Genomic DNA, 57,671 nt, shown 5'->3' with positions numbered 1-57,671 from the left:
TTCGATGAAATGCAGCGCCTGCGCCATGACCCAAGGGTTGTTCATCATGAATGTGTGCGTCACCGGCAGAACAATATGGTCCTTCATCCCGTCGACTTTGGTGGTCTCAATCGAAACCTTGCCATCATCCGGGCCGTCGATCAGCGAGGAAAACAGCAGGTTCAACGATTTTTCACCCGCGATCACCCCAAGCTCGAACGTGACCGGGGGCAGTTGTCGCGGGATACCTTCGGGGCCCGTCCCTAGCGCCAGACCTGCCGGTCCGTTTAACATGCCGAACACCTCGTAAGCGCCCAACTCGTCGACCAGTTGGCTGCCTTGGTTGGGTGGCCCAAGCATGACCGTTCTGCCCAGATTTTGCGGGTGATTGTCCTGCAGCCAGTACCGCAGAAGAATGCCCCCCATCGAATGGGCCACAACGTTCACCGTATCCTCGCCGCAGGCTGCAAACGCTTCGGGCAACGTTTGATCAGCCAATTCCGGAATCGTCAGGTCGGTCGAAGGATAGCCCGGGCGGACAACGTGATAATCATGCGCCTTGAACAGTTGCTCCATCACCGTAAACGACGCCTCTGTACGGGCCAGACCGTGCAACAACACCACGCATTTGGCATGGAGCAGTCCGGGGGCCAGACACAGAACAAGGGCAAACAGAAACTTCATAGCCGCCAAATACGCCCAAACTTGGGGTGATAAAACCCCTAGCGCGGCGTCAGGCGCAAGACGGCCAACGCGATACCACCCAAAACAAGCGCAGCACCCAGGATCAGGCGCAGGCTTGCGGCCTCGCCCAGCAAGACCACGCCCGCCACAATGGCGATGATCGGAACGCTGAGTTGCACGACCGCTGCCGTTGTAGCGGCCAGTTGCGGCAAGACCCGATACCAAAGCGCATAACCCAAGCCCGAGGTAACCCCGCCGGACAGCGCTGCCAGAGCGTATCCAGCAGCGCTCATGTCCCAATTGCCGCCAAGAGGGATCAATGCCAGCGCTGTCACCGGCAAAGCTACAATGAAATTGGCTGCGCTTCCGGCCAACGCGTCGGGTTCGGATCGACCCACCAGCGAATAGATTGCCCAACCGACGCCTGCGGAAAGCATCAGCATCGCTCCGATTGGATCGACCCGCACATCCCCTGACGGCCAAAGCACAAAGGCAAGCCCCAACAGCGCAATCGCCGCGCCTGAAACTTGCCGCATCGTCGGTGCCGCACCAGTGACCGATGTCACCGCAAACATGGTAATTTGCACCACCCCGAACAGGATCAAAGCGCCCAACCCTGCATCCAGGGTCAGATAGGCCAGCGAGAACCCTATCATGTAAAGCGACAAGGATCCCGCCCCCGCGATCCGCCGCCTGTTTCTCAGCGTTAAATGCCCGGACCTCAGCACCACCAGGGCTGCCAGCACCAACGCCCCTGACAAAACCCGGATCACGGCAAAACCCGCTGGATCGCTCGCACCGCTTTCAACGGCCAGCCGATTCAGAATCGAGTTTGACGCAAAGGCGCACATGGTCAGGGCAGTCAGAAGAAACAATTGCATCCAAACCGCATAGCGGTTTCGAATAGCTTTGCACACTCCCTTTCACGCAGACGCGCCACCCCGCTTCTTCTGTTCAAAAATACCTCCGCCGGAGGCATGGCCGCACCAGCGGCCATTCAAAACAAAACGGGGCCGCCCCAAGGCGACCCCATCTCAATTCGCTACAGAGTAAGCGGTAAGCTTACATCATGCCGCCCATGCCGCCCATGTCGGGCATGCCACCGGCCGGTGCCGCGCCTTCTTTGGCAGGCTTGTCGGCGACCATGGCTTCGGTGGTGACCAGAAGGCCTGCAACCGATGCCGCGTCTTCCAGAGCAGTCCGGACAACTTTGGCCGGGTCGATGACACCGAACGAGAACATGTCGCCATATTCTTCGGTCTGAGCGTTGAAGCCAAAGGACGCATCCGAGGATTCACGAACTTTGCCCGCAACAACCGCACCGTCGACGCCTGCGTTCTCAGCGATCTGGCGCAGAGGCGCTTCGATGGCCTTGCGTACGATGTTGATACCCGCGTCCTGATCGGCGTTTGCACCTTTCAGGGCTTCCAAAGCTTTACCGGCCTGAACCAGAGCAACACCGCCGCCCACAACAACGCCTTCCTGTACAGCAGCGCGGGTTGCGTTCAGAGCATCGTCCACACGGTCTTTACGCTCTTTCACTTCAACTTCGGTCATGCCGCCGACACGGATAACAGCAACACCGCCTGCCAGTTTGGCAACGCGCTCTTGCAGTTTCTCACGGTCGTAGTCGCTGGTGGTTTCTTCGATTTGAGTGCGGATCTGACCAACACGCGCTTCGATCTCGGCTTTTTCGCCTGCACCGTCAACGATAGTGGTTTCGTCTTTGGTGATCTCGATCTTTTTGGCAGTGCCCAGCATGTCCATGGTGACGGACTCGAGCTTCATGCCCAGATCTTCGCTGATGACCTGACCGCCGGTCAGGATTGCGATGTCTTGCAGCATGGCTTTGCGGCGATCGCCGAAGCCCGGTGCTTTGACAGCAGCAATTTTCAGGCCGCCGCGCAGTTTGTTGACAACCAGAGTCGCCAGCGCTTCGCCCTCAACATCCTCGGCAATGATCAGCAGCGGCTTTTGCGACTGGATCACTTGCTCCAGCAGCGGAACCATCGGCTGCAGCGAAGACAGTTTCTTTTCGTGCAGCAGGATCATGCAGTCGTCGAGCTCTGCGATCATCTTATCTGCGTTGGTCACGAAGTAAGGCGACAGGTAGCCTCGGTCGAACTGCATACCTTCGACAACATCGGTCTCGGTTTCCAGACCTTTGTTTTCTTCAACGGTGATGACGCCTTCGTTGCCAACTTTTTGCATCGCGTCTGCGATCTGCTGGCCGATTTCGGCTTCGCCGTTGGCAGAGATTGTACCAACCTGAGCAACTTCTGCCGAGTCTTTGACTTCGCGCGAAGCCGACTTGATGCCTTCAACAACCTTGGCGGTCGCCAGGTCGATACCGCGCTTCAGGTCCATCGGGTTCAGGCCCGCTGCAACCTGCTTCAGACCTTCGCGCACGATGGCTTGGGCCAGAACAGTAGCAGTGGTGGTGCCGTCACCGGCTTCGTCATTGGTGCGGCTGGCGACTTCTTTCACCATTTGCGCGCCCATGTTTTCGAACTTGTCTTCCAGTTCGATTTCCTTGGCAACCGATACACCGTCTTTGGTGATGCGCGGTGCGCCGAAGGATTTGTCCAGTACCACGTTGCGGCCTTTGGGGCCCAGTGTCACTTTAACAGCATCAGCCAGAACATTTACGCCGGCCAGCATGCGGTTACGGGCATCGGTGTCAAATTTGACGTCCTTTGCAGACATGTCGTTTCTCCTTGAGAAATATGTTGAGACGGAAGATCAGAGAAAGCGCCGGGGCTTACTCGATGATCCCCATGATGTCGCTTTCTTTCATCATCAGCAGCTCTTCGCCGTCGACCTGAACCTCGGTGCCCGACCATTTGCCGAACAGGATCTTGTCGCCAGCTTTTACAGCCATTGCGATCAGCTCGCCGCTGTCCTTGCGCGCGCCTTCACCGGTCGCAACAACTTCGCCTTCGCTGGGCTTTTCTTTTGCGCTGTCAGGAATGATCAGGCCGCCTGCGGTTTTCTCTTCGCTTTCAACGCGACGAACCAGCACACGGTCATGAAGCGGTTTCAATGCCATCTTTGCAGCTCCTTGGGCTCAAAGTTATCTATCCTCCCCTCGCGGAAACGCGAGGCGTTAGCACTCACACCTACCGAGTGATAACGACGCATAGCTAGGCAGTCGCCGCGCCCGAGTCAACAAGTTGCGAGGGATTTTTCCAAAATTCAGGATCTGATGGAATAAGGTCAGATTATTCGCTCTGTTCCCAGCTATAAGCCCAGTGTTTCAATCCGTCCTGCCCGGCCTTGGAAAGTGCATAGACACCTTTGTCTACTTTGTCGAACCAGCCATAGTGGTTTTCGCGCATCAAACGCGTCGCTGCATCAACACAGGTCGCCTTTGCAACATCCGACCCTTTGGTTGCGCCATGTTCCGCCAGATGCGCCGCGCATTTCAGAGCGTCCTGTCGGTAGGCCGTCACAATCCCATAACGTGTCGCGCCGCCTGCATTGGGGTCGCCCTGTAACCGGTCAAACTCACGCAACAACCGCGCCGCTTTGGCCTTGTCCTTGCGCGGCGCATAGGGCCCGGGGTCGCAATGAACCTCAACCCGGCCGTCTGGGCGCACAGTGATCAACCCCAACCCGAGCCTGCGGCACAGGTTCAGATTGTCCTTGAGCGCGCGCCGCGCTGTCCGCCCTTTGGGCTTGCACACGGCGACATAGACCTGATCCGTGATCCGCAACCGCGTGATCGCCTGATGGAACAGCGCAAGCGCAAAACGCAGTTTCAATTCGACAATAACAGGGGCTTCGTCCCCGCGCACGGCGACAATGTCGGCGGCCCCAACCTCGCCTTTCACGGTGTACCCCTGACGCTCTAACAAAGCCTTGATGGGGGGATAAAGATCCTGCTCGCGGTCCATGGCGCAATGCTAGGCAAATTGCGGGTAAATACCAGCCGATTAACGTGCTTGCACCTACCGGCTCTGCGCGGCAGTGTTCCGGCACCACTGATTTGCAAGGGTAAATTCCAATGCGCATATTTCTGCTCTTACTCTCGATGCTGCTGCCTGTATCTGCTTACGCCGCTTGCGAGGGTCGCGATCTGATGCAGGATTTGTCGCCCGCCTCAAAAGCTGAATTCGATGCCACATTGGCCACCCTACCGTTCCCGGAAGGGAACCACTGGATTGCGACCAAAGATCAGACGACACTGCATATCATAGGCACCCTGCACCTCAATTTTCCCCAGATGGACGCAATCGTCGACCGTCTGGCCCCGACCCTCAAACACGCTGACGCTTTCTATTTCGAAGTCACAAAAGACGAACTTGATGCCTGGGAAAAACGCCTGGCTGCGGATCCAAGCCCGGTGCTGATCACCTCGGGGCCCACACTGGTTGACCTGTTGCCAGAAGAGGACTGGGCCGATCTGTCCGCCATATTGGCTGAACGGGGCATCCCCTCCTGGATGGCGGCAAAGATGCGCCCGTGGTTTCTGGGCATGATGCTGGCACTTCCGACCTGCATCTTGCAAACTCCGCAACCGGAATTCGGCCTCGACACCCGGCTGACCGCGCTGGCCAAAGAACATGGGATTGCGCAACATTCACTCGAAAGCATCGATGACCTGATGCGCTTGTTTAACCGGTACCCTTTGGAAGATCAGGCGAAATCCCTGGCCCGCATGACAGCCACTTTTCAGCAAGGTGAAGATCAGATCACCACGATGGCAAACTCCTATTTCAACGAAAGACACGCCGAGGTGCTTCTGTTCGGCCGCCTATTCGGGCGAGAGCTTGCGGGCCTGCCCGAGGACGAGTTTGAAGAAGAATGGGTCAAGATCGAACAAAGCCTGCTGGTCGAGCGGAACAACAGCTGGATGCAACGCATTCTGGCCATCGAGGACCAAAGCGCCGTCATCGCCGTGGGTGCCGCTCATTTGGGTGATACCTATGGCCTGCTGAACCAGTTGCAGACTGCAGGCTACACCCTCACGCGCGCTCCGTTCTAGGCCCTGGTCAAGCAAACCCAGACCAACCGTCGCATTCGGCACAGGACGGAGTGACAAGCGTGAAGCACCACCCTATAAGGCGCGCAAATATACAATCCTCAGGACGCTGACATGACAACCCTTGTATTTGGTCACAAATCCCCCGACACAGATTCCACCGGCTCTCCGATCCTGTGGGCCTGGTACCTGAACGAAGTGAAAGGCGAGAGCGCCGAGCCCGTTCTGCTTGGTGAGCCCAACACCGAAGCAGCTTTCATGCTGCAGCGCTGGGACCTGCCAAAACCGCGCATCATCGGCGATGTCGAAGCGGATGCTCCGGTCATCATCGTAGACACCAACAACCCCGCCGAACTGCCCGCCAGCGTCAACGGTGCTGATATCCGCGCCATCATCGATCACCACAAACTGGTCGGTGGGCTGGAAACCAAAGGCCCGATCGACATCACTGTGCGCCCTCTGGCCTGCACCGCCACAATCATGCTTGACCTGATCGGGGACGACGCAGCTCGTATGCCCGACGCGGTGAAAGGCGCCGCGCTCACTTGCATCCTCTCCGACACGCTGGAGTTCCGCTCGCCCACCACCACCCCGCATGACCGTGCCGTGGCCGAGAAACTGGCAGCCGATCTGGGCCTGGACGTATCGGCCTATGCGGCTGAAATGTTTTCGGCAAAGTCGGATGTCTCGTCCTTCTCGGACGCCGAACTGATCCGCATGGACAGCAAGGAATACGAGGTCGACGGCACCAAATTCCGCGTCTCGGTACTGGAAACAACCGCGCCGGGCGTTGTTCTGGACCGCAAAGACAGCCTCGCCGCTTCGATGATTGACGTCGCCAGCGAGGACGGAGTGGACCAGGTATTGCTGTTTGTGGTCGATATCCTGAATGAAGAGGCCACGTTGCTGGTGCCAAACGACCTGGTAAAAACCGTTGCCGAAAAAAGCTTTGATGCGCAGGTCGATGGGGATGCCGTGGTTCTGCCTGGCATCATGAGCCGCAAAAAGCAGATAATTCCAAATCTCAAGGTCTGATCACCGACCTGAAGGCGCCCCAATCGGGCGCCTTTTTGTTTTATTGCGAGGCTCTGCCTCGCGCTCCGAGGCATTTGGAAACAGAAGAAGCAGAGGATCCATTCTTCTTCTGTTTGAAAGTACCTCGGGGGAGTCGCGGCCTGCCGCGGCGGGGGCAGAGCCCCCTCTGGCCAAACCGACCTGCCTCTGCCATAGGCTGAACCACCCTGTCATTCGCCCGGAAAGTAAGCTCCATGACCCAAATCGTCTCATCGCTGGCTGAAATTTCTGACCAATACAAAGCCCTGTTCGTCGATCTTTGGGGCTGTGTTCACAATGGCATCACCGCTTATCCTGAAGCTGTGGCCGCACTTCAAGCCTATCGCCAGCGGGGCGGTGTTGTTGTGTTGGTCACGAACTCTCCCAAACCGCGCGCTGGCGTGAGAGAACAATTGGTGCAATTTAACGTACCGATTGATGCCTATGACACCATCGCCACCAGCGGGGATTCGGCACGTTCCGCGATGTTCCGGGGCGCAGTGGGTGAGAAGGTCTATTTCATGGGAGAATGGCAGCGGGATGCGGGCTTTTTTGAACCGCTTAAACTGCTGCACCATCCGATCCATATCGAACGCGTTCCGTTGGACGAGGCGGAAGGGATTGTCTGCTGCGGCCCGTTTGATCCAATGGCAGACCCTGACGTTAATCGGCCCGACTTTCTCTATGCCAAGCAAAAGGGCCTCAAGCTGCTCTGCGCCAATCCCGATATCGTAGTGGACCGTGGTGAAGTGCGCGAATGGTGTGCAGGCGCCTTGGCGAAGCTTTACACCGAAATGGGTGGCGAGAGCCTTTATTTCGGCAAGCCCCACCCTCCGATCTACGATCTGGCGCGACGCCGGTTGCAGGAGTTGGGGCATGACATCCCCGACAGCGACATTCTGGTCATCGGCGATGGACCGCATACCGACATTCTGGGTGGGATGGGCGAAGGGATTGATTCCCTATTCATTTCAGGTGGATTGGCCGCAGCTGAAACAAAAACCGAGCACCATCCGCACCACGAATCCCTAACCGATTATATTGCAAGGGAAAACATCAACCCGACCTATACGATTGGTCGGTTGCGTTAGTCAGAAAAAGCTTGATTTTCTGCAGTTGCGAAGTAATAAAGTTGCCAAACTTGGGCATCTACAGAATTTTTGTTGCCCGCCAAACTCGCATGAGGGTGACATGTTGGACAATCTTCCACGCGGTACGATCTGTATCGAAGACATCGAAATGGGCATGAGCCGGCATCTGCGCAAAGTGGTGACGGACGAGGATATCGAAATGTTTGCCCAGGTCTCGACCGACCGGAACCCGGTGCATCTGGACGATGACTATGCCCGGGATACGATCTTTGAAGGCCGGATCGCCCATGGCATGCTGACTGCCGGTCTGATCTCGGCCGTGATTGGTGAGCAGCTTCCAGGTCACGGCACAGTCTATATGGGGCAGTCGCTGAAGTTTCTTGCCCCCGTGCGCCCGGGCGACATGGTTTATGCCGGGGTCAAGGTGATCGACATCGATTTTGCCAAGCGCCGGGTCAAGCTGGATTGTCATTGCGCGGTAGACGGCAAAAAGGTTCTGGTCGGTGAGGCAATGGTTTTGGCACCGTCTCGTAAATTCGACTGATCACGCCTTGCCCCGAACTGCTGCTTGAACCCGCTTGGAACTCCCGCTAGGCAAGCGTCATGCAGATCATTCGGGATTTCCAATTCGTTGAACCTGAAAACCGGGGCGCCAGCGTAGCCATCGGGAATTTTGATGGCGTCCATCTGGGTCACCAATCGGTTATTGAACTGGCCCGGTCTGCGGCCCCTGACCATGCGTTGGGCGTTCTGACATTTGAGCCTCATCCACGCGAGTACTTTGCACCGGACGCCGCTGCGTTTCGGTTGATGCGCAGTGCGACGCGCGCGCATCGGTTGGAAAAGCTGGGCGTTGAAAAGCTCTATGAGCTGCCCTTCAACGCGGCGCTGGCCGGACTGACGCCGGAAGAATTTGCACGGAATGTGATCCACAAGGGCTTGGGCCTGTCCCATGTGGTTGTAGGTGCGGATTTCTGCTTCGGCAAAGGTCGGTCAGGCAAAGCCAGTGACATGCAGCGCTTTGGGCAAGAGATGGGCTTTGGCGTCACCATTGCACCGTTGATGGAAAAGTCAGAACATGTGGTGTCCTCGACTGCTATACGCACCGCGCTGAGCGACGGACGTCCCCGAGATGCGGCCGAGATGCTGGGGCATTGGCATCGGATCGAAGGTGAAGTGATCGGCGGCGAACAGCGGGGGCGCGAACTGGGCTATCCCACCGCCAATATGTCAATCGAAGGGCTGCATCCTCCTAAATTCGGGGTCTATGCCACTTTGGTTGATGTTCTGGATGGTCCGCACAAAGGCAGCTATTGCGGCGCCTCGTCGATTGGGACCCGCCCTATGTTCGATGGTGAACTGCCAAATATCGAAACCTTCCTTTTTGATTTCTCGGGTGACTTATACGGCGCGACCCTGTCCGTAGGACTTGTCCAATACCTGCGGCCGGAACTGACCTTTGATGGTCTTGACGGGCTGATCGCTCAGATGGACGCGGATTGCGCGAAAGCGCGCGAGATTTTGGCGGCTGTATGAGCGTCGATCCGATTGATCGCTCCGGGCTGTCGCCAAAGTTTTGGGAGCGCAAGCCACTTCAGAAAATGAACCAGCACGAGTGGGAAGCGCTGTGTGATGGATGCGGCAAATGCTGTTTGAACAAGCTGGAAGACGAGGACACGGGCGAAGTTGCGTTGACCTGCGTGGCCTGTCGCCTGCTGGATGACGAGAGCTGCCGCTGCACCCAATATGACATTCGGCATCAATTTGTGCCGGAATGTATCGTCATGACACCGCAGAATATTGACCAGCATGCCTATTGGCTGCCGCAGACCTGTGCCTATCGCCTGTTGTGGGAAGAAAAACCTCTTTACGACTGGCATCCGTTGATATCCGGTACACCGGACAGCGTGCATGCCGCAGGTGTCTCGGTGCAAGGGCGCACGGTGTCAGAGTTTGAAACCCCCATGGAAGAGTGGGAAGAACACATCATCGAGGAGCCATTGTAATGCATTTCGCCTCTGACAATTCCGGGCCGGTTCATCCCGAAGTTCTTGCCGTTTTGGCCGAGGCCAATGAGGGCTATCAGATGGCCTATGGGGCCGACACGTTGATGGACGAGGTGCGTGACCGCATCCGTGACATCTTTGAAGCCCCCGAAGCCGCCGTTTATCTGGTGGCAACGGGCACTGCGGCGAATGCCCTGGCACTGGCGACACTGTCGCAACCGTGGGAGACGATCTTTTGCGCGCCGATGGCCCATATCCAGGAAGATGAGTGCAACGCGCCCGAGTTCTACAGCGGGGCCAAGCTGACCCTGGTCCCCGGTGGCGACAAGATGGCCCCCGAAGCGCTGCGCCAGGCGATCGAGAATGAAGAAACCCGAGGCGTGCATGGCCCGCAGCGTGGTCCGGTGTCGATCACACAGGTGACCGAGCGGGGTTCGGTCTATTCCTTGCAAGAGCTGCAAGCCTTGTGCGCGGTCGCCAAAGAATTTGATCTGCCTGTCCACCTGGACGGTGCACGGTTTACCAATGCGCTGGTTGCTTTGAACTGTTCACCCGCGGAAATGACTTGGAAGGCAGGCGTTGATGTGGTCAGCTTTGGCGGCACCAAAAACGGGTTGATGGGGGTCGAGGCGGTGATCCTGTTCGATGCCCAGAAAGCCCTGGAGTTCGAGCTGCGTCGCAAGCGCGGGGCACATCTGTTTTCCAAGCACCGGTACTTGTCGGCGCAGATGGCGGCCTATTTGCGCGACGATCTGTGGTTGCGCTCGGCCCGGCAAGCCAACGACAATTGCGCGCGCTTGGCTGATGGGTTGCGGGCCGCGGGCGCCAGTTTTGCTCATGAACCACAGGCCAATATGATCTTTGCCAACCTGCCGCGCAGGCAGCACAGGCGTCTGCACGATGCTGGCGTTGCCTATCACCTGTGGGGGTCCAACCTGGAAGGATCCGATGAGGATGAACTTTTGACCTGTCGGCTGGTCTGCGACTGGTCGATCAAACCCAAAGAGATCGACCGGTTTCTGGCCCTTCTGTAAAGGGCCAGATAGGGGCGAACCCCTATTTCAAAGTCGCCAGATGGCGGTCCAGATCCTCAAGCCGGTCCTGTCCCCAGAACCGTTGATCGTCGGGTGTGATATAGAACGGTGCTCCGAACACACCGCGCTCAACGGCTTCTTCGAGATTGGCGGCATAGGTCTCGGCCCCGGTCAGCAGCCCGCTATCGGCCAGGCTTGGATCGAACCCTGCTTTCTCGAGGCAATCACGCACAACCTCGTCTTCGGCAATGTCCTTTTCCTCGGCCCAAACGGCGCGCAAAAACGAATGGCACAGTTGACCAACATTCCCTGACCCGTCCTGAGCAGCCGCAATGATTGCATAAGAGGACGGGGCCGCATTGGTCGGCCAATGGGCAGGTTTCAAGTTGAAGTCCATCCCAAGTTTGCTGGACTGACGCAGCAATTCCTGCGCCCGGTATTCAACGCGCGAGATGTGGCGATCCTTGGGTGGCGTCCCCCCGGTCCGCGCGAACAGGCCCATGATATCCAGAGGCTTGTAATTTATCGTCGCCCCGTGTTTTGCCGCCACATCCTCAAGCCGTGTCCCAGCCAGATAGGCATAGGGCGAGAGTGTCGCAAAAAAGTAGTCGATCTGGGTCATATTCACTTTCTCCGCTGCGTTACCTTTGCGCGACGGTAAGGCCATGCTAAGCGGTGTCAACATCACGAATCTGTCACATTGCTCTTGCTGTCCGGGGAAAATCAGCCGATGCCGACACTCAACGAACCCAAGCTTATCGCTGGGAACGCAAACCTTCCGCTTGCCAAAACCATTGCCCGCCGTATGAGCCTGTATCGCGGTGTGGATCAGGGCCTGGTCGATGCCCGGGTCGAGCGGTTCAATGACGGTGAGATCTTTGTCGAAGTGTTCGAGAACGTGCGGGGTGAGGATATGTTCATCATCCAGCCCACATCGAACCCGGCCAATGACAATCTTATGGAATTGCTGATCATCGCTGATGCTCTGCGCCGATCATCCGCGCAGCGTATCACGGCCGTGATCCCCTATTTCGGCTACGCCCGTCAGGACCGCCGCACCAAGGCCCGAACACCCATCAGCGCCAAGCTTGTCGCCAATATGCTGGTTGGTGCAGGGATCGAGAGGGTCCTGACAATGGACCTGCATGCCGCACAGATTCAGGGCTTTTTTGATATCCCCGTGGACAACCTCTATGCCTCGCCCATCTTTGCGCTGGATGTGAAAACCCAGTTCAAGGATCAACTGGACGAGATCATGGTGGTGTCACCCGATGTGGGCGGCGTCGCCCGCGCGCGCGAATTGGCCAAGCGCATCAACGCCCCTCTGTCGATTGTCGACAAGCGCCGTGAGAAAGCCGGTGAAGTGGCCGAGATGACGGTGATCGGTGAGGTACAGGATAAGATCTGCCTGATCGTGGACGATATGTGCGACACCGCTGGAACACTGTGCAAAGCGGCCCAGGTTCTGATGGATAACGGCGCTAGAGAAGTACATTCCTATATAACCCACGGTGTCATGAGCGGCCCTGCGGTCGAGCGCGTGACCAATTCGGTGATGAAATCTCTGGTGCTGACGGATTCGATCCAGCCCACGAAAGAGGTCGCAGCTGCGAAAAATATCCGCATTGTTCCGACTGCCCCGATCTTTACACAGGCGATCCTGAATATATGGAACGGCACCTCTGTATCCTCACTCTTTGAGGATAAGACCCTGACGCCGATTTACGAGTCCATGTACCATATGGACTGATCAGAACGGGCGACCTTCGGTCGTCCTTTTTTGTGATACCAACAAGGCAGGAGCTTTCCGTGACCGCCCCCAAACGCATTGTTCTTTCCAGCGACCACGCCGCCATCGATTTGCGCCAGGCCGTCGCCGACCATATCTTGGCCCAAGGCTGGGAGGTCGTGGATATCGGCCCCAAAACACCAGAAAGCACCCATTACCCGATCCACGGCAAGGCCGCTGCTGAGGCAGTCGCCTCTGGGGACTGCACTTTGGGGATCATCCTCTGCGGCACCGGGCAAGGGATCATGATGGCCGCGAACAAAGTGCCCGGCATCCGCTGCGGAGTCTGTTCTGATACCTTCTCGGCTCGGATGATCCGTCAGCACAACAATGCCAACATGCTTGCGATTGGTGCGAGGGTGGTGGGCGAAGGAACCGCCCTGGACATTGTCGATGCGTTTCTGGGGGCCGAGTTCGAAGGTGGCCGACATGCGACCCGAGTGGACATGATCGAGGTTCAAGACGCCTGATCTTCCGTCTCAAACTACTTTGACCGGAATCAGGAAATCTGCCAATCATCCGCGTGCGCAACCTCGCCCATGGCGATCCAGGCCACGCGGATACGGGCAATGCGGGTATCGGACCATGTACGGAACACGGCGGCAAAGCCGTCACAGGTAATATCCGACGTCGTCACCTCGGCGCGCAGGGCAGATGAATTGTCAACATCCCACAGGGAAATACCAAGCTGAACAACTGGTGGCGATCGGAACCGTTCGGCAAATTGGATCTCGGTGCGCCGCTCTCGGGGGCCTTCACCGGTCCACATCTCGCCACCGTTTCCAAATTCGGAAAACAGCACCTCTTCGCCCTGATCAATGCCGATGGGGTGAGTTAGAAATTTCTTCATACTTCCATCTGTTTTGTTGAATATGTGCTACTTACTCTGGCTTTTGGGCAAAAGCACGACAAAAAACGGCCCCGCTGCAGAGCGAGGCCGTCCAAATCTCGGAATGTAGACCGTTCTACAGGCTCATATGGGTGCCAAGGGCTTCCATATCCGCCAGCAGCTTGGCCGCCTCATCCACGATTGTCTGATCATCGCCGTCCTTGGCGGCCTCGTGCGAGGCACGGGCTTCTGCAATCAGGTCATCCAGATGCGCGCGGGTCACTTCGGCCACCGGAATGGCCTTTTCAGCCAGAACCGACATGCTGTCGCCGTTGATCTGAGCAAACCCGCCGGTAACCAGATATTCGCTGGCGCCTGCGGGGGCCTCGACCTTCAGCAGACCCGGACGCAGCGTGGTGATGGTGGGGGCATGATCGGGCATCGCCGTCATGTCCCCGTCCGCGCCGGGTATTTGGACCGCAGTGGCCTCAAGCGAAGCAAGGCTCCGCTCGGGGCTGACCAGGTCAAATTGCATTGTGTTTGCCATCAGGGATACTCCTTAGGCAGCTTCTGCGGCCATCTTTTCCGCTTTGGCGATCACTTCGTCGATGCCGCCAACCATCAGGAAGGCCGCCTCGGGCAGGTGATCGTATTCGCCAGCCACAACAGCTTTGAACGATGCGATGGTCACGTCCAGAGGCACCTGAACGCCCGGCGAACCGGTAAAGACTTCGGCCACGTCGAACGGCTGAGACAGGAAGCGTTCGATCTTACGCGCGCGGGCAACGGTCAGTTTGTCTTCTTCCGACAGTTCGTCCATGCCGAGGATGGCGATGATGTCCTGCAGCGACTTGTAGCGCTGGAGGATCTGCTGAACGTCAGTCGCAACCGCGTAATGCTCTTCACCAACGATGGCCGGGTCCAGCAGACGCGACGACGAGTCGAGCGGGTCAACAGCCGGGTAGATACCCTTTTCCGAGATCGCACGGTTCAGAACGGTGGTTGCATCCAAGTGCGCGAACGATGTTGCCGGCGCGGGGTCGGTCAAGTCGTCCGCAGGAACATAGATCGCTTGCACCGAAGTGATCGAGCCCGATTTGGTCGAGGTGATGCGTTCCTGCAGGGCGCCCATGTCGGTTGCCAGTGTCGGCTGATAGCCCACCGCCGAAGGAATACGACCCAGCAGAGCCGAAACCTCGGAACCCGCCTGTGTAAAGCGGAAGATGTTGTCGACGAAGAACAGAACGTCGGTACCGGACTGGTCGCGGAACTGCTCGGCCAGTGTCAGACCGGTCAAAGCAACACGCGCGCGCGCTCCCGGAGGTTCGTTCATCTGACCGTAAACTAGGGCAACCTGCGATTCTTCCAGATTGTCCGGCTTGATCACGTTCGATTCGATCATCTCGTGATACAAGTCGTTGCCTTCACGGGTCCGTTCGCCAACACCCGCAAACACCGAGAAACCCGAGTGCACTTTTGCGATGTTGTTGATCAGTTCCATGATCAGAACGGTTTTGCCAACGCCTGCACCGCCAAAGAGGCCAATCTTACCGCCTTTGGCGTAGGGGGCCAGCAGGTCCACAACCTTGATGCCGGTCACCAGGATTTCCGACTCGGTCGACTGCTCGTCGAACTCGGGCGCGGGCTGGTGAATGGCGCGGGTTTCCGACGACTTCACGTCGCCTTTTTCGTCAATCGGCTCGCCGACAACGTTAAGGATGCGACCAAGGGTGGCGTTGCCAACCGGAACCGAGATCGGTGCTCCAGTGTCGGTGACCGCTTCGCCACGGACCAGACCTTCGGTCGCATCCATCGCAATGGTACGGACGGTGTTTTCGCCCAGGTGCTGCGCAACTTCCAACACAAGGCGCTTGCCGTTGTTGGTGGTTTCCAGCGCGTTCAGAATTTCAGGCAGCTGATCTTCGAACTGCACGTCAACGACGGCCCCGATGATCTGAGTGACTTTGCCTTTTGCATTCGCCATGTTTCGTCTCCGGTATGTCTCTACAGCGCTTCGGCGCCGGAAATAATTTCAATCAGCTCGTTGGTGATCACGGCCTGACGCGAGCGGTTGAACTGGATCGTCAGCTTGTCGATCATCTCACCCGCATTGCGTGTCGCGTTGTCCATTGCGGACATCCGTGCACCCTGTTCAGACGCTCCGTTTTCAAGCAGAGCCGAGAAGATCGCAGTGGCAACCCCCTTGGGCAGCAGGTCGGCCAAGATGGCCTCTTCGCTGGGTTCATAATCGAAAATGGCACCGCTGTCGTCACCCGCCGCATCGTCCTCGAACGAGGCAGGGATGATTTGCTGCGCCGTGGGGATCTGGGTCACAACGTTGACGAACTTCGAATAGAAGATCGTGGCAACGTCAAACTCAGCCCCGTCAAAGCGAGACAGGATGTCTTTGGCGATGTCCTGCGCATTGGCATAGCCGATACGCTTGACCTCGCTCAGGTCGATATGTCCAACGAACAGATCGGCAAAGTCACGCTTGAGCGCGTCCCGGCCTTTCTTGCCGACGGTCAGAACCTTGACCGTCTTGCCCGCAGCTTTCAGCTCTTCGGCCTTGGCGCGGGCCAGTTTGGCGATGTTCGCATTAAAGCCGCCGCAAAGGCCGCGTTCAGCTGTCATGACAACCAGCAGATGCACATCTTCGCTGCCGGTACCCCGGAGCAGCTTGGGAGCGCTGTCGCTGCCCCCGACCGATGCCGCCAACCCTGCCATCACGGCATTGAACCGTTCGGCATAAGGGCGTGAGGCTTCGGCAGATTCCTGGGCGCGGCGCAGTTTTGCGGCCGCGACCATCTGCATGGCCTTGGTGATCTTGCGGGTCGATTTGACCGACTCGATCCTGTTTTTAAGGTCCTTCAGACTAGGCATCGGAACCCCCTATCAAGCGAAGGTCGCGGCAAATTCGTCGATCGCTGCCTTGATCTTGTCGGACGCGTCCCCTTTGATCTTGGGATCTTCGTCGGTGATCCACTTCAGCAGGTCGGCGTGCTTGCCACGCAGATGCGCCAGCAGACCGGCCTCGTACCGGCCAACGTCCGACACGTCGATCTTGTCGAGGTAGCCGTTGGTGCCCGCGAAGATAACGCAGACGATCTCGGCGTTGGTCAGCGGCGAGTACTGAGGCTGTTTCATCAGCTCGGTCAGACGCGCACCGCGGTTCAGCAACTGCTGAGTAGCGGCATCAAGGTCGGAACCAAACTGCGCAAAGGCCGCCATTTCGCGGTACTGCGCCAGTTCCAGCTTAACCGGACCAGCAACCGATTTCATCGCATCGGTCTGAGCAGAAGAGCCCACACGCGAAACCGACAGACCGGTATTCACAGCAGGACGGATGCCCTGATAGAACAGCTCGGTTTCCAGGAAGATCTGACCGTCGGTGATCGAGATAACGTTGGTCGGAATAAAGGCCGAAACGTCGCCACCTTGGGTTTCGATAACCGGCAAAGCGGTCAGCGAGCCTGCACCAAAGTCTTCGTTCAGCTTCGCCGAACGCTCCAGCAGACGGGAGTGGAGGTAGAAAACGTCACCCGGATAAGCTTCGCGTCCGGGCGGACGGCGCAGCAGCAGCGACATCTGACGATAGGACACAGCTTGTTTCGACAAGTCATCATAGATGATCAGCGCGTGGCGGCCATTGTCACGGAAGTACTCGGCCATCGCGGTCGCGGCATAGGGTGCCAGGAACTGCATCGGCGCCGGGTCGGACGCGGTTGCGGCCACAACGATCGAATATTCAATCGCACCCGATTCTTCCAGTTTCTTCACCAGCTGAGCAACGGTCGAACGCTTTTGTCCAACAGCCACGTAAACGCAGTAGAGTTTTTTCGACTCGTCGTCGCCAGCGGCCTCGTTATAGACCTTCTGGTTCAGGATGGTGTCCAGCGCCACGGCGGTTTTACCGGTCTGACGGTCACCAATGATCAGTTCCCGCTGACCACGGCCGATTGGGATCATCGCGTCGACCGATTTCAGGCCGGTCGCCATCGGCTCGTGTACCGATTTACGCGGAATGATGCCCGGTGCCTTAACGTCCGCAACACCACGCTTGGTGGCGTTGATCGGGCCTTTGCCGTCCAGCGGGTTGCCCAGGCCGTCAACAACGCGGCCCAGCAGCTCGTCACCGATCGGAACGTCCACGATCGAGTTGGTACGCTTTACGGTGTCACCTTCTTTGATGTCACGGTCGGAGCCGAAGATAACGACACCCACGTTGTCGCTTTCCAGGTTCAGCGCCATGCCCATGATGCCGCCGGGGAATTCGACCATCTCACCCGCTTGCACATTGTCCAGGCCGTATACACGGGCAATCCCGTCACCGACGCTTAGCACGCGGCCGATCTCGGCCACTTCGGCTTCCTGACCAAAATTCTTGATCTGGTCCTTCAGGATTGCAGAAATCTCTGCAGCTTGGATTCCCATTTATCCGACCTCTTTCATTGCATTCTGTAGGGAGTTGAGCTTCGAGCGGATCGAACTGTCGATCATCTTCGAGCCCACTTTAACGACAAGACCGCCGATGAGGCTTTCATCCACGGTCGCATTGATTGTCACGGTCTTGCCCACACGCTCGGACAGCGTTTTGGACAGTTTTTCCATTTGTGTCTTGGTCAGCGCCTTGGCCGAGGCGACATCAGCGGTCACTTCGCCGCGCTCATCTGCCAGCATGTTGCGCAGAACCTGCACCAGCTGCGGGACCACGAACAGACGGCGTTTTTGCGCCATCAGACCCAGCGTGTTGCGCAGAATGGCATGCAGTCCCATCTTGTCGGCAATAGCGGTTATCGCGCCCTCTTGTTCGGCACGGGAGACCAGAGGCGAGGCGATCAGGTCGCGCAACTCGGCGCTTTCACCCAGTGCGGTTGCCAGATCGTTGATGCCGGTTTCCAGACCTGGAAGGTCATTATTCTCTTTGGCGATCTCAAAGATCGCAGTGGCATAGCGCTCGGCGATGCCTGTGGAAATCGAAGCTGGTTCGGACACGTCCACCCTTCCGATACTTTGGGCCCCGAATTCGCGTGTGGCAGCTAATCGGGGGCGTGAAGAAACCCCGTCCTGACAGGCCGGAGATCAAAATCACCGGGGATGTAGCAGAGCCGAACCAAGCTCGCAATATATTATCACGGGTTGTGCCTTATCCACAAAATGTTTGATTTCAGCTACTTAACAAAAGTGCGACCCTTTTGACCGGGTGAACCTGGAGAAAAATGTTACCAAACCGTAGTTTTTTGCGATTCCTGAGGCATTTTTTCCGCGATTTTTGCCTAAATCTGAGGCTTCTGCGGTCAGGCGGGTTTCAACAACCCGTCCAGCGCCTTGATCGGGCGTTTGGCCGAATCCTTGGTCACACTGCCGCCTGCCGGACGGATCTGTTTGGTGACCTCGACCATCAGCACGCCTCCTGCCATCACAGTTGGAATGCGCTGGCCGGTCTTTTCGATCAGGCTGCCAGACTTGAGCCAGAACCGGCGAAAGGACGGAGGTCTGTAAAGGGCCGAACAATGGCTTTCCGGGACAAAATGATGCGCGCGCAGCTGGCTTTCCAATTGCGAGGTCGAATAAGGACGGCCAAACCCGAACGGTGTACGATCCGAACGCGACCAAAGCCCGGTACGATTGGGTACAATGAACAAGGCTCGCCCCCCCGGGCCCAGCACCCGCCAACATTCGTCGAGCAGTTGTTTCGGGCGCTCGGATGTCTCAAGCCCGTGCATGACGATCAGCTTGTCGACATGACCTGTCTCGATAGGCCACATTGTCTCTTCGGTCAGAACCGAGACATTTGGCATCCCCGCAGGCCAGGGCATGACCCCTTGCGGGCCGGGCATCAATCCGATCACGCGGCGCGACTGGGCCAGATAAGGCCGCAGCAACGGCACAGCAAATCCGAACCCTGCAACGGTTTGCCCCTTGGCCTCGGGCCACAGGTCGGTCACGCGCCCCCTGATCGCCGCTTGCGCCGCACGGCCCAGCGTGCTGCGATAGTAAAAGTTTCTGAGGTCTTGCACATCAAGATGCATTGCGGGCACTCGGTCAATCGGCTTAGCTGCGCGTAGTCTAGCAATGAAAGGGCAAAAGACCATGCCTCTTGAAATCGTTACAATCCCCTGTCTCAGCGACAATTACGCGTTTATTGCCCATGACGCTGTCACCGGAGATACAGCTTTGATCGATGCGCCCGAGGCCGCGCCCATTCTGGCCGAGTTGAACCGCCGCGGATGGACGCTGAGCCACGTGTTGCTGACTCATCACCATTGGGATCACGTTGACGGGCTGCAAGCCATTTTGGCAGAGCACCCTGCAAAGGTGGTCGGCGCTGCGGCAGACGCCCATCGCCTACCACCTTTGGACGTGCAGGTTGCCGAAGGTGATCGGTTCGACGTTGGCAGAGAGCCGGTCGAAGTGTTCGACGTATCCGGCCACACGGTTGGTCACGTGGCTTATTATATGCCGCAAAGCTCTGCCATGTTCACAGCCGATAGCCTTATGGCATTGGGCTGCGGTCGATTGTTTGAAGGAACACCCGCGCAGATGTGGGACTCTCTCAGCAAGTTGGCCACGCTACCGGATGAAACAATCGTGTGTTCTGGGCACGAATATGCGCAGTCCAACGCAAAATTCGCAGCGACCATCGACCCGGACAACGCAGATCTTCGGGACCGTATCGCGCAAATTGAGGCCGCGCGCGCCGCAGGGCAACCCACGGTTCCTTCAAAACTTGGGCTGGAAAAGGCGACAAACCCGTTTCTTCGGGCCACCGACCCAGCGATTCTTAAGCACTTGGGGATGGAAAAAAGCGACCCGACGTCAGTCTTCGCCGAAATTCGCGCCCGAAAGGACCGGTTTTAAGGGAAAAAATCAGGCAATACACGCCACGGTCACGACAAATGTGACTGTCAAGTGAAAGAAAACCCTTGAAGCTCGGCTCCGATCAACCAAACTCTAATAGTATGAGGACATGGTTGGGATGGGGATCCGGCCTGAAGCCGCCCCTTCCGACCCAAGGTAGAGGAGCACACACGTGCCTTCATTCTCGAGCACACTCGAACAAGCCATTCACGCGGCCCTGGCGGCTGCGAATGAACGGCGTCACGAATTCGCTACGCTGGAACATCTGCTCCTAGCGCTGTTGGAAGAGCCCGACGCGGTACGCGTCATGAAAGCCTGCAGCGTCGATTTGGATGAGTTGCGTAGCACATTGGTCGAATTCATTGACGAGGATCTGTCAAACCTCGTCACCGATATTGATGGATCCGAGGCTGTACCCACAGCCGCCTTCCAGCGCGTCATTCAGCGTGCGGCCATCCATGTTCAAAGCTCTGGTCGGACCGAAGTGACAGGCGCCAACGTGTTGGTCGCGATCTTCGCCGAACGGGAGAGCAACGCGGCCTATTTCCTGCAGGATCAGGATATGACGCGGTATGATGCGGTGAATTTCATTGCCCATGGCGTCGCCAAAGATCCAGCATTTGGGGAAAACCGCCCTGTTACCGGCGCCGATGAGGTTGAAGAAGAAGCTCAAGCGTCAGGTGGTGGCGAAGGCGAGCAAAAAGAAAGTGCTCTGGGCAAGTATTGCGTCGATCTGAATGCAAAGTCGCGCGCCGGTGATGTCGATCCGTTGATCGGTCGCGCCGATGAGGTTGAGCGCTGCATTCAGGTGCTGTGCCGCCGCCGAAAGAACAACCCGCTGCTGGTGGGTGATCCGGGTGTCGGTAAAACCGCCATCGCGGAAGGACTTGCCCATAAGATCGTCGCAGGTGAAGCGCCTGATGTGCTGTCGAACACCACAATCTACTCACTAGATATGGGCGCTCTCTTGGCAGGCACCCGCTATCGCGGTGATTTTGAGGAACGCCTCAAAGCTGTTGTGACCGAGTTGGAAGATCACCCCGATGCGGTGCTTTTCATCGACGAGATTCACACAGTGATTGGCGCAGGTGCGACCTCTGGCGGTGCCATGGACGCCTCAAACCTGCTGAAACCTGCTTTGCAGGGCGGCAAGCTGCGCACCATGGGCTCGACGACCTATAAGGAATTCCGTCAGCACTTTGAAAAAGACCGCGCGCTGAGCCGCCGGTTCCAGAAGATCGACGTGAATGAGCCTTCGGTCGAAGACAGCGTCAAAATCCTGCGCGGTCTGAAGCCCTATTTCGAGGAACATCACGCCATCAAATACACGGCGGATGCGATCAAAACCGCAGTTGAATTGGCAGCGCGCTATATCAATGACCGCAAATTGCCCGACAAGGCGATTGATGTGATTGACGAGGCGGGTGCTGCGCAGCATCTGCTGGCCGAAAGCAAACGTCGCAAGACCATCGGAGTGAAAGAGATCGAGGCCGTGGTGGCCAAAATCGCGCGCATTCCGCCGAAAAACGTCACTAAGGACGATGCCGAGGTTCTGAAAGATCTGGAAACTTCGCTGAAGCGGGTGGTGTTTGGTCAGGACGAAGCCATCGAGGCGCTGTCGAGCGCCATCAAACTGGCACGTGCCGGTCTGCGCGAGCCTGAAAAACCCATCGGCAACTATCTGTTCGCGGGCCCAACCGGTGTCGGCAAGACCGAAGTGGCCAAACAGTTGGCGGATACGCTGGGTGTGGAACTGCTGCGCTTTGACATGTCGGAATACATGGAGAAGCACGCGGTCAGCCGCTTGATCGGCGCACCTCCGGGTTATGTCGGGTTTGATCAGGGCGGGCTTCTGACTGACGGCGTCGACCAGCATCCGCATTGCGTGTTGCTACTGGATGAGATCGAGAAAGCGCACCCGGATGTGTTCAACATTCTGCTACAGGTGATGGACCACGGAGAGCTGACCGATCACAATGGGCGCACGGTGAATTTCCGTAACGTGGTGCTGATCATGACCTCTAACGCGGGCGCGCAGGAACAGGCCAAGGCCGCCATCGGCTTTGCGCGTGACCGTCGCGAAGGCGAAGACACTGCCGCAATCGAACGCATGTTCACCCCGGAATTCCGCAACCGTCTGGACGCCGTGATCTCATTCGCACCGCTGCCAAAGTCGGTCATCCTGCAAGTGGTCGAGAAATTCGTCCTGCAGCTTGAAGCGCAATTGCTGGACCGCAACGTGACCATCGATCTGACACCCAAAGCCGCCGAATGGTTGGCGGATAAAGGGTATGACGACAAGATGGGTGCGCGCCCCTTGGGCCGCGTGATCCAGGAGCATATCAAGAAACCGCTGGCCGAAGAGCTTTTGTTCGGCAAATTGGCCAAAGGCGGCGTGGTGCGTGTTTCCGTTAAGAAAGGCGAGTTGCATCTGGAGATTCTTGGCCCGGATCAACCGCGTTTGTCCGGCAACAAGCCTCCGCTGCTTACCGCGGACTAGACCGAAACGCGATAAACAAACTCAACGCCCGTCAACCCTAGTTGGCGGGCGTTTTGATTTGGTCTCGCAAAAAAGGAGGACAGACATGCGCAGGATCGGCGCTTTGATTTTTCCGGGGTTTGAGTTGCTAGACCTTTACGGCCCGATGGAGATGTTCGGCCTGCTTCCCAACGCGTTCTCGTTGGATATTATTGCCGAACGAGCCGGCCCTGTCGAAAGCAATCAAAAGCTGAAAGGCTTTGCGGAAACGCCCCTGAACGAGGCCCCGCATTACGATGTGCTGTTTGTGCCCGGCGGCGCTGGTACACGGCGCGAGATTGCAAATTCGCGTTTGCTGGACTGGATTGCTGCACGTTCGGAACGCGCAGAATTTACGCTTAGTGTCTGTACCGGCAGCGCCTTGCTCGCCAAGGCCGGTGTACTGGATCGGCGGCGCGCGACGACCAACAAAGCCACCTTTTCCTGGGTCAAGGAACAAGGCCCGCATGTCGATTGGGTCGCGCAGGCAAGATGGGTCGAGGATGGGACGTTTCTCACCTCGTCCGGCGTGTCGGCAGGCATGGACATGGCCCTGGGTGCGATTGCTCTGATGTGTGGGCAGGCCGCAGCCGAAGATGTGGCCAAATGGTGCGAATACAGCTGGCACTCAGACAAGTCTCACGACCCCTTCGCGCAAATCCACGGGTTGACCTGACGACCTCGGTTACCGCTCGGTCAGCTTCAACTCGATCCGACGGTTTTGCGCACGCGCCTCGGGGGTATCATCGGTGTTGACGGGTTGGAACTCGCCAAATCCGTTGGCGGCCAGCCGTTCAGGTGGGATGCCCAGAGCGTCAACCATATAGCGCACGACAGACAGGGCCCGGCCCTGGCTTAACTCCCAATTGTCGCGGTAGCGGCCTGTGCTGACCAGCGGGATATTGTCTGTATGGCCATCCACCCGGATCACCCAGTTCAGACCATCAGGGATTTCGGCGGCCACGCTGCGCAGGATATTGGCTACCTTGGCAACCTCGCGCCGGCCTTCGATGGACAGTTCTGCAGATCCGATATCGAACAGAACCTCGGATGAGAACACGAACCGGTCGCCTTCGATCCGCACACCTTCCTGATCGCCCAGAACATCCCGCAATCGGCCAAAGAACTCTGACCGGTACCGCTGCAGATCTTCGGTCTGCTCTGCCAGGTTCTGGTTCTGCCCCGCCAAAGCTTCGGCCTCGGCCTCAAGCCGCTTGCGTTCGGCCTCTTCCAAAAGACGGCGGCGGCGTTCTTCTGACGCCGCGCGGGCAAGGGCTGCGTTCAGGTCTTGTCCCAAGGTCTGGATCTGAATATCGGCGGCTGAATTGCGTTCCTCATAGTCATCCAGAAGCGCCTGCAACGACCCCAACTGGTTGCGCAAAGCAGACATTTGCTGGTTCAAAAGCGCGGCCTGCCGCTGCGCCTCGGTCGAAATCTCTTGTTCCTCCGAAAGTGTGTCGCGTGCGATGTCCAAAAGCGCAGCACGCTCTTCTGCCAGCGTGCGTTGACTGTCTGCCTCGGCTTGCGCCGCGATTTGAGCATCCAGTGCTGCCTGCAGTTGAGCTCTCAGCCCTTCGGCGTTCAGTTCGCCAAACTGTCGTTCCAACTCAGCCCGCGCGGCTTGTGCTGCGGCCAGCAATGTCAGGGTCTCTTCGGCTTCCTTGCGCTGCGCCTCGAGTGCAAGCGTCATCGCCGTCAACTCGGTATCTGCGTTCAACAACCGTTCGCGCAAAGCTTCAGCCGCTGCCGCTTCGGCCAGACGAGCGGAATCCTCGTCAGACAGTTGCCTTTCCAAATCCGATATCTGAGCCGCCTGATCCGCACCGCTTGTTTCAAGATCGGACACCAACGCTTCAAGCGCCTCTCGCCGGGCCGCAGCCAAGCGCGCCGCTTCGGCCTGAGCGTCGATCTCTTGCCGGCTTTGGGCGAGCGCTAGGTTCAGCGCATCCTGCTCTGACAGTAGTTCGTCTTGTTGGGACAGAAGGTCATCCCGCAACGCTTGCAATGAAGCGATCTCTCCCTGGGCGCGGTCCTGATCCGCCAGCAAAGCTGCTACCTGGGTTTCGAAATCCGTAATACGCCCTTGTGCTGCAGCAAGGCTGTCCTCGGTCTCTGCCAGAGTCGCATTCAATGCGCCCAGCCGGGCTTCCAATCTGCTGTTTTCACGCTCTTCCAGACCCAACGCCCCGACAAGAGCCGCAACTTCGTCCGACAAAGCCGTCAGTTCATCTTCCTGCCCGGAAATCGTTTCACGCAGAACAAATTGCACAACCATGAAAATGGTCAGCACAAATGTCAGAACCATCAAAAGGCCGGTGATCGCATCCACGAAACCGGGCCAGACCGAGCCCTGAAACCGTTGACCTGTGCGACGGGACAGGGCCATGGGTTATTCTCCTGCGGGCGGCGTCCGGACGGCCCCGCGCGGCAAGGTCAAAGCTTTGACAAGCAGTTCGAAATCCTTGCGCAACTCATTCATGCTGTCCTGGCGACCGGCCGAGATCTCTTCGAGAATACGCAGCAATTGTACGTCCATCGACCGCAGGCGCATCCGGCTTTCAGCATCCAGCCCCTCGCCTGCCCCGTGTTCGCGCATGTGATCCAGCAGGGCATCCTGCCCTAAAGCCACCCGTTCCAGCGCGGCAGATACGCCTTCGGACTGGCTTTGGCGGCGGTTCATGTCACCAATCTCGATGATCAACTGGCTCAGCTTGTCCGAGACGTCACTGCGCTCTTCCTCTTGCGCGGTGAACATGGCTTGCAGCGCGTCCATCTGTTCGGCCATGGTGTCCAGAACCGGTGTCAGAACGGCCAGTTCCGCCCCTCCTTCTTCCGAGCCACCAAAGCCCACGCGGGTGATGGTCGACAGCCATTCTTCCAGTTCGCGGTAGAACCGGTTCTGCCCGTGGCCAGCAAACAGTTCCAACAGACCGACAATCAGCGACCCTGCCAATCCCAGCAGCGAGGATCCAAAGGCGACGCCCATCCCCTGCAACTGAGCTTCCAAACCGGTCATCAGGCGATTGAACACCGCCAGGCCTTCTTCGCCTTCCTGCGGGTTCAGACTGCGGATCGTGTCCACGATCGCAGGCACGGTGGTCGCCAAACCAAAGAATGTACCCAAAAGGCCGAGGTAAATCAGCACGTTGGTGATATAGCGCGTGATCTCGCGTTCTTCTTCGATCCGTTCGGCCACCGAGTCCAGGATCGACCGGCTCGAACTGGAACCGATATGCGAGCGTGCGCCACGCGACCGCAACAACGACGCCAACGGCGCCAAAAGTTGTGGCGGACGTGTGTCCGGGCGCTCGAACCCTCCGATAAAGGCTTCGATCCAACGGACCGAACCGATGAGCTGTGTAACCTGCAAGAAACACGCCAGAACACCGATTGCGAAAACCATAAGGATGAACCCGTTCAGATACGGGTTCGCCTCGAATACCGGCAGGACATAGGGCAAAGCCAAAAAGACACCGAGCCCGGATAAACCCAGTGCAATCAGCATCATAAGGATCTGACGGATCGGTTGCGAGAAATGGGGTTTCACGCCTTGCTGTGCCTGCGCCATGCGCGTTCTTTCCGCTTTAGCCTGCTCTGGGCCGAATCTATCGAAATTCCACCGATGACGCCAAGGGTTTATGCGCTGATTGTGCGCACCCGTTGCGACAACCACTCAAGATCAGGGTCTTTCAGCCCGATCTCGGCCAGATGTTGGGCCGTATTGAAAAGGTATTCCGTGTTTGGCCCGCGCCCGCCAACGGCATGGGCGATGATGCGGGCCTGCTCTTCCAGAGGCATACCGCCGCAATATTGCACGTGGTCGGGATCGATCACGTAGGTGACGGCATTCACCACATCGCCTGTGTCCAGATGCACGTCGAGCATACGTTCCAGATACGCCGACGAGATCAACTCGCGTTCACGCAGCTCTTCCAGGGTTCGGTCTTCGTGGCCCGGCTCGACCAGCAGGGCCAGACCTGTGCAGGCTGAACCTGATTGTTCATCCAGCGCAAGCACCAGCCCCGGCTCATCCTCGGTGCCGCGATGGTGGATCGAGCTCATGCAGAAAGACCGGGCATAGCCGTGCAGCGTGGCTTTCTCGGTGCGTGCCACCGGAAAGCCCGGGTTCCACAACAGTGATCCATATCCGAAAACCCACATCGTCATTGCTCTGGTCCTTGCCCGTTTGCGTCTATAAACATCAATTCCAACGCAGGAAAAAGGGCCATTTGCGATGCGAAGTCTGATCCGCATATTCATTTTGGTTGCCGTTGCATGGAGTGGCTATTGGTTCATCGCCGGGCTTGGCTTGCGCAATGCGCTGACCGCGTGGTTCGACAATCAGCAGGAACTGGGCTGGCAGGCAGATTACTCGAACGTATCGACCGCTGGCTATCCAACCCACCACATGACCCGGCTCGACAATCCGGCGCTGGCCGATCCGGTCAACGGCACGGCCTGGAGCGCGGATTGGATTGAATTCCAAAGCCCCGCGATCTGGCCCGGCCGGCAAATGCTGCGTTTCGCCAATACTGCACAGCGATTGTCCTATTTCGATCAGACCGCGACCATTCTTGCCCAGGACCTACAGGCCGAGCTTCATCTGAAACCCGGTGTCGCTTTGGTGCTTGAGAAGATGTCTCTGACCTCTGACGCCTGGACCATTTCCGAGAATGGCAGTGATGTCGTCGGCGGGGATACTCTGGGGCTGACCATGGAACAGACCACCACCCCCGAGACCTATACAATCACCGCAAAGGTTGACGGGTTCACACCGGGCGTCGATTTGCGCAACCTGATGCGTTCGGCAACCTCTCTGCCTCAGACTTTTGAAACGTTGGAACTGGACCTCGAAGCCACATTCGACAAAGCGTGGGATCGGTCTGCCATTGAACAAGGCCGACCTCAACCGGTCTTGCTGGATCTGCGCCTGGCCGAAGCGCAATGGGGCGCGCTGCGTCTGTTCGCAACCGGAACGCTTGAAGTTGACCCGCAAGGTATCCCTATCGGAGAGATCGCGATCAAGGCCGAGAATTGGCGCGATATGATTGCCATGGCGAACGCCGCCGGGGCGATACCCGATCAGGCTGTGGATCCGGTGAACCGCGCATTGCGGTTCATGGCCGGGCTTGGCGGAAACCCCAATGCATTGGATCTGCAGTTGAACTTCAGGGACGGCCTGGTCGCGCTTGGGCCCTTGCCTCTTGGCCCTGCTCCGCGCTTGATCCTGCGCTAGCGGCAGTAGGGTCCCCGCCGGTACCGCGCCGTATCCAGATGGAAATGGTCGCGGTGAAAACGATCTGAATTTGGCCCCAAAACTGTGCCAAAGGGTCCGCAAGCGCCGCGCCAGATCTTGATCAATTGCGATTGAGACGGGTTCTTTCGCCAGCCCTTCAGTACCGTGACCACCTCGCCATCCGCCATTTTGAAACCTGAAATATCGATGGCCCGCCCCTTGCCATGCTCGGATATCCGTGCGCCCTTACGGTTGTTGCGCGTTCGGCACGCATAATGGGCCGCTACTTGCAGCTCGACCACTGGCCCGCGCCGTTTGAATGTGGGTTTGACAGTCTCTTCGACCCATTCGTTCAAAGCAATCGCTGTGCCACATTCCATAACAGACGGTCGGCTGAGGGCCACGCCCGCGACCGAGGTGATCTCGACCGCGTCCTTAACCCCACACGCTTTGACTTTGCTGGAAACATTGCCGACGGGCTTGCCTTGGATATTGATATCTCCACAGACAGACCCTTTGCGCAGTTTGCGTTTTTTGAACAGGATTGGCTCTGCGCGCGTATAGGGCTCAATCTGCGGCCATAGCTTGTCTGGGGTGGTGATAGGGCGCGCGGCGGCGGCTGTCACTTGCGGTGCAGAAAGCAGATTGGTTTCCTTGGCAGCAGCAGCCGTGGCAAGAACACTGGACGCAGCGATCAGAACAACTCGAAGCCACATCCTGCTAAACCTTTGTGCCGCGGCCGAAATCAGGTGCATCCGTATCCTGCCCGGCGTCGATAATGCCACGCCGTATTTCACGGGTGCGGGTGAAATAGTCGAATAACTGCTCGCCGTCTCCGGTTCGAATGGCACGCTGAAGGGCAAAAAGCTCTTCTGTAAAACGGCCCAGAATCTCCAGCGTGGCGTCCTTATTCGTCAGGAACACATCGCGCCACATGGTCGGGTCCGAAGCAGCAATCCGCGTAAAGTCGCGAAACCCGGCGGCCGAGTATTTGATCACTTCACTGTCGGTCACCCGGCGCAGATCGTCTGCCACCCCAACCATGGTATAGGCGATCAGGTGTGGGGCATGAGATGTAACAGCCAGCACCAGATCATGGTGGTCGGCGTCCATCTCATCGACGAAAGAGCCCAGCCCCTCCCACAAGGATCGCAGCCGCGCAACGGCTTCTTGATCCGACCCTTCAGGTGGGACAATCAGACACCACCGGTTGTCGAAAAGTTCGGCAAAGCCGGATTCCGGCCCCGAATGCTCGGTTCCGGCCAAGGGGTGAGCGGGCACAAAATGAACGCTTTCAGGGATATGCGGCCCAACGGCCTGAATGACGTGGCGCTTGACCGAGCCCACATCCGTGACTGTGGCCCCCGGTTTCAACACCGATGCGATATCTTGGGCAACACTGCCCATCGCGCCAACCGGCACGCAGAGTACGACCAGATCGGCACCCTCAACTGCGTCTTGCGCAGTGTCGCAAACCCGGTCGCACAGCCCGATGCGGCGCGCGGTGTCGCGGGTTTCAGAGGACCGGGCAAAGCCGGTCACTTCGCCCGCCAAGCCCGCACGCTTGATGGCCCAGAACATCGAGGACGCAATAAGCCCCAGCCCTATCAGAGCAACGCGGTCATAGATCTGGCTCATGCTGCGCCCTCTTTGAATTCGGCGATGGCCTTGACCACGCGCCGGCAGGCCTCTTCGTCGCCGACAGTAATCCGCAGCGCATTGGGCAGGTTGTACCCGGCGACGCGACGCACGATGATGCCTTGGGTTTTCAGATAATCGTCGCAGGCTTCAGCCTCGGCCTGATCTGCGAACCGGGCCAGGATAAAGTTGGTGCAGGACGGGTCCGAATGCACTCCGACCTTGGCCAGTTCTTCAGCCAACCAAACCCGCAAGCGTGCGTTTTCGCTCTGGCAGAAGGTCAGAAACTCTTGATCCTCAAGCGCTGCTTCGGCTGCAGCCAATGCGGTCAGAGACAGGTTGAAAGGCTGGCGCACTCGGTTCAACACATCGATGATGTCCTGGGACGCATAGCCCCAACCGGCGCGCATGCCGCCAAGTCCGTAGATCTTGGAAAAGGTCCGGGTCATGATCACGTTGGGGTAGCGATCGACCAGCGCCGAACCACCATCGAACCCATCCACAAACTCGGCATAGGCCCCGTCCAGCACCAGAAGGCAGTGATCGGGCAGTTGATCTGCCAGCCGCTCTAACTCGGGCTCCGAAATCATGGTCGAGGTTGGATTACCCGGATTGGTCACAAAAACAATTTTGGTCTGCGCAGTAACCGCAGCCAAAATGGCATCGACATCAACCTTCCGTTCCCGCTCGGCCACCATCACCGGGGTCGCCCCGGCCATGCGCGCGATGATCGGGTACATAGAAAACCCGTGCTCGGTGTAAATCACCTCATCCCCCGGCCCAGCATAGGCCTGCGCCACAAATTGCAGCACCTCGTCGCTGCCGACACCGCAGATGATCCGAGCCGGATCCAACCCGTGACGTGCCCCGATGGCCTCACGCAAGCTGGCGTGATCAGTATTGGGATAACGATGCAGATTGGCCGCGCTATCGCGCACCGCCGCAATCGCCTTGGGGCCCGGACCAAATGGGTTCTCATTCGAGCTGAGCTTGATGACATGCGCAACCCCGGACAGTTTCGACTGGCCGCCCTGGTACAGGGCGATGTCCATAATGCCGGGCTGCGGGGTGATCTTGGTCATGACGGGCTCCGTTAACTGGGGCCCCTCATACCCGTCTCAACGCGTTGAGAAAAGCGGCAATTCCCTCAGGCTGCTTTGAAGCGCGCTGTTGCCGGATCCACGGCGTAACAATGCGCAAACTCTTCGACCCGGCGTGACAGGTCGTTCACACTTTCGATGATGAACTGCGCGGTCTCATCGCTCATGAGATACGAGAAGTTAAGCCGTACCCAACCTGGTTTTTGCAATTCTTCACCTGCGGATAGCTGCGAGAACAAAACCTCGGACATCGCCTGATCGATCCCCAACAAGCGATGCGCATAGGGCCCGGCACAGGCGCAGCCGCCGCGGGCCTGAATCCCGTATATATCGCTGAGCATTCGGGTAAACAGCTGCTGATGCACAGGTTGACCTGACCTGTCGCGCACAAGAAACGAGAAGATCGGCAACCGATGCGCGTTTTCACCCGCCAGCAAGTTCAGATGCGGATTACCCTTCCACCCATCGCGCGCCATCTGGTTGAAACGCGCCTCGCGCCGCGCGATCTGATCCGTGCCAACGGCATCCTTGATAATGAAGGCCAGTGCGGCGCGGATATCCCCGATCACATTGGGAGTGCCAGCCTCCTCTCGCGCCGCCAAATCGTCGCTGTACTCATGCCGCCAGGGTGAGACAAAGCTGACCGTACCGCCACCGGGCCAGCTTGGCGCCTGACTCCGCACCGCGTGTTTGTTCAGTATCAAGACCCCTGACGCCCCTGGCCCGCCAGGGAATTTGTGCGGCGAGACGACAACCGCATCTTTTTTTGTGTCGCCCGAACTCATGTCGATGGGCAGGTACGGCCCACCCCCGGCATAGTCCCAAACCGCCAACGCGCCATGCTGTTTCAAAAGCCGCGTCACCGGGTCTGGATCGGTGATTATGCCTGTCACATTGGACGCCGCAGAGAAAGAACCGATCAGCGGGTCTGATCCGGCATGGGCGCGCAGCGCGGCCTCGAGCGCGTTCAGATCGGGCCCTCCTGCGGGCCCTTCAGGGATTTCAACCACCTGCGCCTTGCTCTCGCGCCAGGGCAGGATGTTCGAGTGATGCTCATACGGCCCGATCAGAACAACCGGCTGGTCGGCCTCTTCAACTCCCAATAGGCTGACCAACCGGTTGAGACCCGCTGTGGCGCCCGATCCGGCGAAGATCACCGCATCGTCTTCCTTGGCGCCAACACAGCGAGCGATCTGAGCACGCGCTTCACGCCGCAGTCGGGTCATATACGATCCGCAGTAGGAGGCCTCGGTATGGCTATTTGCGTAGAACGGCAAAACCTTCTGGGACACGAAATCCTCAACCTGCTGCATCGCACGACCCGAGGCGACATAATCGGCATAAACCAACGGCACATCCCCGTTCAGACCCGGGATCATGACACCGTCGCCGATAACGCCCTGGCCTAGCGTTCCTGCTTGGGCAGCTGTTTGGATCTGGGTACGGAAGTCAGTCAGCGTCATAAGGTTTCTCCTGTGGATTGAACCAAATATGACCCCTGTGACTTCCAATAACTTCCTCGTTTTCCGTTTATTTTCCTTTGTTTTTGTGTCATTTGATTGAAAATGAGTGAAATCTTAGATCAAATAGACACAAAACTCCTCAGAGAGCTTCAAAAGGATGCAACGCTGTCCCAGCGCGAGTTGGCAGATCGAGTCGGTCTGTCGCAGAACGCATGCTGGCGACGACTTAAGGCACTGAACGACACAGGCGTCCTAAAAGGGTCAACCGCCCGGATCGCGCGTGAAAAACTAGGTTTGAACCTTGTGGTTTTCGTCATGCTGCGCACCCGCCACCATTCCACCGAATGGCTGCACGCCTTTCGCAGCCATGTCTTGACCATTCCCGAGGTGGTCGATTTCCATCGTATCGGAGGAGACTATGACTACCAGTTGAAGGTGGTAACGCAGGACATGGCGTCGTTCGACGAGGTATACCAACGCCTGATCAGCAAAGTCGAGTTGGATAGCGTGACCTCGTATTTCGCGATGGAGGCCATTGCCGAAGGGCGGCCTTTGCCGATCTGATCCACCCTTTGCCTGGACCTAAAGATCCCTGTGGGGATAGCGGCTTGCCGCGTTGGGGCAGGGAACCCCAACAAGAAAGACCGCGCAAATGCGCGGCCTTTGGAATTTCGGTGTCGGCGAAGAATTAGTTCTTCGCGTAGAATTCGACGACCAGGTTCGGCTCCATCATCACCGGGTAAGGCACATCGCTCAGACCCGGGGCGCGCACGAAGGTGGCAGTCATTTTCGAGTGATCCGCGTCGATGTAGTCAGGCACATCACGCTCGGCCAGCCCAACGGCTTCCAGAACAACAGCCAGTTGCTTGGATTTGTCGCGCACTTCAATCACGTCGCCTTCTTTGACGCGATAGCTGGGGATGTTGACCCGCTTGCCGTTCACCTTGACGTGGCCATGGTTCACGAACTGACGCGCAGCAAAGACAGTCGGTACAAATTTGGCGCGGTAAACCACTGCGTCCAGGCGACGCTCCAGCAGACCGATCAAGTTTTCACCGGTGTCGCCTTTGACACGCTCGGCTTCGGCATAGATGCGACGGAACTGCTTCTCGGTCAGGTCGCCGTAATAGCCTTTCAGCTTCTGCTTGGCGCGCAGCTGCAGACCGAAGTCCGACAGTTTGCCCTTGCGGCGCTGGCCGTGCTGACCGGGGCCGTATTCGCGGCGGTTGACCGGGGATTTCGGACGACCCCAGATGTTTTCGCCCATCCGGCGGTCAATTTTATACTTGGCAGACGTGCGTTTGGTCACGGCTGTTCTCCTTCGTTTGTTCGATGCCCTGATGGGCAACTATGAAGGGCGTTGTCCTCTTGTGGTTTCCCACATGACAGGCATCCCCTTGCAGGGGCCACCAACACCAATGAAGCCGCGCTTATATTCGCCGAAACACCAGAGTCAACAGGTTTGTCGATGGACATAAGGCTTTTCTTGGCCCGTAACGGCGAAGAAAACCTATGCTATTCGGCTGCGACCGCTGCAGGCACCCGAGGCTCTGCCTCTTTCGAATGACCGCGATCGGGAAAAGAAATGATGTTGTCGAATTCCGAAACCAAACCGCTCACGTCGGATTCAACTTCAAGCGCGCTGATCCAAAATTCCTGATCACGCAGCGGGGTACCATTTTCGAATACCATAACCGGCATTTCATCTGACGATATTTGTATCAAAACCGCTTGGAAACGCTGAGCACCGTTTGACAATTCGATGCGTAAACTCGGGCGCGCAAACGGCTGGTGTTCGCCCATGACTTCCGATGTATCTTGCGACAAGACAGCGTTCGCATGATGGATATTGGCACGGCTCGCTTCACCAAGCGATGCCAGCTTGGCGCCGACACCGCGCCAAGACCAAACAGCGCCCAAGGTCAAATCCTCTAAAGGAGCCGCCTCAAGACCGTTTATTTCTGTTTGTTTCCACAGAATTACCGCTTGACCGATTGTTCCGGTTCTCATTTTCCCGCCCGCACTGATCAGCAATTACACCACCGACACCTCATGTCTATCAACCAAAAAATTGACCGAAAAGAGACAGAATTGCAGCGAAGTTGGAATTGTTGCTTCCACGCACTTCCAATCGCGCCATGGCCAACGCGTCAGGACGTTACGTCCGCGTCAAGCCAAGCAATTTCCATTGCTGTTTCATTCGTGTGGAGACCAGCCAATTACCGAGGCGGCGCGTTTCGACGATTGGCCAGGTGTCAAACACCACCAATTTGCGGCAAGCGCATTTGCGCTTCTCATACCTGGAGCACTTTTCGGGCTGGCTGCATGGGGACCTGAACAGAGGTACGCTGACCTTATTCGAAGACCAGAACCGGTTCTGTGCGTTTTATCTCGAACGCCCTCTCACCGGTTTTAAACTTTACGTCCGCACGCAACACGTTCGTCGAAGGGAAATGAGAGAAAAACGGGAACTGCATGGTGGTTAATGCATCAACGGCATCGCAACGAAAATGATACTCTGCCCGGATCTCGAGGTGATCAGGTTCAACAGTCAGGCCTTTCCCAAAAGCATCCCCGTTCAAGACAACATTTGCGGCCCAAGCTGTGCACCCTGCATCGTAAGGGATGGCCAATACGGTCTCGGGTTTCGAAAGCTCGGAAACAGCGTCGGCTACCTGCGCCCGCTCTTCGTCGCTACGTGCCGGGTGATCAAATCCCACAATCGCATCGCCGGGTGCTTTCAAGGTTACCAAGAAATCGGAACCTGAAAACTCTATGGCTAGATGTCCGACACCCGGGGTCCAGATTTCTGATCCGGGAGCAGACTGTGCCAACGACTCCGCTGTGGGAAAACAGATCAGCGCAAACCAAATTCTTTTCATTCCCACATCACTCGAACGCAAACTCAAAATCTATTCTTATTCCTTCGCCCAAAGCAGCCCAAGCACAAACTCACCATAAATGGGGGGATCGGCCTTCATTAATCTGACTAAAAAACTCAGGTTGACTTAACTTAGTATTTCACTAAGAAATCTGACGCGGCTGCTTCGGATCTGTTTCGACGCACGCGCACAAGACTTTTTGAAGGAAAGAAACCTCTCATGATTCGACTTTTGACTGCTACAAGCGCATTGGGCTTGTGCTTTGTCGGGGCGGCTCTCGCCCAAGCTCCGACCAAAGCTGATGTATTGAACACATATGCCAATATTGCCGAGGCAAAATTCGAGGACAGCCTGATCGCGGCTCAGAAATTGCAAACTGCGGTGAATGCGCTGATTGCGACCCCTTCTGACGCGACCTTGGCCGCCGCGCGCACGGCGTGGATCGCTGCTCGGGTTCCCTATCAACAGACCGAGGTTTTCCGGTTCGGCAACCCCATCGTTGACGACTGGGAAGGCAAAGTGAATGCGTGGCCGCTGGATGAGGGTCTGATCGACTATGTCGACGCCACCTATGGCGGGGCAACGGATGAAAACGAATTAGCCGTGCTGAATGTCATCGCCAACCCAAGCTTCACACTGTCAGGGCAAACGATTGATGCCACCCAGATCACGCCCGCGCTGTTGTCCGACACCTTGCACGAGGCGGATGGCATCGAGGCCAACGTTGCAACCGGTTATCACGCCATCGAGTTTCTTCTGTGGGGTCAGGATCTGAACGGTCATGGTCCGGGCGCCGGGGATCGCCCGTGGACAGATTTTGCACAAGACGAAAGCTGCACCCATGGCAATTGCGACCGGCGTGTTCAGTATCTAACGGCCGCCACCGATCTGCTGGTCAGTGATCTGCATTGGATGGTTGCCCAGTGGGCCGAAGACGGTGACGCCCGTGCCGCGCTGAACGCAGATGAAACGGTAGGCATCAGTGCTATCCTGACAGGGATGGGATCGCTGTCTTATGGCGAACAAGCCGGCGAACGGATGCGCCTTGGTCTGATGTTGAACGACCCCGAGGAAGAGCATTCCTGTTTCGCAGACAACACGCATAACGACCATTACTATGACGGATTGGGCATTCAGAACGTCTATCTCGGTCACTATACCCGTATCGATGGCAGCTCGGTTTCGGGCCCATCGCTGTCGGATCTGGTTGCAGCGTCAGACCCTGCGCTGGACACAGAGATGAAGACCAAGCTGGCCAATACCATGCAGGCTTTGGGCCGTATCAAATCGACCGCCGAAGCCGGGTTTGCCTATGACCAGATGCTGGAACGCGGCAATGCAGCGGGTGAAGCCTTGGTTATGGGTGGGGTGAACGGCCTTGTTGATCAGACCAAAAGCATCGAGCGGATTGTGACAGCGCTCGACCTTGAGCAGCTGGCGTTCGAAGGCTCGGACAGCCTGGATAATCCAAACGCTGTTTTTCAGTGATCTCAGTGGTTGAGCGTATCGCGCATACGCTCACCTTGCACAGCTTTGGCGGCATAAACCATGTGGAACCTGACCTTTCTCGAGCCGAGGACACCCTGCGTTGCCCTCGTGTTCTCGCTGGCTGCCCTGACGGCCACCATGGCCATAGCGGATGAGGCTAACTGGCCCGCGCTGCAAGACCATCACCTCAACACCCAACCCAGAACCGCAGCCGAGCAGGCGCGGATCAGATCCGCCACCGCGACGCCCCAGGATTACAGCGCCCCACAACCGTTCGAAGCCTTGCCAGCGGGGGCCGCCACGGTGCGCCTGCGGGCAGATGCCGATGCGTTTTCGCAACCTTCCGCCAATCTCAGCTTCGAGCAAGAGCTGGATTTCAAGGTGGGCAACGGGCTGTTCAAAAAGATATGGGTGTCGTCACCGTCCTCGACCCTGGCCTCCGATGGGCTGGGGCCGCTTTACAATGCGCGGTCCTGCCAGCGCTGCCATATCAAAGACGGGCGCGGGCATACGCCCAACGGGTCCGAGGACAGTGCCGTGTCGATGTTCCTGCGCATCTCGATCCCCGGCTTGCCCACCGATGGGCCGTCCGAGATCGCAGATTACATCGCCACCCTGCCCGACCCCACCTATGGCGGGCAGCTTCAGGATTTCGCTCTGCCCGGGCATCCTGCCGAATACCGGCTGGACGTGACTTACGAAGACCTCACCGTCCAGCTGTCAGATGGCGAGGTCGTAACACTGCGCAATCCGACCTATCGCGCCGCTGATCTTGGCTATGGCCCGCTGCACCCCGATGCGATGCTGAGCCCACGCGTGGCCCCGCAGATGATCGGCCTTGGTCTGCTTGAGGCGATCCCGGTGCAGGATCTGCTGGCAAAGGCCGACCCAGATGACAAAGATGGCGATGGTATTTCGGGCCGCCCCAACATCGTCTGGTCCACCGAGTTCGACACCCCCATGTTGGGCCGGTTTGGCCACAAGGCTGGGATGCCAACGGTGATGGAACAATCTGCGGGCGCCTTCGCTGGCGACATCGGCATCTCAAGCCCGCTTTTCTCCGCAGCTTATGGCGATTGCACAACGGCTCAGGCCAACTGCACCAGCGCCCCGCATGGCGACGGGGACGCGCGCGGGTTCGAGATCGATCAGACCGGGCTGGACCTTGTCACGTTCTACAGTCGAAATCTTGGCGTACCGGCCCGGCGCGACGTTGATGACCCTGAAGTTCTGCGCGGCAAAGAGGTCTTTCACGCCTCAGGCTGCGCTGCCTGCCACACCCCGGCTCATGTGACCCATCGCATGCCGGACCGGGCTGAACACAGTTTCCAACTGATCTGGCCTTATACCGACCTGTTGCTGCACGATATGGGCGACGGTCTGGCGGATGACCGCCCCGAAGCCCGTGCCACCGGGCGCGAATGGCGCACGCCGCCTTTGTGGGGTGTTGGCTTGACCGCGCAAGTCTCGGGCCATACCCAGTTTCTGCATGACGGCCGCGCACAGTCGCTGCTGGAGGCCGTCCTCTGGCACGGCGGTGAGGCGCAAGCGGCGCGCGATGCTGTTGTGTCACTGGCCAAGCCCGACCGTGACGCTCTTATCCAGTTTCTGGAAAGCCTTTGATCCATGCGCCTTGCCACCCTGACCGCTTCGCTTTTGCTGCCCGCAACTCTTTTCGCACAGGATCTAGAACAGGTAACACGCACGCATATCCTGCCCCGTTTCGCTCAGCTGGCTACGGCAAGTGATGCGTTGGCCGATACAGCCCGCGCGGAGTGTGATCCTCAAGCCCCCCAGCTGCGCCAAGCCTACCACGCGGCGTTTGATGCCTGGATATCGGCCAGTCACCTGCGCTTTGGCCCGTCCGCAGTTGAAGACCGCGCCTTTGCGCTGGCCTTCTGGCCCGACACCAAGGGTTTTACCAGCAAAGCCCTGTCGCAACTGATCGCCACTGCCGATCCGGTCATCTACACGCCCGAGGATTTTGCCGAAACCTCAGTCGCCGGACGGGGTTTCTTTGCGCTGGAACGGCTGCTCTATGATGCAGATCCGGCCATGCAAGGTGAGGCCGAATACCGCTGCAGCCTGATCCGCGCCATATCCGTCGACATCGACCGAAACGCCGATGCCATCAACGCGGATTGGCAGAGCTATGCTTTGCTGCTGGAACAGCCCGGCGAAAACAGCCCCTATCGCAATACCGATGAGGCCACCCAAGAGATTTACAAAGCTCTGATCACAGGGCTGGAGTTTACCGGAAATACGCGTTTGGGCCGCCCATTGGGCAGTTTTGACCGCCCCCGCCCCAACCGGGCCGAGGCACGTCGGTCCGAGCGATCCGCGCGTCATGTTGTGCTGTCCCTGATCGCGCTGCGAGATCTCGCGGCGCATCTTGCATTGGATCATCCCGATGTGGCCACCGCGCTTGAGGCCGGTTTCGCGGATGCGATCGAGCGGGCACAGGCGTTGGATGACCCCGCCTTGGCCGGGGTCGCCGATCCTGCCGCACGGTTTCGGATCGAGGCGTTGCAACAGGCGGTTTTGGATATCCACGCCACAGTCTCAGGCGCGCTTGGCCCGAAACTGGGTATCAGCGCGGGGTTCAATTCTCTGGACGGAGACTAGGCCATGCCAACACGCCGCGCCTTTCTGACCGGCCTGGCAGCCGCCACTGTGGCGCCCACGCAAGGGTGGTCGTCAGTCGGCTCGCCCGAATTTCTGGCCGCAGCGCTATTTCCTGACGACAGCTATCGGCTTGCTGGTCTGAACGGCGATGGCGCGATCCTGTTCGCGTTGCTGCTTCCCGACCGCGGACATGCGGCGACGGCCCATCCAACCAAGGCGCAGGCCATCGGTTTTGCGCGCCGTCCCGGAACCTTTGCCCTGGTGATCAACTGCGCCCGGGGCGTGATCGAACAACATCTGCACGCACCACAAGGACGCCATTTCTATGGTCATGGCGTGTTTTCCCAAGATGGTAGCACGTTTTTCACAACCGAGAATGATTTCGACGCCGGTGAAGGCGTGATCGGCGTCTGGGATGCCGAAAGCTATGTGCGGCTTGCAGAGTTCCCCTCCGGGGGGATCGGACCGCATGATATGCTGCTGATGCCCGATGGTCAGACACTGGTGGTCGCCAATGGCGGGATCGAAACCCATCCCGACAGTGGTCGGACAAAGCTGAACCTGCCCACGATGCGTCCCAATCTGACTTATATGGATCTGAACGGTCAGATCCTGGAACAGGTTCACTTGGCGCCGGAATTGCATAAGAACTCGATCCGGCATCTGGCGGTGCGACAGGACGGTCTGGTTGGTTTTGCGCTGCAATGGCAAGGCGATCAGGCAGCACATCCGCCACTTCTGGGGCTGCATGCCCGTGGACGCACAGCGCAGCTGATCAGCGCCCCAGATCACTTGCAACACGACCTACAAGGTTACGCTGGCAGTATCGCCTTTAGCGCCAAGGGTGACATCGTTGCCATCACCTGCCCGCGCGGCAACGCACTGCATCGTTTTGATGTGTCCACAGCCGCCTTTCTGGATGCGTTTACGCTGGAAGATGTCTGCGGCCTGGGCACTGGTCCTCAGGGTCTGGTCTTTACCACCGGCACTGGCGCTTTTGGAACGCTGTCCGCTCAGCCTGAATTAAGCGCACAAGCTAATTGCCAATGGGACAACCACCTGATCCCGATCCGAGCCAATGGATAACGCAGATCAATCGGCTGCGGTTTCGTTCAGCTCCATATGGCCTTCGCCCTTGTTCAGGACGCGGCGCAGCATCGGCTCAAAGAACTCCAGAGGTTTGGTCGCGTAATCCGGGTCAAACGCCTTCTGATCATATTCGTGGCAAAAATACCGGCAGTCTTCCCAATACGGGCTGTCGCGGTACTTGTCGCGGGCGTTCCTGTCACCACCCAGATGGTGGTTATAGTAATAGCCCTGAAACACGCAGTGATGTTTGAGGATCCAATAGGTCTTTTCGCTGACATAGGGCTTCATCATCGCAGCCGACAATTCGCCATGATTATAGGGGGACAGGATGTCACCGGTGTCATGGATCAGCGCGGCAACCACCAGCTCTTCCTCGGCCCCGTCTTCATAAGCGCGCGTAGCGGCCTGCAAACTGTGCTGATAGCGGTTTACCGGATACGGCGTCCACTCTTCGTCGAGCGACCGAATGGCATCAAGTATGCGGTCGGGCAAGGCGGCATTATAGGCCTCTTCATAGGCCATGACCGCATCCCAATCGGCTTTGGTCGCCTGTTCAAAACTGGTCCAGGCGGGTTTGTGGTTTTTGTCCAGCATCCTGCAGTCCTCGGTTATGGGCTGAAATTTACGCTAGACCAATGCGCGCTGTTGGAAAAACAAAATGAACGTGCCGGCCCAAAAAATTGCAGCCTAACCGGTGGTCGGCACCGGTTCCGGACGTGTGCGAGATCGCAAAAGGGGTCGACCCGCAATAAAAAGGAACAGGCTTGAGATCATGATGCCCAGACCCGCAGGGGTATATAGCAGAGCCCAGGTAGCGGGATCTTTGACCACAATCGGCGCAACAAATCCACGGATCCCTTCAAGGAATACAAGCAGCGTGAAGGCCACAAATATCTGCGGCCACAGGCCAAAGCGTGAGAAACTGCCCAACATCAATGTCGCATGTCCGACCAGTGCGACAGCGATGCAAATTGCAATCCACGAGAAGCGCTGATGCAGTTCCTCCACGATCTCACCTCGGGTATGGCCCTCGGCTGCGGCCACATCCGCCTGATGATACAAAAGCTCGCGCGTGGGGATCGCTTCGAGGCTTCGCTGCTCAAGATCCGCTTGATTGGTCAACTCGGAAATGTCGTAGGATGCATCTTCGAACAAGGTCGATGACAGGGTCCTGCCGTCGCGCGTGTACCTGAGCGCGACGCCTTCCAGCATAACCAGATTGATGCCATCCCCATCATTGACCAGATAGGCGGTTTTGCTGGAATAACTCGTGGGGTTTTGACGGTCACGACGGTCCGAGACAAAGACCTCGTGCAATGTACCATCCAGATCAACCCGTCCGATATACACGGTCACACCTGGCGCGGGGTGCAGAAACTCACCTTCGTTCAGCAATTGTGCCGTGACATCGCCAGCAACCTCGGCTTGGCGCCGCTCAAGCTGGTCAACAGAAGCTGGGCGCAGAAACACGCTGATGACCGCCATCATCAACCCGGTGAATACCCCAAACAGCAAGACAGCCCGCGCCAAGCGCCAGGGGCTGGAGCCGGTGGCCAGCATGACCGTCAACTCGCTTTCGCGGCTGAGCCGGTTGGTCGTGTAGACAGCAGCAGCAAAGACCGACATTGGCATTACCGTTCGGATCAATGTCGGCAACGTAAGCGCGGTGAATTCCAGAAACACAATAGCCGATTGCCCGCCGCTGATCACACGATCAAACAGGCTGACGGAACGGGTAATCCAAAAGACGCCCACAAGCACCAAGGTGAAAAAGCCGAAAATCACCAGCAACTGCCGCAGGAAATACCCATCAAATCGCGACATGTGACCTCTTTCCGGCTGGTGGTATCGTGGCGCGACATTAGGGGATTTGCAGACCCGAGGAAACCGCGATTAATCCGCCACAACCAATATGCGATAGGTCCAGAGCCAATGCACCAGACGCTCGGCCAGATCGGGCGGCAGGGTCTTACGGAACCGCCCACGAAGGTCGTCCGCACCGGTCGGACTCTGACAGGAAGCGATCAGAGGTGGCAGGGCGATGCCGTCCAGATTGGCAACGGGTCGTGGCAGATTTGGGTGGCTTAGAACTTGCCCGGGCTCGATCAGGGTTTCGGTTTGAACCCCCGCCTCATGCAGATGCGCCTTGGTCGACAAAATCAGTTTGGCCTGTGTCGGAACGGGTGCGGTTTCCAGTTCGATTGCCCCTGTTTGCAGCCATTCGGGTGCTTGGGACCGGTTCTGCCAGAACGGATCGGATGAGATTTGCAACTGACGCGCATAGTATTCCGCAGCCAACTGTGCGTGCACCTGCACCCGCTCTTGCTGACGGTCCGCATAGAAATCCAGCGCCTGCGCCGCGTGATCGGGGCGCGTTAGCACGGTATTCACAACTGCCGCCGCCTGAAGCGCCTGCCCCATCGCCAGTTGCACCCCTTGCGAAGACAGCGGATCGACACAAAAACTGGCCTCACCCACGCGCAGAAAATCTGCTGTGGGCGGCGTCATTTCAATCTGACTGGTCGCGTCGGCTTGGCGAACCGGACCCATCCGGCGCTGTTCAAGGCAGGGGGACAACAGGGGCGACTGCGCCAAGAGGTTTAGATACAGATCGCGGCGGTCCGCCGGTGTAAGACCCGTGCAACGTGCCGGATCGACAAAGACCATCGCATTGACCAACCCGTTGGGCAGCAACGCCGCCCAAACCCAATGCGCTTCGCCCGCCTCGGCCCGAGCTTGCGCCCCAAACCCGGGTGGGGCCTGCCAATAGGCATAAAGCGCCAGCAAGGGTGGCGCGCTTTGCCGATACCGCCGTCCAAACCCGGCCTGGCGCCCTGCTGCGTCGATCAAAACATTTGCCCGTAACTGACGCGGGCCTTGTTCGGATCGCAAAGGAATACACCACCCATCGGCACTATGATCTGGTCGATAGGCGCGCGTTTGGGTCAGCACCTGTGCACCTTTGCGTTGAGCCGCTTCCAATAGTATCGAGTCGAACTGGCCACGATCTACTAGAAGCCCCGGTTGCCCCGCTGTCGGGCCACGACGTTCGAACTGACCACCCCAATTCAACACCGACCCAGTGGTGCGCAGAAAGCCCGCTGCTTCGACTTCAGGGGCAACGCCCAGCAGATTCAGGATAGGCCAGACAGACGCAGGCAGAGACTCACCGATATGCGGGCGCGGCACGGCCTGCCGTTCGACCAAGCAGACATCTCGCCCGAACTGCGTCAACCGCGTGGCCAAGGTGGCCCCGGCAGGTCCAGCACCAATGATACAGATTTCGGTCTCGATGTCGCTGGACATGCCTTGTCGTCAGGCCTGCACAGCTTGCGGTGGCAAACCAAAATAGTCCGGGCGCGCCTCGGACAACCTCACATAAGCCCCCAGGCAATAGTCCAGCCAGCCACGGATATAGTCACAGGCGGGCCGCCCCCGGTGAATAACCTCGTGATGACATCCGCCGCCACACAAGTACCGGGCCCAACATGTGTTGCAAGGCGATTGCGTGTGGACATGGCGATCTTTCAACCAGCCGTCCCGACGCAAATCAGGCCCATCATAAACGCTGCCCATCGCGCCGGTATCATCTTCGACAAAGCGATGGCAGGCAAACAAACCGCCATCCGCAGACACCCCGAAATACCCCGCTCCGGCCCCGCAGGCATAGGGACGGTGCGTTCCACGATGGATTTCCTGCATCGCTGCTGACATGTTTGAAAACGGATAGCGGCGACCTGCCAGCACGGCCTCTTCAAACTTTTGTCCGCAGGCGATCATCTGATCCAGCATCTCTTGCAGGTGATCCTGATCCAGCTCGTGCTGCCCGTTCGGAGAGGCCAGCATCGGCGAAAAGCCAATCGAGTGGAATCCCATGTTCACGAACTGATCCAGCGTCTCGGGCAGGTTCATGTTCTGCGGCGTAACGGTCACCCGCGCACCGACCTGCATCCGGTTCTGTGCGGCCAACAAGGGTTCAACCCGTTTCAGGATCATGTCGAAACTGCCCCGCCCGCCCCGTTGCGGCCGCAGCTTGTCATGCGTCGCGCCGACGCCATCCAGACTGATGGTCACTGCAAATCCGTGCTGTTCAAAGAACGCGGCATCCTCGGCCCGCAGCAAGGTTCCGTTTGTGGTGATCGAAAACCCCACGCGCAATCCGTTCGCGTTTGCCTGCTCGACCGCATACTCGGTGGCCCGCTGGATCAGGGGTCGATTGATCAGAGGCTCGCCGCCCAGAAAGGCCAGATTGATTTTTACACCCGGCTCGGCTTCGGCCACCAGCCTGTCGACCGAAGCCTTGGCGACCTCCCATGCCATATTGCGCGCAGGCGCTCCGAAATCGCCGCCAGAGGCATAGCAATAGGTGCAGGCCAGATTGCATTTCTGCGCTACCGCCAGAGACAGCGACCGTACCGGCATATCCTGAGGCGGTGCGTCGTCGATCATAGGCACCCCGTCCAGGCCCATCGACGCCAGGAAAGCCGCCTGACCGTCAGCCTTCAGCGTGGAAAAACGCTCTGCCGTCCCAGCAGGCATGTCAAACACACGCGAGCCATCGACGGCCAGCATATGATGGCCATGGCCCGTTTCAAAGAAATGCACCTGCGCCCAGGGCGGGGTCACTTTTTCTCCTCCGGCCAGAAAGGGATCCCGATGCCTTTGGCCGCCAGTTCCTCGCCCTTGACACGCAAGGTTTTCATCGTCTCGCGTACCTGATCGATATGCTCTTGCGACGCTTCATACTGTTTCTGGGATTCCAAAAGATACGCCTCATGCAGACCCTTTTTGAGCTGCTCGAACAGTTCAAGCGCGGCTTTGGCATTGGTCTTGTTACCCGGCTCGACAGGGCGCAGATAAGCCGGTGACTGTCCTTCGATATCGTATTGCGCCAACACCTCTTTCATCTGTTTGAAACGCAGGAAGTGTTCGTCGCCATCCGTGTCAATCCGCACGGCCAGCGCATAAAGCCTGCGGTCAACGGTTTTGTCCTGCTCAAGCGTGGCCACACATTGCGCATAGGCCCGGTCGATATACCCTCCGGGACGTTCGATTTCGATGAAATCATCAATTGCTTCAGGTGTCAGCGGGCGCAGCGCGCGGTGATGTTCCAGAACCCGTTGCGCGCCAAAGCGTAGCGTTTTGGCCGGTGTCAAAACGGGTTTGTAGGCCTCGCCCTCAAGCTCCCACAACAATTGGTTCGCCCAGCGCATATGCGTCATCTCACCAATCGCGACCTCGACCAAAGACCGACGGGAAAAGATCAGATCGTCTTTCAATGTAGGCCAGCGTTTGTGATCCACGGTCTCAGGGTCGGCCAGCGAGAAATAAGCATAGAGATACTGAAGACTCAGCGTCATCTCCATCGGAGCAAGACGTGTCTTCAGATCATCCACCATTTCCTTGATCGAGCCATAGGGTTCGACATCGTGCAATTCCGGGTCGACCTCATAGGTTTCACCGGTTTCGCGTCCTTCAACCACGATGGGCAGCTCGCTCCAAATCCGGTTCACTTGATAATGGTCGATCTGATAGGGGCGGTTCTGTTCCACCGTGTTCAGAGCCGCCACGTTCCCGGACGGAGATTTGTCCGAGCGCAGCCAATCCAGATAGGTTTCGGCCGCAAGCGGGTTATCTGACTGCCCCGTCGGCAGAGCCGCGTCATGGTCTACCTCGGCCATAACCACATCAGGGTGGTTTGACGGCCAATAGTGACAGCCGCAATCCCGGAAATCATGAGACCACGGGTTACACAAGCTTTGTGTCAGCTCGCCAGGGTCATAGGCGTCGCTGAAAACACCGTCTTCTGTTCGGTATTGCCGGCGATAGCCGTGCAGCACAACCGGTTCGGTATCCACGACGCCTTCGTGGTTGCGCCGCTCCAGCGCGATGGTCACCGGCTTATCGTCACCGCATTCCAGGCTGCGAATAAAGCGCCAGATTTTCAGCCCATCATAGGGCGTTCCGTCTTCTTCCTTGAAGGTGATCTTCTTGCCGCTCTGTTCGACCCAGGACAGGAACCACCGGCCTTGGCTGAGTTTGGTCCCGACAGCGCCGCTATAGTCGGTCAGCAGCTTTTGCACCCATGCCTCAGGGCTGTTGTCGGGCAGCATCGGATCATAGAAATAGTCAACAAAGACCAGATGAAAGCCTTCGGAATGCTTGGGCGCTTCGGGGAACGGATCCAAAGGCACGCGCACCGCGTTGAAAACCAGACCCGGAAAGAACCGGCGATCCAGATCCCGGACATCCATTTCAAGCCCCGGAAAACAGTTGCCGACCGATCCATCAAGGCGCGTGTTATCCGGGTTGCCCGGGACTTTGAACGCCGCCCGCGCGGTCAGGTTGCGGGGTTTGAGATGGCTCGGATCCGGCGCTTTTGGCGCGGGGGGCGCTTCGGGCGCGTGTTCAACCAGACAGTCGATGAATGAGAGGATCAGGTGATACTGCCGCCGCGACAGAGACAGCGGGAAATAGTTGGAATCCCGCATATAGGGCGGCATCCGGGCGTCGTGCATCATGTCGCGCACGATCCGGGGATCGCGGAAGTTCGGGTTCGGCGTCTGATCAGGGCTTGGATCAGTTTCCAGCTCGGACAGGATACCAAAGGGCGGGCGCAACAGGTTTTTGACAAAATCCGGTCGACGCCGCAGGAAATCCAGCAGGTTTTCTTCGTCAATCAGCTGTTCATGTACAAATTTCGTGGCCACCGTATAGGGCAGCCTTTCGTTTGGAACCGAGTTTGAGAAGACCGAGACCGGTTGCGGGCGGATCAGGTCCGGTATCTTGTCCGGCGGCATCTGATCTTCTTCGGTCATCGAGGCCGCATCGGTGGACGGCATTTCCGGGAAAGCGGGCATTTTGGTTTGGGCTTGCAGCGTTGCGTTGTCCTTAAGCCCCTGCGCCCGGATGTCGTCCAGATTAACTAGGCTGTTGGTCTCAAACGCGCGGCGGAAGATGTCGACCACCTCGTCCTTGGCCTCGACATAGTTGTCTTTGGTCACGGACATCAAAGACAAATCACGATCCAGCAAATCGTCTTCGATGCTATAGAACGGGCGTGCGTCGGGCGCGAAATCTGGGGGGCCGGTAAAGATGCGGGCCCGCGCGGTCAGCCGTTCCCCGCGCACGTTCAGCGTGGCTTCGATCGTGCCGTCGCTGGTGTCGTCGGCCACACCCCAGGATTGGTTGTTGCCCACCCGCGCACCGTCATAGCTGTCATGCGGTTCGGGGTCGTCTGACATGCCGGACATCATGATCCAGCGTGACCACGGTGTATCGGGGTTCAGGATGCGATTCTGTTCGGGAACGATCTCATGAATGCGACCATATTCCGACTTTGGCGGATCGTTCTGATAGGCCGGTACCGCCAGCGTGGCCGGGCCAAAGGCCGCGTCAGGTGGGCCATAAACCTCGCCCTTGGGTGGGGTAAAGCGCAGGCGCAGAATGCTGCGGTCAACCGGTTGACCTTCGACCGGCTCATCCTGCCCGCGCACCGGGTGCATGGCACGGATGGTGCCCAGAGGAATCGGGCTGTGCTCATATACCATCGGCTGTTGTTCCGAGGTGTGCGGGCTGAAGGCCAAAAGCGGCTTGGGCGAAAAATCCTGACCCGTTATCTCGACCCGAGCGCGGAAACCGCAGGCCGCGTCGCCCGTACGACGTTCGGCCTTTTGGTTGCCGACAGTGACCGAGTAGCGGACGTTTTGCAAAGACAGCCCCTGCCCGTCCAACAGGTCAAGCGTAACCGGCGTTTCATAATCTTCACCGGTTTCAGCATCATGCATCTTGGCCCAGAGCTCAAAGAACGGCGCGACGGGACGCAAGGCCCCGCCTTCGTCGCGGAACAGTATGGTTTTAGGGTCGGGCAAATAAGCGCGCACGCTGCCGTCCTCGACCTCTCGCAACGTCACGTTCGAGCGGATGACCGTCTTATTGTTGCCATGGGCGTCCATGTCCTGCTGCCACTCATAACTTTCAAGCGGCGTCTCACCAGGCCCAAGCCGGGCCACGGCCATAGGTGGAAGAAAGAAGATTTCCTGGATCGTATCCATGCTGGTTGCTTCCCTGTTTTTCGGCCGCAGCCACCCTGCTGATCAGGGCTTTGAATAGAATTGGTAGGTGATCGTCTTGTCGCTGAAGAACGACTTGGACCTATCCCGAATGATGTCGCGCGGGGCGTCTTTCGGTACGGGCGAAATACTCTGCTGATAGTGAAAGAAATTATGCGGATCGAATTTGTTTTTCACAAAGAGCAACGAGTTGAAGTTATCGCCCCAATAGAGCCAGCGGTAATTCAATTGCGAACGACGCGGGTAGTTCTGATAACACCGGTCGATAAAGAACCCCTGTTCTGTCATCAGGTTCATGAACCCGTCCAGCCACGGAACTACGGTTTCCTTTTCCTCTTGCGACAGCCAGAACACATCGACGTAGAAGTTCAGTGACACGTTGCGGTGGATAAAGGCGTTGCCCTTTTTGCCCACCGGCACCTTGTTGATCGCACCGCCATAGGGCTCAATCGCTACCGCGCCATATTCATTGGGCGTGCTGTCCAGATAATCGACCACCATCTGCCATTCGCTTTGGCTGAGCTGGCGTTCGATATAGCCACCCTGCTTATCTTCACGCGCCTGATCAGGCACCACCGGGATGTCGTATTTCTCGTCGTAAAGCCACGAGTTGATTTGCTGGTAGGTGCCGGATTTGTCGTTTTCGAGATGCCCGCCAATCGGCTTGTCCAAAAGCGGTTGGATCAGCTTCATGCCTTCTTTCTTGGGCCCGTGATACATCCCCGAAACCAACAGGACCTTTTCCTTGCCCTGATAGGCGATGAAAATATAAGCGCCGAATTTGTCGCTTAACCCGTCTTTCATGTAATGGGCTTGCAGGTACTCCAGCGCCTTGGCAGCTTTCTTGAGCGGCCATTTGATGTGGAAACCCCACACTTTGTAGAGCTTTTGCAGCTTGTAGCGCACCTCAAGCAGAACGCCGAAATTGTTGCCGGTGCCGCCGCGGATCGCCCAAAATAGATCAGGGTTCGTGTCTGCGTCAGCGATGACAATGCTGCCATCCCACAGCATCACGGTGACGCCCAGAACGTTGTCGCAGGCCATACCGAACATGCGCGAGGTAAAACCATACCCGCCGCCCATCATGAAGCCCGCAACGCACACATCCTGACAGGCTCCGCCCGGGACATGCAGGTGATAGGAATTCAAAACCGAATTCAGCTTTCTGAACGGTGTGCCGGGCCCGACATAGGCCATGGGCACGTCTGGATCGACCGTGACGTAATCCAGCTTGCTGGTGTCCAGCACCATGGCGTTGTTGACCGAATAGCCCGCAGTGCTGTGTCGACCCGAGCGGCTGACAACCCAAAGGTTGTGCTTGCGCGCGAAGGCCAGGCTGGCGCGAACATCTTGGATCGTTTCGCAATAGACGATGATTTCAGGGTAATCCTGAAACGCCGGGTTCCAGACCTGGCGATCGTTGTTATAGTTCGGATCCGTCGGCAGTACGACCGAGCCGATCAGGCTTTGCTCAAACGCGCGTATCTGCTTGGGGGTGATCGGATGAAACCGCTGCAACAAAAGGTCTGTGCGGCTTTGAATAAGGCTGTCTTTTGCCAGAAGGGATTTGCTGAGCTTGCGCATTGGCGCTCCTTGAAACATGCAGGATCACAGCGCGAAACCACCAGATTTCGCACGCATATTTTAGATTTTAGGTATCAACCCCAATCTGCCCGCAGACAAGCTGGCAGCAATTGACCCCATCGGTCAAGTCATCGTTGCAAACAAAGCGCGCGCGTTTTTCAGATCGTGCAAAGAAGTATCCGGATCGAACCGTTCCAAAACCTGCTCCAACGCCTTGCCGACAGGTTTTCCGCTGATCTGGCGCGCTTTTACCAGATCGACCGCCGCACGCAATTCGTATAGGTGTGCGCCTTGCTTTTGGGCGATCTCAATGGCCCTTAGCAGCAAAGGTTCGGGATCCTGACCCGTTTCCGCGGCCAGCTGTGCCTGAATGCGCAATTGGTCTGCCATACCCCATTTTTCATCTGACCGGGCCAGAGCATGATCAGCCTGCAACAAGGCCGCATGGGCGGCGTCATGTGCTCCAATCTGTGTGTGGGCTTCGGCAATTATCGATGGGAAAAAGCTTTTGTAATTGCCCGCTCCGGCCGACCACCAATCCCGGGCTGCTTGCTCCAGCTGCGCTACGGTTTCTGGGCTGGGATGGGTGAGCGCATCGCACCACGCGGCCCAAAACCGCGCGACGGTTGCCATAAACACCAATGAATGCTCTTCGGTCAATGCACGCAGAGGCTGCAACGCTTCCTGAAACGCCGGGATATCTCTGATCAGCAGGTGGGATTTGCAAATGTAGACCAGAACCTGAGCGATGCTGTGGGCATGGTTCAACTCTTTGACCCAGCTAAGAGCCTTGTTTTGCACATCGCGCGCCGCGTCGGGACGCCCCATAAGGCAATAACACATACCCAGGAAACCTGCGGTTATCGCCGCATGGTCGGTTCCATAGACGTAAGCCAGCTTGCCATGTTGTTCAAAATCATAAAGCTCGAAAGCCCGTTCAAGATGGCGACACGCCTCGTTCAAATTCCCCAGATGCAACTGCACAGCCCCCATGGCCCGATGGCCAACCATGCTGTGTTCAGTCTGCTTGGTCTCAGCGGCCAACTCAAGGATCTGTGCCGCAACGACCTCGGCCTTGCGGTACTCGGCGCGCACAAGATGAAAGGCGTAAAGGCCATTCAGAACCGGGAACAAACGCTCAGTCTCTTCCACGCGGTTGCACAGATCGCGTAGTCGGCCATAGGCGTCGCCCGTCGCATCACCTGCAATACCTTCGGTCGACCGCAACACCCCCGCGCGCAACACCTGCAAGTCGATCTCTTGCACATCACGATCCCTGCTCTTGGGAAGTGTCGCAAGCTGTTCCAAACCGGTCGACAGATGTGCCAACGCCTCTGCCAACGCCGAACGTTCGATGGCCCGCCTCCCCGCAATCTGCCAATGTTGCACCGCATCGGTCTTGCGATTGGCCAGACTAAAGTGCTGTGCCAGAACCTCTGGCTGGGTCTGAACCATTTGCGGGCGAAGCTCGATCAGCGCGTCTGCTGCGCGGTCATGCAACATCTGACGTTCGGTGCGCAGCAGGCTGTCATAAGCCATGTCGCGGATCAGCGCGTGACGAAATATGAACTCGTCCTCGTCACCCTCTGGCACCTGCATAACGATTCCGGCCGAGGCCAGCTGCGCCAGCCCCGCCTGCAGCACTGACGGTGACAGGATCGAAACCGATGTCAGCAAAGCGATCGAGAACTGACGCCCAAAAACAGCGCCGGTCTGCGCCACCTCTTTCGCGGTTCCAAGGCGATCAAGCCGCTCCATGAGCGAATCCTTGAGCGTGCTGGGAACCGAAAGCGACGGCAAGGGGCCGCGCAGCGCATAGCCCTGATCCGTCAAGCGCAACTGACCCGATTCCAAAAGGCCGCGTGTGACTTCTTGAACATAAAGCGGAATGCCATCCGTTTTCGCGGCGATCAGATCGCACACTGCATCGGGAACCGATGTTCCACCTGCCACATCCGTTACGATATCCGCCACATCGCGATTGGTCAGACGTTTAAGCGGTATATGAAGCGTGTTGTGGTGATGTCCCCAACCTGGATCGAATCCGGGCCGCGCCGTGACAACGATGAGAACAGGCAAATCCCGGATACGCTCGATCACCCGGTCGGTCAGCGACAGTGTCGTAGGGTCGACCCAATGCGCGTCTTCGAACAGCAGTAGAACAGGCCTTTCATGCGCCATCGTCACAAGTTGCTCGACAACAGCCTCAAGCGTCATTTCAAGCTTGGCCTGTGGCGGCAGGTCCAGCGGTCCCAGAATGTCGTCCGCATCTACGCTTAGCAAGTCAGCGATCAGGCGCAGATGCTCGGGCGATTGATTGCGCAGAAGCTGCGACAGCTTTTCAAGCTTTTCCGCATCGCTGTCCGCAGTCGTAAACCCTGCCGCCCGTTCAAGATGCTGAATAATGGGGTAAAGGGCACTGTTGGCGTGAAACGGTGAGCACTGGAAGTTTAGCCGCAGAACTTCCTTATCCGTTATCTGCTGGCCCAACCCTTCGATCAGGCGGGATTTGCCGATCCCCGCCTCGCCCGAGATCAGGACCGACTGACCAGCCTTTTCCCTGGCTTGCTCCCATCTCGACATTAGCTTTCGAAACTCTGCCTTCCGCCCAACCAACCTGCTTGCGCCTGCTTCAGATGTGACATCGAAACGCCGCTCCAATTTGGCCTGGCCAATGACGGACCAGGTTTGAACGGTCTCCGAAAACCCTTTGAGAGCAAAGCTGCCCAGGTCTTGAAGCTCGAACGCATTCCCAATCAGTCGACGGGTCGACGGACTAATGACCAGGGTATTGGGTTCAGCTAGTGTTTGCAGCCGTGCCGCCAGGTTCGGAGTGCGCCCCATGACCACATCATGTTCCCGCAGCCCTTCGCCATGAATGGTGCCAACCACAACCAACCCGGTCGAAATACCGATGCGGGCCCGATACGGGGTCTCACCCTCGATGCGGCCCAGCCCCTCCAGAATCTCGAGACCCGCATGAACAGCGCGCGACGCCGCATCTTCCAGCGCGTGGGGATAGCCGAAATAGATCATCGCCCCATCACCCATGAAACTGGCCACATGACCACCAAAACGAGCCACCGAGGTCGTACAAGTCTCTTTGAACCTACGCAGCAACTCGCCCAGATCTTCGGGGTCCAACTGTTCGGATAAGGCGGTCGACCCGACCAGATCAACAAACATCACAGTCAATTGACGGCGCTCCGCGACGATTTTGCCACTGCCTTGCACCGGCGCTGCTGGCATAGCAAAGCCCGAATGTCCCAACGCAGCCATCAAGCGGCGCCGCGGGCCCAGCGGCAGCCCCATATCGATCAGATCGTGCTCGGACAGATAGGTCAGGTCGGAAAGCTCAATCTCATTGGACGCAAAGACCGGAGCAAATTTGCCCAGCCCATTGTCGTTCAGAAATGAGATGATGTCTGTCATTTCTCCCCAAGTCCCCTTTGACGCCGATCGCAGATCGACCGATCGGGTTTTCCGCAAGCTTTGTGCCTTATCAGAAAACCACGCGCCATAGTCTGTTGTCCAAACAGACTTTTTACTCTTTACCTGCACGTCAAGCAAAATACCATCTGCACTGCATCACGGTTTCTTGCGTAGAAGGAACAATTTCATTGAAATGGCAGGGGCAGCAGGGTTCGAACCCGCGACCTACGGTTTTGGAGACCGTCGCTCTACCAACTGAGCTATACCCCTGTGGTGCGCCCTCAGATATGCCAGCGGCGCAGCGGACTCAAGAGCCTTTTTCACATTCTATCAAAGACAAACGGTTTGCACTTGGCCCCGTGTGTATTATGAGCGGCTTTGCCTGACGTAAGGAGCCCGTTTTGAGCCTGCGCAAGAAGATCGCCGACAGTGAAGCCGTCCTGAACTGGGTCGCACGGCGTATTGCGTGGTATATCCGGCTGGTCCATCGCAACACGCGCTGGCAACGCATCGGCTATGAAGAGTTGGATCAGTTGGCCGCACAGGGGGAACCTGTGATCGTTGTCCTTTGGCACCAACGGCTGGCACAGTCGCCCTATTTCTTTCCGCTGGACAAAGGGCGCATTTGTTCGATCACCTCGGCCGCGCGCGCCGGTAGCATGGTTGGTCGTGTGCAAGAGCTTTTCGGCATGGATACGATCGCCATGTCCAGCCACAAGCGCCACGTCGCGCTGTCGCGCGAAGTTTTGGGAAAGATGAAACAGGGGATCTCCATCGGGATTGCCGCCGACGGACCGCGCGGACCTGAACGGATTGCTTCGACCGTGCCTCTGATCTGGGCGCGCACCTCAGGTAAACGGGTGTTCGGTATTACCTATTCCGCGCGCCATGGCCGCGAAGCGGGCACATGGGACCATCTTTTGATGCCGCGTCCTTGGAGGAACGAAGGCGTATTTCTTTGTCGCGAATGGACAGAAACGGTTCCACGTAAAGCGACCGAAGAGCAGATCGAGGCCCTGCGTCTGAGCCTCGAACAGCATATGAACGATATTACAGCTGAGGCCGACAGGATGGTAGATCGCCAACCCTGGAGCGGCGGGGCCTCGTAGACACAAGACCGCCACCCAAGGATCACTCTGAGTCTGGAGTGTACCAGATGGGCGAGGAATACGCGCGTTCTTGATGGGTCAGTTGCGCCTCGGGAGGCAGCTCAATACCAAACCGCAGCTTATCGTACACAACCCAGCGCGGTGTGGGTATTTCGAGCACGCGAACATAGTAGAAAGCCCGTTCTGAAGGATCGAAGTCAGGATCGCTCCACACAGTGACGAACTCGGACGCGCCGATACTGTTAGTCCAGCTTGCGCTCTCAATGTCCACGGTATTGCCAACCTCGGGAATTTTTCCGTCACCATCAGGCTCGCGACCGTCAGACCATGCGACGTCATAGACCTTTTCCTGCAGAGTTCCGTCAGCGTCCAACCAGCCCTTCACCACTTGAACGCGGTCGAGGTTTGCCCCAATTGGATCGCGCAGCGCCGCTATCAGGAAATTGGGCGCGCCATCGCCCTCCCGCTTGCGCAAATCGCTGCCCATTGGAACGCCTTTGACATATCCAACATCGGCGACGGCCCGTGTTTGCAGGTCATTTTCGTCAAAGTCCCAGCCACCAAAGAAACGCAACCATATCCTCGGGCCGGTTGTGGCATAGGTCTCGCGGCGCTTGAACGCGTCGAAAATGGCTGATCGGGTATTGTCGGTAGCCCAGACAGCGGTGTAGCCGGAAGCAACCAGAGTGTGCCCTTCAAAGGCGCCAAGATCGCTGCTTACGAATGGATGCAGGACACGGGTTGCTGACGGCTCTGCACTGACACTCTTGCCGAAATAATTGTCTTCTTCTGCAGTTGCCAAAGACGTATGGCTGTCCGTTGCGCCCCCCATGCCGAATTTATAAGGGTTCACACCAAATTTCTCTTCCAGCATCAAACCGCGCTTAAGCGCCTCGCGAGCGTATTCACCCGCCAGCATCTGATCTGTTTTCAACTCGGTGATGTCCAGGTTGCCAACGTCCCAATTTTCGTAATCTGCAAATTCGTCATCCGGGCTCAGGAATGGATGCGCCTCACCATCGCCCTTGATTTGGGTAACTTCGTAGTGCGGCTCCCACTTTGCCCGGTTCAACACATAATCTTCGTCGACTTTGCCACCGTGATAGGTGTCTTCCGTTGGAAACATCCAGCCATTCGAGAGGTTGCCGTTATGGGCAAAAGCGATTGCACGCCCACCGGTTTCCTCTTGATAGCGCTCGAGCCACGCATAGAGGCTTTTCGGATCTGTATCTCCAAAAGGAGGTTGAGTGACGGGTGGCACAAATTTCAACGCACGGATCGGTCCATCGCGCAACATCACGTTGCGATGCAGGTTGAAGCCCTTGGGCACCGAAGTCCATTCAAATCCTATGAATGCGGTGAAACGGCCAGGTTCGTTGTGACGTTCCGCCGCCATCACGATATGTTCCCACGTGAACGCAAAAGCATCCGCACCGGGGCTGTAGGAATTCAGCAGAATTTCGGGCAAGGTTCCCTGGGAAAAATTGCCGATGATGTCAAAGGCCGCCCGCCCAGCGGCGTCGCCTCCAGCCTTGTAGCCTTCATACCATTCAAGCCCTTTGGGATCAGACAACACACCCGGCTTGCCCGCCTGAAGATCCGGAGCAAACCCCATAAGGTCGGTGTGATCGGTCAAAACCATCCAATCCAGGGGCCGCGCCAGCCGGACCGGTTGCCCTGTCGAGGATATCACCTGTTCCCCTTTGGCAAAGCGCCAGGCTTCGTCAGGAAGCAAAGTGTTCCCAAAAGCACCAGCATCCAGCGACAACCCGGTATGAAGATGCGTATCCCCCCAAAGCGGTCGTTCTGGAATCGTCCGGTTCGCATAAGGAGAAAACGGTTTTTCAGGAAAGGTCCCTTCCGCAGCCTCTGGGCTGGGCACGCCATCTGCAGATGCAGACAAAGCAAAGACAAGACTCAACGCGGATGAGACGAGTAACCGGATCATGTGTTCCTCCCAATAACAGACAGCTTTTTTGGCCTGCAGCTTTTCTAGGAACCTCAATATTCGCTTCGTTTATATTTTTTGTTTTGAATATAATGAGATATCTTTTCGATTCTGCCAAGTCCAGGGTTCACCAGAACCATTGGCCTTTGAGGGCAGACGTCGAGCCGAGAGATAACGTGCTTGCGCGGCGGCAGTGGGGACAGGCAAAAGGAGAGGCGAAATTCCTAGGCCTTTAGGGCTCTCCACAGATGCATTTTTCCTAGATAAGCCTCAAGCTGGGTTCCATCCGATTTGCAGGAAATCCCGTATTGCTTTCAACAATCGATGTCATGCATTTCCAAACATCGGCGTCACTCCATCTACCACCTAGCGAAACTAGCTTTCCGAAATTGGTCTCAACTGCCTTATTGCAAAGTTCTTCGAAACTTCCTTCAAATTGCCAGACCCAACCGTCGGAATTCGCTGCAAAACGCCAAAGGGTATGCGTTAGGCCAAAAATTAGAATGACTGCCAGAACGGCATTGAACCCAGAAAACAAAAACAGTGCCACGGTCCAGGAAACAAATTGCAAGGCAGCTAATGCAAGCACCCAGGCACTAGGCCGCGTTAAAAAATCTAACTTCAAATCGCTCACGCTTTCGAGCTGTTTTTGGAACTCCTTGGGAGTTAGATCTATTGGGGCTACGAAAGAGGTCTTTGGGGGAGTCTTACCAGTTTCGCGTATAGCGCGGTTCAATCTGTAGTAGGCCATCGCCCCAAGACACTTAGTCTGCATAGCGCGATCAACCGTTAGTTTGGAACAAATAAGTCTTTTTACATCTCCGAGATTCAGGAGGCTCTCTGCATCTTGCCCAGAGAAAGTAATCTGAAAGGCGGCTTCGAAGTCTTCGAGTAAGTCTATTTCATCCCCGTCGCCGACAAGTCCAACGAACTTTGGCTGCCAACTCTTCGACTTCAAAAACATTGTAAATCCCGCCGAAATCTAGGCTTTCTCAAGCGATTAGCAGGATAAGAATGACACAAAAAGTGCTTATTCTCAACACTGTAAGAAAAGGCCGCCCCGGTTTGGGACGGCCTTCGTTAGTTCAACGATGCGTCGGGCTGAAGCCCGGCCTACCGTGATTACTCGATGATTTTCGACACGACGCCGGCGCCGACGGTGCGGCCGCCTTCGCGG

51 protein-coding genes and 1 tRNA gene (1 of these 52 running past the window's edge) are annotated in these 57,671 nt (G+C 57.6%); 19 read left to right on the top strand and 33 right to left on the bottom strand.

Annotated features, from left to right (window positions below):
• From GOW40_RS18075 to GOW40_RS18055, 5 genes are all read right to left on the bottom strand, one after another.
• Positions 1-663 carry the 5' portion of a triacylglycerol lipase gene (locus GOW40_RS18075; RefSeq protein WP_171133274.1) on the bottom strand. Its footprint begins 111 nt before the window's first position, so only the first 663 of its 774 coding nucleotides appear in the window; the start codon lies at positions 661-663; its stop codon lies off the left edge, out of view.
• Between the two features lie 38 nt (positions 664-701).
• Positions 702-1,544, bottom strand: a complete 843-nt coding sequence (locus tag GOW40_RS18070; RefSeq protein WP_171133275.1) for a DMT family transporter — start codon at positions 1,542-1,544, stop codon at positions 702-704.
• A gap of 181 nt (positions 1,545-1,725) precedes the next feature.
• Positions 1,726-3,369 (bottom strand): chaperonin GroEL, encoded by a 1,644-nt coding sequence (groL, locus tag GOW40_RS18065; RefSeq protein ID WP_171101758.1) that lies wholly within the window; start codon positions 3,367-3,369, stop codon positions 1,726-1,728.
• A 55-nt stretch (positions 3,370-3,424) separates the two neighbouring features.
• Complete coding sequence (groES, locus tag GOW40_RS18060; protein ID WP_170423103.1) at positions 3,425-3,712, bottom strand: co-chaperone GroES; 288 nt, start codon at positions 3,710-3,712, stop codon at positions 3,425-3,427.
• A 172-nt stretch (positions 3,713-3,884) separates the two neighbouring features.
• Positions 3,885-4,559, bottom strand: coding sequence for a DUF2161 domain-containing phosphodiesterase (locus tag GOW40_RS18055; RefSeq protein ID WP_171101757.1), 675 nt, complete (start codon positions 4,557-4,559; stop codon positions 3,885-3,887).
• A gap of 110 nt (positions 4,560-4,669) precedes the next feature.
• On the opposite strand from GOW40_RS18055, the gene GOW40_RS18050 reads away from it, so the two are divergent.
• The 7 genes from GOW40_RS18050 to GOW40_RS18020 all read left to right on the top strand — a co-directional run bounded on the left by GOW40_RS18050 (position 4,670) and on the right by GOW40_RS18020 (position 10,831).
• Positions 4,670-5,650 (top strand): TraB/GumN family protein, encoded by a 981-nt coding sequence (locus GOW40_RS18050; RefSeq protein WP_171133276.1) that lies wholly within the window; start codon positions 4,670-4,672, stop codon positions 5,648-5,650.
• A 111-nt stretch (positions 5,651-5,761) separates the two neighbouring features.
• Positions 5,762-6,682: a manganese-dependent inorganic pyrophosphatase gene (locus tag GOW40_RS18045; RefSeq protein ID WP_171133277.1), complete on the top strand. Its 921-nt coding sequence runs from the start codon at positions 5,762-5,764 to the stop codon at positions 6,680-6,682.
• Positions 6,683-6,915: 233 nt separating this feature from the next.
• The gene (locus GOW40_RS18040) at positions 6,916-7,791 is read left to right on the top strand and encodes a TIGR01459 family HAD-type hydrolase (protein WP_171133278.1); all 876 of its coding nucleotides are present in this window, start codon (positions 6,916-6,918) and stop codon (positions 7,789-7,791) included.
• Positions 7,792-7,891: 100 nt separating this feature from the next.
• Positions 7,892-8,335, top strand: coding sequence for a MaoC family dehydratase (locus tag GOW40_RS18035; protein ID WP_171133279.1), 444 nt, complete (start codon positions 7,892-7,894; stop codon positions 8,333-8,335).
• A 59-nt stretch (positions 8,336-8,394) separates the two neighbouring features.
• Positions 8,395-9,327, top strand: coding sequence for a bifunctional riboflavin kinase/FAD synthetase (locus GOW40_RS18030; RefSeq protein WP_171133280.1), 933 nt, complete (start codon positions 8,395-8,397; stop codon positions 9,325-9,327).
• Entirely contained in the window at positions 9,324-9,797 is a 474-nt protein-coding gene (locus GOW40_RS18025) for a YcgN family cysteine cluster protein (RefSeq protein ID WP_171133281.1), read from the top strand. The genes GOW40_RS18030 and GOW40_RS18025 overlap by 4 nt, the downstream gene beginning before the upstream one ends.
• Positions 9,797-10,831: a low specificity L-threonine aldolase gene (locus GOW40_RS18020; RefSeq protein ID WP_171133282.1), complete on the top strand. Its 1,035-nt coding sequence runs from the start codon at positions 9,797-9,799 to the stop codon at positions 10,829-10,831. The genes GOW40_RS18025 and GOW40_RS18020 overlap by 1 nt, the downstream gene beginning before the upstream one ends.
• Before the next feature lie 22 nt (positions 10,832-10,853).
• On the opposite strand, the gene GOW40_RS18015 is transcribed toward GOW40_RS18020, so the two are convergent.
• The gene (locus GOW40_RS18015) at positions 10,854-11,453 is read right to left on the bottom strand and encodes a 2-hydroxychromene-2-carboxylate isomerase (RefSeq protein ID WP_171101750.1); all 600 of its coding nucleotides are present in this window, start codon (positions 11,451-11,453) and stop codon (positions 10,854-10,856) included.
• A gap of 108 nt (positions 11,454-11,561) precedes the next feature.
• Between GOW40_RS18015 and GOW40_RS18010 the strand changes: the two genes are divergently transcribed.
• Together GOW40_RS18010 and rpiB are read left to right on the top strand one after the other, a co-directional pair.
• Positions 11,562-12,581, top strand: a complete 1,020-nt coding sequence (locus GOW40_RS18010) for a ribose-phosphate pyrophosphokinase (protein ID WP_171133283.1) — start codon at positions 11,562-11,564, stop codon at positions 12,579-12,581.
• 59 nt (positions 12,582-12,640) lie between these two features.
• Entirely contained in the window at positions 12,641-13,090 is a 450-nt protein-coding gene (gene rpiB, locus GOW40_RS18005) for a ribose 5-phosphate isomerase B (protein ID WP_171101748.1), read from the top strand.
• Between the two features lie 29 nt (positions 13,091-13,119).
• Here the strand turns inward: rpiB and GOW40_RS18000 are convergent, their stop codons facing one another.
• The 7 genes from GOW40_RS18000 to GOW40_RS17970 form a co-directional block, all read right to left on the bottom strand.
• On the bottom strand, positions 13,120-13,470 hold the full coding sequence (locus tag GOW40_RS18000; protein WP_171133284.1) for an H-type lectin domain-containing protein: 351 nt from the start codon (positions 13,468-13,470) through the stop codon (positions 13,120-13,122).
• A 115-nt stretch (positions 13,471-13,585) separates the two neighbouring features.
• Positions 13,586-13,996, bottom strand: a complete 411-nt coding sequence (locus tag GOW40_RS17995) for a F0F1 ATP synthase subunit epsilon (RefSeq protein ID WP_171133285.1) — start codon at positions 13,994-13,996, stop codon at positions 13,586-13,588.
• 12 nt (positions 13,997-14,008) lie between these two features.
• A complete protein-coding gene (atpD, locus tag GOW40_RS17990) occupies positions 14,009-15,433 on the bottom strand; it encodes a F0F1 ATP synthase subunit beta (RefSeq protein WP_171133286.1) in 1,425 nt (474 codons plus the stop codon).
• A 20-nt stretch (positions 15,434-15,453) separates the two neighbouring features.
• Entirely contained in the window at positions 15,454-16,332 is an 879-nt protein-coding gene (locus GOW40_RS17985) for a F0F1 ATP synthase subunit gamma (protein ID WP_171133287.1), read from the bottom strand.
• Positions 16,333-16,344: 12 nt separating this feature from the next.
• Entirely contained in the window at positions 16,345-17,883 is a 1,539-nt protein-coding gene (gene atpA, locus GOW40_RS17980) for a F0F1 ATP synthase subunit alpha (protein ID WP_171101743.1), read from the bottom strand.
• Entirely contained in the window at positions 17,884-18,444 is a 561-nt protein-coding gene (locus GOW40_RS17975) for a F0F1 ATP synthase subunit delta (protein ID WP_171133288.1), read from the bottom strand.
• 302 nt (positions 18,445-18,746) lie between these two features.
• Entirely contained in the window at positions 18,747-19,481 is a 735-nt protein-coding gene (locus GOW40_RS17970; protein WP_171133289.1) for a class I SAM-dependent methyltransferase, read from the bottom strand.
• Positions 19,482-19,542: 61 nt separating this feature from the next.
• On the opposite strand from GOW40_RS17970, the gene gloB reads away from it, so the two are divergent.
• The 3 genes from gloB (at position 19,543) to GOW40_RS17955 (ending at position 23,504) form a co-directional block, all read left to right on the top strand.
• Entirely contained in the window at positions 19,543-20,310 is a 768-nt protein-coding gene (gene gloB / locus GOW40_RS17965; protein WP_171133290.1) for a hydroxyacylglutathione hydrolase, read from the top strand.
• A 172-nt stretch (positions 20,311-20,482) separates the two neighbouring features.
• On the top strand, positions 20,483-22,810 hold the full coding sequence (clpA, locus tag GOW40_RS17960; protein ID WP_171101739.1) for an ATP-dependent Clp protease ATP-binding subunit ClpA: 2,328 nt from the start codon (positions 20,483-20,485) through the stop codon (positions 22,808-22,810).
• Between the two features lie 85 nt (positions 22,811-22,895).
• The gene (locus tag GOW40_RS17955; protein WP_171231112.1) at positions 22,896-23,504 is read left to right on the top strand and encodes a DJ-1/PfpI family protein; all 609 of its coding nucleotides are present in this window, start codon (positions 22,896-22,898) and stop codon (positions 23,502-23,504) included.
• 9 nt (positions 23,505-23,513) lie between these two features.
• On the opposite strand, the gene GOW40_RS17950 is transcribed toward GOW40_RS17955, so the two are convergent.
• From GOW40_RS17950 to GOW40_RS17940, 3 genes are all read right to left on the bottom strand, one after another.
• Positions 23,514-25,214, bottom strand: a complete 1,701-nt coding sequence (locus GOW40_RS17950) for a peptidoglycan -binding protein (protein WP_171133293.1) — start codon at positions 25,212-25,214, stop codon at positions 23,514-23,516.
• Between the two features lie 3 nt (positions 25,215-25,217).
• Positions 25,218-26,396, bottom strand: a complete 1,179-nt coding sequence (locus GOW40_RS17945; protein WP_171133294.1) for a biopolymer transporter ExbB — start codon at positions 26,394-26,396, stop codon at positions 25,218-25,220.
• A 68-nt stretch (positions 26,397-26,464) separates the two neighbouring features.
• Complete coding sequence (locus GOW40_RS17940; protein ID WP_171133295.1) at positions 26,465-26,995, bottom strand: gamma-glutamylcyclotransferase; 531 nt, start codon at positions 26,993-26,995, stop codon at positions 26,465-26,467.
• 67 nt (positions 26,996-27,062) lie between these two features.
• Here GOW40_RS17940 and GOW40_RS17935 point away from each other — a divergent pair, with 67 nt between their 5' ends.
• Complete coding sequence (locus tag GOW40_RS17935; protein WP_171133296.1) at positions 27,063-28,064, top strand: DUF2125 domain-containing protein; 1,002 nt, start codon at positions 27,063-27,065, stop codon at positions 28,062-28,064.
• Here the strand turns inward: GOW40_RS17935 and GOW40_RS17930 are convergent.
• The 4 genes from GOW40_RS17930 to GOW40_RS17915 form a co-directional block, all read right to left on the bottom strand.
• Complete coding sequence (locus GOW40_RS17930) at positions 28,061-28,780, bottom strand: extensin family protein (RefSeq protein WP_254444502.1); 720 nt, start codon at positions 28,778-28,780, stop codon at positions 28,061-28,063. The two genes, GOW40_RS17935 and GOW40_RS17930, sit on opposite strands and share 4 nt — an antisense overlap.
• A 4-nt stretch (positions 28,781-28,784) precedes the next feature.
• Positions 28,785-29,702 carry a prephenate/arogenate dehydrogenase family protein gene (locus GOW40_RS17925; protein WP_171101732.1) on the bottom strand — a complete coding sequence of 306 codons (918 nt, stop codon included), beginning with the start codon at positions 29,700-29,702 and terminating at the stop codon, positions 28,785-28,787.
• Positions 29,699-30,784 carry a histidinol-phosphate transaminase gene (gene hisC, locus GOW40_RS17920; RefSeq protein ID WP_171133298.1) on the bottom strand — a complete coding sequence of 362 codons (1,086 nt, stop codon included), beginning with the start codon at positions 30,782-30,784 and terminating at the stop codon, positions 29,699-29,701. The genes GOW40_RS17925 and hisC overlap by 4 nt, the downstream gene beginning before the upstream one ends.
• Positions 30,785-30,849: 65 nt before the next feature.
• Complete coding sequence (locus tag GOW40_RS17915; protein ID WP_171231111.1) at positions 30,850-32,265, bottom strand: aminotransferase class V-fold PLP-dependent enzyme; 1,416 nt, start codon at positions 32,263-32,265, stop codon at positions 30,850-30,852.
• 102 nt (positions 32,266-32,367) lie between these two features.
• On the opposite strand from GOW40_RS17915, the gene GOW40_RS17910 reads away from it, so the two are divergent.
• A complete protein-coding gene (locus tag GOW40_RS17910; RefSeq protein WP_171101729.1) occupies positions 32,368-32,829 on the top strand; it encodes an Lrp/AsnC family transcriptional regulator in 462 nt (153 codons plus the stop codon).
• A gap of 124 nt (positions 32,830-32,953) precedes the next feature.
• On the opposite strand, the gene rpsD is transcribed toward GOW40_RS17910, so the two are convergent.
• From rpsD to GOW40_RS17895, 3 genes are all read right to left on the bottom strand, one after another.
• Positions 32,954-33,574, bottom strand: coding sequence for a 30S ribosomal protein S4 (rpsD, locus tag GOW40_RS17905; protein ID WP_170392466.1), 621 nt, complete (start codon positions 33,572-33,574; stop codon positions 32,954-32,956).
• A gap of 206 nt (positions 33,575-33,780) precedes the next feature.
• The gene (locus GOW40_RS17900) at positions 33,781-34,299 is read right to left on the bottom strand and encodes a hypothetical protein (protein ID WP_171133300.1); all 519 of its coding nucleotides are present in this window, start codon (positions 34,297-34,299) and stop codon (positions 33,781-33,783) included.
• A gap of 320 nt (positions 34,300-34,619) precedes the next feature.
• Positions 34,620-35,174: a DUF2796 domain-containing protein gene (locus GOW40_RS17895; RefSeq protein WP_171133301.1), complete on the bottom strand. Its 555-nt coding sequence runs from the start codon at positions 35,172-35,174 to the stop codon at positions 34,620-34,622.
• Positions 35,175-35,366: 192 nt separating this feature from the next.
• Between GOW40_RS17895 and GOW40_RS17890 the strand changes: the two genes are divergently transcribed.
• The 4 genes from GOW40_RS17890 to GOW40_RS17875 are packed head-to-tail and all read left to right on the top strand — an operon-like array spanning position 35,367 to position 40,346.
• Positions 35,367-36,635, top strand: coding sequence for an imelysin family protein (locus GOW40_RS17890; RefSeq protein ID WP_171133302.1), 1,269 nt, complete (start codon positions 35,367-35,369; stop codon positions 36,633-36,635).
• A gap of 60 nt (positions 36,636-36,695) precedes the next feature.
• The gene (locus tag GOW40_RS17885; protein WP_371731866.1) at positions 36,696-38,258 is read left to right on the top strand and encodes a di-heme oxidoredictase family protein; all 1,563 of its coding nucleotides are present in this window, start codon (positions 36,696-36,698) and stop codon (positions 38,256-38,258) included.
• 3 nt (positions 38,259-38,261) lie between these two features.
• Complete coding sequence (locus GOW40_RS17880; protein ID WP_171133303.1) at positions 38,262-39,260, top strand: imelysin family protein; 999 nt, start codon at positions 38,262-38,264, stop codon at positions 39,258-39,260.
• Between the two features lie 3 nt (positions 39,261-39,263).
• Positions 39,264-40,346 (top strand): DUF1513 domain-containing protein, encoded by a 1,083-nt coding sequence (locus tag GOW40_RS17875; RefSeq protein ID WP_171133304.1) that lies wholly within the window; start codon positions 39,264-39,266, stop codon positions 40,344-40,346.
• Between the two features lie 6 nt (positions 40,347-40,352).
• Here the strand turns inward: GOW40_RS17875 and GOW40_RS17870 are convergent, their stop codons facing one another.
• From GOW40_RS17870 to GOW40_RS17835, 8 genes are all read right to left on the bottom strand, one after another.
• Positions 40,353-40,943, bottom strand: a complete 591-nt coding sequence (locus GOW40_RS17870) for an HD domain-containing protein (protein WP_171133305.1) — start codon at positions 40,941-40,943, stop codon at positions 40,353-40,355.
• Positions 40,944-41,036: 93 nt separating this feature from the next.
• Positions 41,037-42,173, bottom strand: a complete 1,137-nt coding sequence (lptF, locus tag GOW40_RS17865; protein WP_171133306.1) for an LPS export ABC transporter permease LptF — start codon at positions 42,171-42,173, stop codon at positions 41,037-41,039.
• Positions 42,174-42,242: 69 nt separating this feature from the next.
• On the bottom strand, positions 42,243-43,655 hold the full coding sequence (locus GOW40_RS17860; protein WP_171133307.1) for an NAD(P)/FAD-dependent oxidoreductase: 1,413 nt from the start codon (positions 43,653-43,655) through the stop codon (positions 42,243-42,245).
• A 9-nt stretch (positions 43,656-43,664) separates the two neighbouring features.
• Positions 43,665-44,975: a radical SAM/SPASM domain-containing protein gene (locus tag GOW40_RS17855; protein WP_171133308.1), complete on the bottom strand. Its 1,311-nt coding sequence runs from the start codon at positions 44,973-44,975 to the stop codon at positions 43,665-43,667.
• The gene (locus GOW40_RS22245) at positions 44,972-48,403 is read right to left on the bottom strand and encodes a ferritin-like domain-containing protein (RefSeq protein ID WP_254444501.1); all 3,432 of its coding nucleotides are present in this window, start codon (positions 48,401-48,403) and stop codon (positions 44,972-44,974) included. The genes GOW40_RS17855 and GOW40_RS22245 overlap by 4 nt, the downstream gene beginning before the upstream one ends.
• Before the next feature lie 42 nt (positions 48,404-48,445).
• Positions 48,446-50,005, bottom strand: a complete 1,560-nt coding sequence (locus GOW40_RS17845) for an FAD-binding oxidoreductase (protein WP_171133309.1) — start codon at positions 50,003-50,005, stop codon at positions 48,446-48,448.
• Between the two features lie 123 nt (positions 50,006-50,128).
• Positions 50,129-53,437 (bottom strand): adenylate/guanylate cyclase domain-containing protein, encoded by a 3,309-nt coding sequence (locus tag GOW40_RS17840; RefSeq protein WP_171133310.1) that lies wholly within the window; start codon positions 53,435-53,437, stop codon positions 50,129-50,131.
• 194 nt (positions 53,438-53,631) lie between these two features.
• Positions 53,632-53,707, bottom strand: a tRNA-Trp gene (locus GOW40_RS17835).
• A 131-nt stretch (positions 53,708-53,838) separates the two neighbouring features.
• Between GOW40_RS17835 and GOW40_RS17830 the strand changes: the two genes are divergently transcribed.
• Positions 53,839-54,546: a lysophospholipid acyltransferase family protein gene (locus GOW40_RS17830; RefSeq protein WP_171133311.1), complete on the top strand. Its 708-nt coding sequence runs from the start codon at positions 53,839-53,841 to the stop codon at positions 54,544-54,546.
• A 22-nt stretch (positions 54,547-54,568) separates the two neighbouring features.
• Here the strand turns inward: GOW40_RS17830 and GOW40_RS17825 are convergent, their stop codons facing one another.
• Together GOW40_RS17825 and GOW40_RS17820 are read right to left on the bottom strand one after the other, a co-directional pair.
• Entirely contained in the window at positions 54,569-56,494 is a 1,926-nt protein-coding gene (locus GOW40_RS17825) for a DUF3604 domain-containing protein (RefSeq protein ID WP_171133312.1), read from the bottom strand.
• A gap of 259 nt (positions 56,495-56,753) precedes the next feature.
• The gene (locus GOW40_RS17820) at positions 56,754-57,458 is read right to left on the bottom strand and encodes a hypothetical protein (protein ID WP_171133313.1); all 705 of its coding nucleotides are present in this window, start codon (positions 57,456-57,458) and stop codon (positions 56,754-56,756) included.
• Between the last annotated feature and the right edge of the window lie 213 nt (positions 57,459-57,671).

Source organism: Ruegeria sp. HKCCA6707 (assembly GCF_013033515.1).
In the GTDB taxonomy this organism is placed as follows: domain Bacteria; phylum Pseudomonadota; class Alphaproteobacteria; order Rhodobacterales; family Rhodobacteraceae; genus Ruegeria.
Note: the sequence above shows the minus strand (reverse complement) of the source record. Positions and strands in the feature narration are given on the sequence as shown.

Coding starts and splice junctions, on each gene's coding strand:
- GOW40_RS18015 (WP_171101750.1), bottom strand. CDS start 11,453: ATGACCCAGATCGACTACTTTTTTGCGACACTCTCGCCCTATGCCTAT.
- GOW40_RS17985 (WP_171133287.1), bottom strand. CDS start 16,332: ATGCCTAGTCTGAAGGACCTTAAAAACAGGATCGAGTCGGTCAAATCG.
- GOW40_RS17840 (WP_171133310.1), bottom strand. CDS start 53,437: ATGACAGACATCATCTCATTTCTGAACGACAATGGGCTGGGCAAATTT.
- GOW40_RS17945 (WP_171133294.1), bottom strand. CDS start 26,396: ATGGCGCAGGCACAGCAAGGCGTGAAACCCCATTTCTCGCAACCGATC.
- GOW40_RS18055 (WP_171101757.1), bottom strand. CDS start 4,559: ATGGACCGCGAGCAGGATCTTTATCCCCCCATCAAGGCTTTGTTAGAG.
- GOW40_RS17970 (WP_171133289.1), bottom strand. CDS start 19,481: ATGCATCTTGATGTGCAAGACCTCAGAAACTTTTACTATCGCAGCACG.
- GOW40_RS17950 (WP_171133293.1), bottom strand. CDS start 25,214: ATGGCCCTGTCCCGTCGCACAGGTCAACGGTTTCAGGGCTCGGTCTGG.
- GOW40_RS17935 (WP_171133296.1), top strand. CDS start 27,063: ATGCGAAGTCTGATCCGCATATTCATTTTGGTTGCCGTTGCATGGAGT.
- atpA (WP_171101743.1), bottom strand. CDS start 17,883: ATGGGAATCCAAGCTGCAGAGATTTCTGCAATCCTGAAGGACCAGATC.
- GOW40_RS18025 (WP_171133281.1), top strand. CDS start 9,324: ATGAGCGTCGATCCGATTGATCGCTCCGGGCTGTCGCCAAAGTTTTGG.
- GOW40_RS18070 (WP_171133275.1), bottom strand. CDS start 1,544: ATGCAATTGTTTCTTCTGACTGCCCTGACCATGTGCGCCTTTGCGTCA.
- GOW40_RS17995 (WP_171133285.1), bottom strand. CDS start 13,996: ATGGCAAACACAATGCAATTTGACCTGGTCAGCCCCGAGCGGAGCCTT.
- GOW40_RS18020 (WP_171133282.1), top strand. CDS start 9,797: ATGCATTTCGCCTCTGACAATTCCGGGCCGGTTCATCCCGAAGTTCTT.
- GOW40_RS18050 (WP_171133276.1), top strand. CDS start 4,670: ATGCGCATATTTCTGCTCTTACTCTCGATGCTGCTGCCTGTATCTGCT.
- GOW40_RS17915 (WP_171231111.1), bottom strand. CDS start 32,265: ATGACGCTGACTGACTTCCGTACCCAGATCCAAACAGCTGCCCAAGCA.
- lptF (WP_171133306.1), bottom strand. CDS start 42,173: ATGTCGCGATTTGATGGGTATTTCCTGCGGCAGTTGCTGGTGATTTTC.
- atpD (WP_171133286.1), bottom strand. CDS start 15,433: ATGGCGAATGCAAAAGGCAAAGTCACTCAGATCATCGGGGCCGTCGTT.
- hisC (WP_171133298.1), bottom strand. CDS start 30,784: ATGACCAAGATCACCCCGCAGCCCGGCATTATGGACATCGCCCTGTAC.
- GOW40_RS17860 (WP_171133307.1), bottom strand. CDS start 43,655: ATGTCCAGCGACATCGAGACCGAAATCTGTATCATTGGTGCTGGACCT.
- GOW40_RS17940 (WP_171133295.1), bottom strand. CDS start 26,995: ATGACGATGTGGGTTTTCGGATATGGATCACTGTTGTGGAACCCGGGC.
- GOW40_RS18000 (WP_171133284.1), bottom strand. CDS start 13,470: ATGAAGAAATTTCTAACTCACCCCATCGGCATTGATCAGGGCGAAGAG.
- GOW40_RS18040 (WP_171133278.1), top strand. CDS start 6,916: ATGACCCAAATCGTCTCATCGCTGGCTGAAATTTCTGACCAATACAAA.
- GOW40_RS17925 (WP_171101732.1), bottom strand. CDS start 29,702: ATGAGCCAGATCTATGACCGCGTTGCTCTGATAGGGCTGGGGCTTATT.
- GOW40_RS17955 (WP_171231112.1), top strand. CDS start 22,896: ATGCGCAGGATCGGCGCTTTGATTTTTCCGGGGTTTGAGTTGCTAGAC.
- GOW40_RS18035 (WP_171133279.1), top strand. CDS start 7,892: ATGTTGGACAATCTTCCACGCGGTACGATCTGTATCGAAGACATCGAA.
- GOW40_RS18045 (WP_171133277.1), top strand. CDS start 5,762: ATGACAACCCTTGTATTTGGTCACAAATCCCCCGACACAGATTCCACC.
- GOW40_RS17825 (WP_171133312.1), bottom strand. CDS start 56,494: ATGATCCGGTTACTCGTCTCATCCGCGTTGAGTCTTGTCTTTGCTTTG.
- GOW40_RS17845 (WP_171133309.1), bottom strand. CDS start 50,005: ATGCGCAAGCTCAGCAAATCCCTTCTGGCAAAAGACAGCCTTATTCAA.
- GOW40_RS18030 (WP_171133280.1), top strand. CDS start 8,395: ATGCAGATCATTCGGGATTTCCAATTCGTTGAACCTGAAAACCGGGGC.
- GOW40_RS18010 (WP_171133283.1), top strand. CDS start 11,562: ATGCCGACACTCAACGAACCCAAGCTTATCGCTGGGAACGCAAACCTT.
- groES (WP_170423103.1), bottom strand. CDS start 3,712: ATGGCATTGAAACCGCTTCATGACCGTGTGCTGGTTCGTCGCGTTGAA.
- GOW40_RS17880 (WP_171133303.1), top strand. CDS start 38,262: ATGCGCCTTGCCACCCTGACCGCTTCGCTTTTGCTGCCCGCAACTCTT.
- GOW40_RS17910 (WP_171101729.1), top strand. CDS start 32,368: ATGAGTGAAATCTTAGATCAAATAGACACAAAACTCCTCAGAGAGCTT.
- GOW40_RS17870 (WP_171133305.1), bottom strand. CDS start 40,943: ATGCTGGACAAAAACCACAAACCCGCCTGGACCAGTTTTGAACAGGCG.
- gloB (WP_171133290.1), top strand. CDS start 19,543: ATGCCTCTTGAAATCGTTACAATCCCCTGTCTCAGCGACAATTACGCG.
- GOW40_RS22245 (WP_254444501.1), bottom strand. CDS start 48,403: ATGGATACGATCCAGGAAATCTTCTTTCTTCCACCTATGGCCGTGGCC.
- GOW40_RS17930 (WP_254444502.1), bottom strand. CDS start 28,780: ATGTGGCTTCGAGTTGTTCTGATCGCTGCGTCCAGTGTTCTTGCCACG.
- GOW40_RS17875 (WP_171133304.1), top strand. CDS start 39,264: ATGCCAACACGCCGCGCCTTTCTGACCGGCCTGGCAGCCGCCACTGTG.
- GOW40_RS17890 (WP_171133302.1), top strand. CDS start 35,367: ATGATTCGACTTTTGACTGCTACAAGCGCATTGGGCTTGTGCTTTGTC.
- groL (WP_171101758.1), bottom strand. CDS start 3,369: ATGTCTGCAAAGGACGTCAAATTTGACACCGATGCCCGTAACCGCATG.
- GOW40_RS17820 (WP_171133313.1), bottom strand. CDS start 57,458: ATGTTTTTGAAGTCGAAGAGTTGGCAGCCAAAGTTCGTTGGACTTGTC.
- GOW40_RS17885 (WP_371731866.1), top strand. CDS start 36,696: ATGTGGAACCTGACCTTTCTCGAGCCGAGGACACCCTGCGTTGCCCTC.